General features: G+C 31.0%; 58 protein-coding genes. 46 read left to right on the top strand and 12 right to left on the bottom strand.

From position 1 onward, the window contains the following. Window positions 1–11 precede the first annotated feature (11 nt). The 35 genes from ACODSB_RS04720 (at window position 12) to ACODSB_RS04550 (ending at window position 36,561) form a co-directional block, all read left to right on the top strand. A complete protein-coding gene (locus ACODSB_RS04720; RefSeq protein WP_180860961.1) occupies window positions 12–1,088 on the top strand; it encodes a glycosyltransferase in 1,077 nt (358 codons plus the stop codon). Next, a complete protein-coding gene (locus ACODSB_RS04715) occupies window positions 1,085–2,212 on the top strand; it encodes a right-handed parallel beta-helix repeat-containing protein (RefSeq protein WP_488936196.1) in 1,128 nt (375 codons plus the stop codon). The genes ACODSB_RS04720 and ACODSB_RS04715 overlap by 4 nt, the downstream gene beginning before the upstream one ends. Before the next feature lie 95 nt (window positions 2,213–2,307). After that, entirely contained in the window at window positions 2,308–3,495 is a 1,188-nt protein-coding gene (locus ACODSB_RS04710) for a glycosyltransferase family 4 protein (RefSeq protein ID WP_488936195.1), read from the top strand. Beyond that, complete coding sequence (locus ACODSB_RS04705; RefSeq protein ID WP_488936194.1) at window positions 3,483–4,088, top strand: sugar transferase; 606 nt, start codon at window positions 3,483–3,485, stop codon at window positions 4,086–4,088. The genes ACODSB_RS04710 and ACODSB_RS04705 overlap by 13 nt, the downstream gene beginning before the upstream one ends. Further along, on the top strand, window positions 4,075–4,695 hold the full coding sequence (locus ACODSB_RS04700; RefSeq protein WP_488936193.1) for an acetyltransferase: 621 nt from the start codon (window positions 4,075–4,077) through the stop codon (window positions 4,693–4,695). Before ACODSB_RS04705 ends, ACODSB_RS04700 begins: the two co-directional genes overlap by 14 nt. Further along, a complete protein-coding gene (locus ACODSB_RS04695; protein WP_488936192.1) occupies window positions 4,688–5,836 on the top strand; it encodes a DegT/DnrJ/EryC1/StrS family aminotransferase in 1,149 nt (382 codons plus the stop codon). The genes ACODSB_RS04700 and ACODSB_RS04695 overlap by 8 nt, the downstream gene beginning before the upstream one ends. Window positions 5,837–5,840: 4 nt before the next feature. Next, the gene (gene rfbC, locus ACODSB_RS04690; RefSeq protein WP_488936191.1) at window positions 5,841–6,389 is read left to right on the top strand and encodes a dTDP-4-dehydrorhamnose 3,5-epimerase; all 549 of its coding nucleotides are present in this window, start codon (window positions 5,841–5,843) and stop codon (window positions 6,387–6,389) included. Continuing rightward, window positions 6,389–7,234: a dTDP-4-dehydrorhamnose reductase gene (rfbD, locus tag ACODSB_RS04685; protein WP_180860946.1), complete on the top strand. Its 846-nt coding sequence runs from the start codon at window positions 6,389–6,391 to the stop codon at window positions 7,232–7,234. Before rfbC ends, rfbD begins: the two co-directional genes overlap by 1 nt. Before the next feature lie 66 nt (window positions 7,235–7,300). Next, window positions 7,301–8,185, top strand: a complete 885-nt coding sequence (rfbA, locus tag ACODSB_RS04680) for a glucose-1-phosphate thymidylyltransferase RfbA (protein WP_488936190.1) — start codon at window positions 7,301–7,303, stop codon at window positions 8,183–8,185. Between the two features lie 89 nt (window positions 8,186–8,274). Beyond that, on the top strand, window positions 8,275–10,242 hold the full coding sequence (locus ACODSB_RS04675) for a polysaccharide biosynthesis protein (protein ID WP_180860942.1): 1,968 nt from the start codon (window positions 8,275–8,277) through the stop codon (window positions 10,240–10,242). Between the two features lie 171 nt (window positions 10,243–10,413). Then, window positions 10,414–11,274 (top strand): ABC transporter permease, encoded by an 861-nt coding sequence (locus tag ACODSB_RS04670; RefSeq protein ID WP_488936189.1) that lies wholly within the window; start codon window positions 10,414–10,416, stop codon window positions 11,272–11,274. A 52-nt stretch (window positions 11,275–11,326) separates the two neighbouring features. Continuing rightward, window positions 11,327–12,604 carry an ABC transporter ATP-binding protein gene (locus ACODSB_RS04665; protein ID WP_488936188.1) on the top strand — a complete coding sequence of 426 codons (1,278 nt, stop codon included), beginning with the start codon at window positions 11,327–11,329 and terminating at the stop codon, window positions 12,602–12,604. A gap of 54 nt (window positions 12,605–12,658) precedes the next feature. Next, complete coding sequence (locus tag ACODSB_RS04660; protein WP_488936187.1) at window positions 12,659–13,609, top strand: glycosyltransferase family 2 protein; 951 nt, start codon at window positions 12,659–12,661, stop codon at window positions 13,607–13,609. After that, complete coding sequence (locus tag ACODSB_RS04655; protein ID WP_488936186.1) at window positions 13,610–14,464, top strand: glycosyltransferase; 855 nt, start codon at window positions 13,610–13,612, stop codon at window positions 14,462–14,464. Between the two features lie 3 nt (window positions 14,465–14,467). Then, window positions 14,468–15,409, top strand: a complete 942-nt coding sequence (locus tag ACODSB_RS04650) for a glycosyltransferase family 2 protein (protein WP_488936185.1) — start codon at window positions 14,468–14,470, stop codon at window positions 15,407–15,409. After that, window positions 15,385–16,437, top strand: coding sequence for a hypothetical protein (locus tag ACODSB_RS04645; RefSeq protein WP_488936184.1), 1,053 nt, complete (start codon window positions 15,385–15,387; stop codon window positions 16,435–16,437). Before ACODSB_RS04650 ends, ACODSB_RS04645 begins: the two co-directional genes overlap by 25 nt. Then, window positions 16,438–17,355 carry a glycosyltransferase family 2 protein gene (locus ACODSB_RS04640; RefSeq protein ID WP_488936183.1) on the top strand — a complete coding sequence of 306 codons (918 nt, stop codon included), beginning with the start codon at window positions 16,438–16,440 and terminating at the stop codon, window positions 17,353–17,355. After that, window positions 17,348–18,271, top strand: a complete 924-nt coding sequence (locus tag ACODSB_RS04635; RefSeq protein WP_488936182.1) for a glycosyltransferase family 2 protein — start codon at window positions 17,348–17,350, stop codon at window positions 18,269–18,271. Before ACODSB_RS04640 ends, ACODSB_RS04635 begins: the two co-directional genes overlap by 8 nt. After that, window positions 18,268–19,161: a glycosyltransferase family 2 protein gene (locus ACODSB_RS04630; protein ID WP_488936181.1), complete on the top strand. Its 894-nt coding sequence runs from the start codon at window positions 18,268–18,270 to the stop codon at window positions 19,159–19,161. The genes ACODSB_RS04635 and ACODSB_RS04630 overlap by 4 nt, the downstream gene beginning before the upstream one ends. Before the next feature lies 1 nt (window position 19,162). Beyond that, on the top strand, window positions 19,163–20,197 hold the full coding sequence (locus ACODSB_RS04625) for a glycosyltransferase family A protein (RefSeq protein ID WP_488936180.1): 1,035 nt from the start codon (window positions 19,163–19,165) through the stop codon (window positions 20,195–20,197). Further along, window positions 20,190–21,293 (top strand): glycosyltransferase family 4 protein, encoded by a 1,104-nt coding sequence (locus ACODSB_RS04620; RefSeq protein ID WP_488936179.1) that lies wholly within the window; start codon window positions 20,190–20,192, stop codon window positions 21,291–21,293. The genes ACODSB_RS04625 and ACODSB_RS04620 overlap by 8 nt, the downstream gene beginning before the upstream one ends. Before the next feature lie 12 nt (window positions 21,294–21,305). Further along, on the top strand, window positions 21,306–22,376 hold the full coding sequence (locus tag ACODSB_RS04615; RefSeq protein WP_488936178.1) for an acyltransferase family protein: 1,071 nt from the start codon (window positions 21,306–21,308) through the stop codon (window positions 22,374–22,376). A 13-nt stretch (window positions 22,377–22,389) separates the two neighbouring features. Continuing rightward, on the top strand, window positions 22,390–23,046 hold the full coding sequence (locus ACODSB_RS04610) for an acylneuraminate cytidylyltransferase family protein (protein ID WP_488936177.1): 657 nt from the start codon (window positions 22,390–22,392) through the stop codon (window positions 23,044–23,046). 22 nt (window positions 23,047–23,068) lie between these two features. After that, complete coding sequence (gene neuB / locus ACODSB_RS04605) at window positions 23,069–24,109, top strand: N-acetylneuraminate synthase (RefSeq protein ID WP_488936176.1); 1,041 nt, start codon at window positions 23,069–23,071, stop codon at window positions 24,107–24,109. Beyond that, complete coding sequence (gene neuC, locus ACODSB_RS04600) at window positions 24,102–25,235, top strand: UDP-N-acetylglucosamine 2-epimerase (RefSeq protein WP_488936175.1); 1,134 nt, start codon at window positions 24,102–24,104, stop codon at window positions 25,233–25,235. Before neuB ends, neuC begins: the two co-directional genes overlap by 8 nt. Window positions 25,236–25,266: 31 nt before the next feature. Continuing rightward, the gene (locus ACODSB_RS04595) at window positions 25,267–26,700 is read left to right on the top strand and encodes an MBOAT family O-acyltransferase (RefSeq protein WP_488936174.1); all 1,434 of its coding nucleotides are present in this window, start codon (window positions 25,267–25,269) and stop codon (window positions 26,698–26,700) included. Continuing rightward, the gene (locus ACODSB_RS04590) at window positions 26,700–27,581 is read left to right on the top strand and encodes a hypothetical protein (RefSeq protein WP_488936173.1); all 882 of its coding nucleotides are present in this window, start codon (window positions 26,700–26,702) and stop codon (window positions 27,579–27,581) included. The genes ACODSB_RS04595 and ACODSB_RS04590 overlap by 1 nt, the downstream gene beginning before the upstream one ends. A 1-nt stretch (window position 27,582) precedes the next feature. Beyond that, the gene (locus tag ACODSB_RS04585; RefSeq protein WP_488936172.1) at window positions 27,583–28,959 is read left to right on the top strand and encodes a hypothetical protein; all 1,377 of its coding nucleotides are present in this window, start codon (window positions 27,583–27,585) and stop codon (window positions 28,957–28,959) included. Window positions 28,960–28,965: 6 nt separating this feature from the next. Further along, entirely contained in the window at window positions 28,966–30,120 is a 1,155-nt protein-coding gene (locus ACODSB_RS04580; protein ID WP_488936171.1) for a glycosyltransferase family 4 protein, read from the top strand. Window positions 30,121–30,132: 12 nt separating this feature from the next. Continuing rightward, complete coding sequence (locus ACODSB_RS04575; protein WP_488936170.1) at window positions 30,133–30,687, top strand: serine O-acetyltransferase; 555 nt, start codon at window positions 30,133–30,135, stop codon at window positions 30,685–30,687. After that, window positions 30,687–31,805 (top strand): glycosyltransferase, encoded by a 1,119-nt coding sequence (locus ACODSB_RS04570; RefSeq protein WP_488936169.1) that lies wholly within the window; start codon window positions 30,687–30,689, stop codon window positions 31,803–31,805. The genes ACODSB_RS04575 and ACODSB_RS04570 overlap by 1 nt, the downstream gene beginning before the upstream one ends. After that, entirely contained in the window at window positions 31,802–32,665 is an 864-nt protein-coding gene (locus ACODSB_RS04565) for a hypothetical protein (protein ID WP_488936168.1), read from the top strand. The genes ACODSB_RS04570 and ACODSB_RS04565 overlap by 4 nt, the downstream gene beginning before the upstream one ends. Beyond that, window positions 32,666–33,754: a glycosyltransferase gene (locus ACODSB_RS04560; RefSeq protein ID WP_488936167.1), complete on the top strand. Its 1,089-nt coding sequence runs from the start codon at window positions 32,666–32,668 to the stop codon at window positions 33,752–33,754. It begins immediately after the preceding gene. An 8-nt stretch (window positions 33,755–33,762) separates the two neighbouring features. Continuing rightward, window positions 33,763–35,103, top strand: coding sequence for an O-antigen ligase family protein (locus tag ACODSB_RS04555; protein ID WP_488936166.1), 1,341 nt, complete (start codon window positions 33,763–33,765; stop codon window positions 35,101–35,103). A gap of 63 nt (window positions 35,104–35,166) precedes the next feature. Then, complete coding sequence (locus tag ACODSB_RS04550; RefSeq protein ID WP_488936165.1) at window positions 35,167–36,561, top strand: exopolysaccharide biosynthesis polyprenyl glycosylphosphotransferase; 1,395 nt, start codon at window positions 35,167–35,169, stop codon at window positions 36,559–36,561. 3 nt (window positions 36,562–36,564) lie between these two features. Here the strand turns inward: ACODSB_RS04550 and ACODSB_RS04545 are convergent, their stop codons facing one another. Together ACODSB_RS04545 and ACODSB_RS04540 are read right to left on the bottom strand one after the other, a co-directional pair. Beyond that, the gene (locus ACODSB_RS04545; protein ID WP_488936164.1) at window positions 36,565–37,704 is read right to left on the bottom strand and encodes a lipoprotein N-acyltransferase Lnb domain-containing protein; all 1,140 of its coding nucleotides are present in this window, start codon (window positions 37,702–37,704) and stop codon (window positions 36,565–36,567) included. Window positions 37,705–37,727: 23 nt separating this feature from the next. Beyond that, entirely contained in the window at window positions 37,728–38,795 is a 1,068-nt protein-coding gene (locus tag ACODSB_RS04540) for a putative type IX sorting system protein PorV2 (RefSeq protein WP_488936163.1), read from the bottom strand. A gap of 192 nt (window positions 38,796–38,987) precedes the next feature. Between ACODSB_RS04540 and ACODSB_RS04535 the strand changes: the two genes are divergently transcribed. After that, the gene (locus tag ACODSB_RS04535; RefSeq protein ID WP_053470910.1) at window positions 38,988–39,701 is read left to right on the top strand and encodes a CDP-alcohol phosphatidyltransferase family protein; all 714 of its coding nucleotides are present in this window, start codon (window positions 38,988–38,990) and stop codon (window positions 39,699–39,701) included. Window positions 39,702–39,711: 10 nt separating this feature from the next. Further along, entirely contained in the window at window positions 39,712–40,566 is an 855-nt protein-coding gene (locus tag ACODSB_RS04530) for a glycoside hydrolase family 25 protein (RefSeq protein ID WP_488936162.1), read from the top strand. 67 nt (window positions 40,567–40,633) lie between these two features. Here the strand turns inward: ACODSB_RS04530 and ACODSB_RS04525 are convergent, their stop codons facing one another. From ACODSB_RS04525 to ACODSB_RS04505, 5 genes are all read right to left on the bottom strand, one after another. Continuing rightward, the gene (locus ACODSB_RS04525; RefSeq protein WP_073408992.1) at window positions 40,634–40,858 is read right to left on the bottom strand and encodes a DUF5808 domain-containing protein; all 225 of its coding nucleotides are present in this window, start codon (window positions 40,856–40,858) and stop codon (window positions 40,634–40,636) included. Window positions 40,859–40,948: 90 nt separating this feature from the next. Beyond that, window positions 40,949–41,689, bottom strand: coding sequence for an LPS export ABC transporter ATP-binding protein (gene lptB, locus ACODSB_RS04520; RefSeq protein ID WP_053470913.1), 741 nt, complete (start codon window positions 41,687–41,689; stop codon window positions 40,949–40,951). A 141-nt stretch (window positions 41,690–41,830) separates the two neighbouring features. Further along, window positions 41,831–42,181 carry a carboxymuconolactone decarboxylase family protein gene (locus ACODSB_RS04515; protein ID WP_053470914.1) on the bottom strand — a complete coding sequence of 117 codons (351 nt, stop codon included), beginning with the start codon at window positions 42,179–42,181 and terminating at the stop codon, window positions 41,831–41,833. Then, window positions 42,174–42,989 (bottom strand): twin-arginine translocase subunit TatC, encoded by an 816-nt coding sequence (gene tatC, locus ACODSB_RS04510; protein WP_180860825.1) that lies wholly within the window; start codon window positions 42,987–42,989, stop codon window positions 42,174–42,176. The genes ACODSB_RS04515 and tatC overlap by 8 nt, the downstream gene beginning before the upstream one ends. Next, window positions 42,989–43,954 carry a KpsF/GutQ family sugar-phosphate isomerase gene (locus ACODSB_RS04505; protein WP_309843451.1) on the bottom strand — a complete coding sequence of 322 codons (966 nt, stop codon included), beginning with the start codon at window positions 43,952–43,954 and terminating at the stop codon, window positions 42,989–42,991. The genes tatC and ACODSB_RS04505 overlap by 1 nt, the downstream gene beginning before the upstream one ends. 88 nt (window positions 43,955–44,042) lie before the next feature. Between ACODSB_RS04505 and recQ the strand changes: the two genes are divergently transcribed. Further along, window positions 44,043–46,238, top strand: coding sequence for a DNA helicase RecQ (gene recQ / locus ACODSB_RS04500; protein WP_488936161.1), 2,196 nt, complete (start codon window positions 44,043–44,045; stop codon window positions 46,236–46,238). Between the two features lie 113 nt (window positions 46,239–46,351). On the opposite strand, the gene ACODSB_RS04495 is transcribed toward recQ, so the two are convergent. Continuing rightward, entirely contained in the window at window positions 46,352–46,591 is a 240-nt protein-coding gene (locus tag ACODSB_RS04495) for a hypothetical protein (RefSeq protein WP_488936160.1), read from the bottom strand. A 315-nt stretch (window positions 46,592–46,906) separates the two neighbouring features. Between ACODSB_RS04495 and ACODSB_RS04490 the strand changes: the two genes are divergently transcribed. After that, window positions 46,907–48,466: an NAD(P)/FAD-dependent oxidoreductase gene (locus ACODSB_RS04490; protein ID WP_488936159.1), complete on the top strand. Its 1,560-nt coding sequence runs from the start codon at window positions 46,907–46,909 to the stop codon at window positions 48,464–48,466. Between the two features lie 65 nt (window positions 48,467–48,531). Beyond that, window positions 48,532–49,620: a DUF6630 family protein gene (locus ACODSB_RS04485; RefSeq protein ID WP_488936158.1), complete on the top strand. Its 1,089-nt coding sequence runs from the start codon at window positions 48,532–48,534 to the stop codon at window positions 49,618–49,620. Between the two features lie 353 nt (window positions 49,621–49,973). Here the strand turns inward: ACODSB_RS04485 and ACODSB_RS04480 are convergent, their stop codons facing one another. Together ACODSB_RS04480 and ACODSB_RS04475 are read right to left on the bottom strand one after the other, a co-directional pair. Beyond that, window positions 49,974–50,933, bottom strand: coding sequence for a quinone oxidoreductase family protein (locus ACODSB_RS04480; protein WP_488936157.1), 960 nt, complete (start codon window positions 50,931–50,933; stop codon window positions 49,974–49,976). A 181-nt stretch (window positions 50,934–51,114) separates the two neighbouring features. Further along, the gene (locus tag ACODSB_RS04475) at window positions 51,115–52,518 is read right to left on the bottom strand and encodes an aminopeptidase P N-terminal domain-containing protein (protein WP_488936156.1); all 1,404 of its coding nucleotides are present in this window, start codon (window positions 52,516–52,518) and stop codon (window positions 51,115–51,117) included. Window positions 52,519–52,790: 272 nt separating this feature from the next. On the opposite strand from ACODSB_RS04475, the gene ACODSB_RS04470 reads away from it, so the two are divergent. Further along, window positions 52,791–53,228, top strand: coding sequence for an META domain-containing protein (locus ACODSB_RS04470; protein WP_488936155.1), 438 nt, complete (start codon window positions 52,791–52,793; stop codon window positions 53,226–53,228). Window positions 53,229–53,281: 53 nt separating this feature from the next. On the opposite strand, the gene msrA is transcribed toward ACODSB_RS04470, so the two are convergent. Further along, a complete protein-coding gene (msrA, locus tag ACODSB_RS04465) occupies window positions 53,282–53,899 on the bottom strand; it encodes a peptide-methionine (S)-S-oxide reductase MsrA (protein WP_488936154.1) in 618 nt (205 codons plus the stop codon). A gap of 7 nt (window positions 53,900–53,906) precedes the next feature. Beyond that, window positions 53,907–54,461, bottom strand: coding sequence for a peptide-methionine (R)-S-oxide reductase MsrB (gene msrB / locus ACODSB_RS04460; RefSeq protein WP_180860808.1), 555 nt, complete (start codon window positions 54,459–54,461; stop codon window positions 53,907–53,909). A 295-nt stretch (window positions 54,462–54,756) separates the two neighbouring features. Here msrB and idi point away from each other — a divergent pair, with 295 nt between their 5' ends. From idi to ACODSB_RS04435, 5 genes are all read left to right on the top strand, one after another. Further along, a complete protein-coding gene (gene idi, locus ACODSB_RS04455; RefSeq protein ID WP_488936153.1) occupies window positions 54,757–55,284 on the top strand; it encodes an isopentenyl-diphosphate Delta-isomerase in 528 nt (175 codons plus the stop codon). A gap of 21 nt (window positions 55,285–55,305) precedes the next feature. Beyond that, window positions 55,306–55,716, top strand: coding sequence for a 6-carboxytetrahydropterin synthase (locus tag ACODSB_RS04450; RefSeq protein ID WP_053470926.1), 411 nt, complete (start codon window positions 55,306–55,308; stop codon window positions 55,714–55,716). Between the two features lie 3 nt (window positions 55,717–55,719). Beyond that, window positions 55,720–56,178, top strand: a complete 459-nt coding sequence (locus ACODSB_RS04445; protein WP_488936152.1) for a peroxiredoxin — start codon at window positions 55,720–55,722, stop codon at window positions 56,176–56,178. A gap of 66 nt (window positions 56,179–56,244) precedes the next feature. Further along, window positions 56,245–57,216: a type I phosphomannose isomerase catalytic subunit gene (locus ACODSB_RS04440; RefSeq protein WP_488936151.1), complete on the top strand. Its 972-nt coding sequence runs from the start codon at window positions 56,245–56,247 to the stop codon at window positions 57,214–57,216. Window positions 57,217–57,273: 57 nt separating this feature from the next. After that, window positions 57,274–57,540: a hypothetical protein gene (locus ACODSB_RS04435; protein WP_012022371.1), complete on the top strand. Its 267-nt coding sequence runs from the start codon at window positions 57,274–57,276 to the stop codon at window positions 57,538–57,540. The last annotated feature ends 131 nt before the right edge of the window (window positions 57,541–57,671 follow it).

Here is a 57,671-nt window from a genome sequence, read left to right as displayed (position 1 = left end):
AAATTTACCAGGTGAAAGTATTGCAAATCATTACATCTCTATCTATTGGGGGAGCAGAAAAGTTAATTGTTGATAGTGTCCCTCTTTATCAAGCCAAAGGAATAGAGATGGATGTTCTCTCTATAAACAATAGGAAAACTCCATTTTGGGAAAAGCTAGAGAAGAATAGCAATGGAAAAGTATCAGGACTTACCTCTAAATCTATTTATAACCCTTTTTTAATATTTAAAATTATTCCCTATTTAAAGAAATATGACGTAGTACACTTACACTTATTTCCAACATTATATTGGGTAGTAATTGCAAAATGTATTTCTTTTTCGAAAGTCAAATTAGTCTATACAGAACATAGTACTAACAATAGAAGAAGGGATATGGTGCTATTTAAATTTGTTGACAAGATTATTTATAAGAAACTCCAAAAAATTGTTTGTATAACTCTAGGTGTAAAAAATAACTTGAAGGAACATCTAAAATTTAATAAAAACATGCAGGTTATTAATAATGGTATAGATACCAAAAAATTTAATAATGTGGATAATATTACAGATTTTAAGTTTTTCGAAAAAGAAGATTTTAAGTTAATACAGGTATCTAGTTTTCGTAAACAAAAAGATCAAGCGACTTTAATTCGAAGTTTGAAACTGCTTCCGGAAGTAGTTAAATTGATTTTGGTAGGAGATGGGCCTTTGATTGAGAACAATAAAGTTTTAGCAGAAGAATTAGGGATTAAAGAAAGAGTAGTGTTTTTAGGTAACAGATACGATATTCCAGAATTATTGAAGTATAGCGATGTTGTAATTTTATCTTCAGAATGGGAAGGATTTGGGCTAGCAATTGTAGAGGGAATGGCGTCTGGTAAGCCAGTTATAGCAAGTAATATTGACGGAATCAAAGAAATTGTTAAAGACCATGGTTTGCTATTTGAAAAAGGAAATGAGAAAGAACTCGAAATTTTGGTAAGGAAATTGCTAGAGGACAATGATTTTTATCAAAAAAATGCCAGACAGTGCTTACTAAGATCTAATGATTTTAGTATAAATAAAATGATAGATCAATATATTGAAATATATAAATTAGTACAATGAATAAATTAATATTATTATTAGTTTTATTGTTTTTTGTATCATGCAACTCCCAGCAAAAAAAGGAGTTAGATTTTAAATATAGAAACGTTAAAACAACTCATATTGCTACTATTCCATTAGTTGCAAAAAGCAAAATTAAATATTCAAAGCTAGAGAATTATCTGCCTAAGAATTATGTTCAGGATGGATCTGTAGATTATGGTACTTACTTACAAAAAGGAATTGATGAAAATAGTTTTGTTGAATTTCCTAATTTTCCAATCCTAATAGGAGAAAATGGTTTAACATTAAAAAGCAATTCAATACTACTATTTAAAAGTAAATCAAAATTAATTTTAAAAGCAAATTCACTTTCAAATTATCACATTTTAGATCTTAAAAATATAGAAAACGTTCAGATATATAATCCTAAATTAGTAGGAGAAAGATATGAACATACAGGTGTGAAGGGAGAATGGGGAATGGGTATTAATATACTTTCATCTAAAAATATTTCAATTTATAACCCAGAAATAAAAAATTGTTGGGGGGATGGTATTTATATTAGTAAATTTTCTGCTATAGAGTCAGAAAACATTATTGTTAAAGGAGGAATTATTGATAACAATCGACGCAATGGAATATCGATTATAAGTGGGAAGAAAATAGATATTTCGAATATAGTACTTTCAAATACTAATGGAACTCTTCCGATGGCAGGAATTGATATCGAACCAAATACTAATGATGATGTTTTAGAAGGTATAAATTTAAAAAAAATAAAAACGTTCAATAACGCAGATGCTGGTGTCGCAATTATTTTATTGAATATGATTGGAAAAAATCATAAGAACGTTTCTATTAATATTGATTCTCATATTGATTACTTTTCTAAAACGAGTTTTTTAATGGGAGGTAACAGACTTTCATATCCAGAATCCATTAAAGTGCTTGGCGGGTTTATTAATGTTACAAATTCTAATTGGAATGACAGTCAGAATAAATTATTAATGGCCAGCGATTTTAAATATATACCCAAGTATAAATTTTCTAATTTGAAGATAAGTACCAACGGAAAGTTGGATACTAAAGAAACTGAACTGAGAAAAAAGCAATTGCGTGAAAGAGTAATTTCTGTGAATTAAAACATTTGATCTAAAGAAATTAAAAATATACAAACACAAACACTTTTTAGTGCGATAAATGTTTGATTGTGTTAAAAATATCCCTAAACTTAGAAATGAACCAAATAATTTCAGGTAAAAGTAAACAGAAGTTAATACGTATTACGACTGTCCCATTATCATTAAAAACTTTATTAAAAGGGCAAAGTAGATTTATGTCTTCTTATTATGAAGTAATCGGAATTTCATCTGCTGGAAAAGAACTGTCAGATGTTAATTTAGATGAAGGAATTCGTGTTTTGTCGGTAGAAATGACTAGAAAAATTTCACCTGCAAAAGATTTAAAATCTCTTTATGAATTATATAGGATTTTAAAAAAAGAAAAACCTTTTATAGTCCACTCTCATACACCAAAAGCAGGTATTATTTCAATGCTTGCTGCAAAGTTTGCGGGAGTACCCTTTAGACTACATACTGTTGCAGGTTTACCATTAATGGAAGCCACGGGAAATAAAAGAAAGTTATTAAATCTTGTAGAAAAATTAACTTATCGATTTGCTACAAATGTATATCCAAATTCAAAAGGGTTGTATGATTTTATAGTAGAAAATAAATTTGCAGATAAAGCAAAATTAAAAGTTTTAGGTAATGGAAGTTCAAATGGAATTAACACTAATCATTTTGATGCAAACTTAATTTCATCAGAACAAAAAGCTTTATTAGTAAAACATTTAAATATTATTCCGACAGATTTTGTTTTTATTTTTGTTGGAAGACTTGTTTCTGATAAAGGTATAAATGAACTGGTTAAATCCTTCAATGAACTTAGTAAGGATTATAGTAATGCTAAATTAATTCTGGTTGGTTCTTTTGAAGAAGAATTAGATCCATTGGATTTGAATACTCTTCAGATTATTAACGAAAATTCAAAAATTCTTTCAGTTGGTTTCCAGCAGGATGTTCGTTATTATTTTGCTATTAGCGATTGTTTAGTTTTTCCTAGCTATCGAGAGGGATTTCCAAATGTTGTAATGCAAGCAGGCGCTATGGGGTTGCCATCTATTGTCTCTGATATAAATGGATGTAATGAAATTATTGAAGACGGAATTAATGGAATAATTGTGCCTGTAAAAAATGTCCAATCGATTTATGATAGTATGAAAAGAATGATTAGTGATTCAGAATTGAAAGATTCTTTAAAAGAGAAATCTAGAGAAATGATCGTATCTCGCTATGATCAAAAAGTCATTTGGGATGCTATTTTAGATGAATATAAAAAATTAGAAAATTTATGTACAAAGTAGTTTTTAAACCCGCACTTGATTTTTTAGTTGCATTTATTGGTTTTCTAATTCTGAGTCCAGTTTTTTTTATAGTAACAATAGGCTTATGTTTTGCAAATCAAGGAAAACCATTTTTTTTTCAAAACCGTCCAGGGAAAAGTGGTAAGATTTTTAAAATAATAAAGTTTAGAACCATGAACGAGAAGCAAGATTCTCAAGGAGAATTATTATCAGATGCAGAACGATTAACGAAGATTGGTCAATTTGTTAGAAAAACATCTTTAGACGAGATACCTCAATTGTTAAATGTTCTAAAAGGTGATATGAGTATTATAGGTCCTCGTCCATTACTACCGGAATATTTACCATTGTATAACGAATTTCAAAAAAAACGACATGATGTCAAACCAGGTATTACTGGCTGGGCACAAGTAAATGGAAGAAATGCAATTTCATGGCAGGATAAATTTACATTTGATGTTTGGTATGTTGAAAATGTATCATTTTTGTTAGATTTAAAAATTATTCTGAAAACTTTTAAAAAAGTAATTGTAAGTGAGGGAATTAATGCAGCAAATGTTGCGACTATAGATCGTTTTAATGGAGAGTGTTAAATATTTATATGGAGCAAGTGGTCATTGCAAAGTAATTATTGAGATATTAAAAAGCATAAACAATAAAGTTGGAGCAATTTTGGATGACTATCCAAAAAATAATTTTCTTATGGATATTCCAGTAATTGAATTTTCTAAAACAGAAATTTTACCAGGAGATAATATTATTATTTCTATAGGAAATAATGAGACTAGAAAAAAAATTGCTTCAAACATTAATGCTCACTTTGCTGTTGCATTTCACAATAAAGCAATCATATCTGAAAGTGCAAAAATTGATAAAGGTTCTGTTGTTATGGCAGGAGTCGTTATAAATGCTTCAGTAAATATAGGTAAGCATTGTATCATTAATACGGGTTCAATAATTGACCATGATTGCAACATTGCAGACTATTGCCATATTTCTCCCAATGTTTCTCTAGCAGGAAACGTTACAATAGGAGAAGGAACACACGTTGGTATTGGTACTTGCGTTATACAAGGTGTTAAAATTGGAAAATGGACAACGATAGGAGCTGGATCGGTAATAATCGATGATATTCCGGATTTTGCTGTTGTTGTTGGTAATCCAGGCAAAATAATAAAATATAATCATAAAAATGAATAATTCAAAAATATGGCTGTCATCTCCACATATGGGAGGGACAGAAGAAAAATATGTTCAAGAAGCTTTTGATACAAATTGGATAGCTCCATTAGGGCCAAATGTGAACGGTTTCGAAAAAGATTTAGAAACATATTTGGGATCAAATATTCAAGTAGGCGCACTAAGTTCAGGAACAGCTGCTATTCATTTAGGGCTAATTCTATTAGGCATTAAAGCTGGTGATGAAGTTATTTGCCAAAGTATGACTTTTTCAGCATCTGCAAATCCAATTATGTATTTAGGGGCAACTCCTGTTTTTGTTGATAGCGAAAGTGATACATGGAATTTATGTCCAATCTCATTAGAAAATGCTATTATTGACAGAATCTCGAAAGGAAAAAAACCAAAAGCAATCATTGCAGTTCATCTTTATGGAATGCCTTATAAAGTTGATGATATTAATAATATCGCTGCAAAGTATAATATTCCTGTTCTTGAAGATAGTGCAGAAGCACTAGGAAGTTATTTTAAAAATAAGAAATGTGGAACTTTTGGCGAAATAGGAGTTCTTTCTTTTAATGGAAATAAAATTATTACAACGTCTGGAGGTGGAGCAATTGTAACAAAAAAATCAGAGGTAAAAGAAAAAGCAGTTTTTCTTTCTACTCAGGCTAGAGATAATGCACCTCATTATCAACACAGCGAAATTGGATATAATTACAGAATGAGTAATATCTGCGCAGGGATTGGTCGTGGACAAATGGAAATTTTAGACAATCATATACAACTTCGTAGAAATATGAATAATTTTTATGCTAATTACTTTAACAATATTGAAGGAGTTGAGGTTCTTACAGAACCAAATGATGATTATTTTTCAAATCATTGGTTGTCTGCCATTACGATAGATTCGGCAAAAACTAATGGAAAGACAAGAGAAGATTTAAGAGTTGCATTTGAAGCAGCTAATATTGAAAGCAGGCCTCTTTGGAAGCCAATGCATTTGCAGCCTGTTTTTGAACAGTATCCATATTATGGTAAAAAAGTGTCTGAAAAATTATTTGAAAATGGATTGTGTCTGCCTTCTGGATCAAATTTAAGTGATGAAGATAGAAAAAGAATACAGGCAGTTTTAGACGATTTTTTTAATGTGAAATTCTAATTAAATGAAAATTGAAAAAACATTTATTGAAGGTTTATTTATCGTCGAACCTATTATATTAGGAGATGAAAGAGGTTATTTTTTTGAATCATACAGCAAAACTAAATTTCAAGACTTAGGTGTTGAAATTGATTTCATTCAGGATAATCAATCTTTTTCACGGTATGGAACCTTGAGAGGTTTGCATTATCAAAATCCACCATTTGCTCAAACTAAACTAGTTCGTGTTTTACAAGGCGAAATAGTAGATATTGTAGTTGATTTGAGAAAAGGTTCACTAACTTACGGCAAAACATTCAGTGTTTTATTATCAGCCGAAAATAAAAAGCAACTATTAATACCACAAGGTTTTGCACATGGTTTTTCAGTGATAAGTGAAACCGCTTCTGTAATGTATAAATGTGATCAGATTTACAATAAAGCTTCTGAAGGAGGTATTAAATTTGATGATCCGTCATTAAATATTGACTGGGTGATAGATTTAAATAAAGCCATTATTTCAGAGAAAGATCAAACTCTACCTTTCATTCAGGAATGCAATAGTTTATTTTAATGAAGAAGATACTTGTAACTGGTTCGAATGGTCAATTGGGTTCTGAATTGTATGTTTTGTCGTTACAATATTTACAGTATAATTGGGTTTTTGCAGATCGAAGCAAAGTTACACTTGATGATGTTAACGTGCTGAAAGTGCAACTAAATGAAATTAAACCTGATATTATCCTGAATTGCGCAGCATACACATTAGTAGACAAAGCAGAGACAGAAAAAGAAATAGCTTTTACAATTAATCATTTAGCAGTTGAATCAATCGCTAAATATGCTGAGGGTAATAATGTGAAATTACTACATATTTCGACAGATTATGTGTTTGACGGATCTTCATCAAGTCCTTTAAATGAAGAAGCTGTAACAAATCCTATTAATATCTATGGTGAAAGTAAAAGAGCCGGAGAAGTAGCTTGTCTTAAAGAAAATCCAAACTCAATTGTAATTAGAACTTCTTGGGTTTATAGCAAATTTGGCAATAATTTTGTTAAAACAATGCAGAGATTAATGCAAGAAAAAGATCAAATTAATGTTGTTAATGATCAAGTAGGATCTCCTACTTATGCCGCTGATTTAGCGCAGGTAATTATTGATATTGTTGAATCTGAAAAATGGATACCAGGAATTTACAATTATTCAAATGAAGGTGAAATAACATGGTATGAATTTGCGTTGGCGATAAAAGAGTTTGGAAAGTACAATTGTAAAGTTTATGGAATACCGTCATCATCTTATCCAACTCCTGCAAAACGACCAATATTTTCGTTGTTAAGTAAAATAAAGATAAAAAAAACTTATAACGTTGATATTCCTAATTATAAAGATAGTTTAGAAAAAATGTTCATATAGATTAATTTAAGATTTGTTGTTGCATTTAAGCAATAAATTTTTAAAATCTAAAAACTCAAAGATATTATGAAAGGAATAATTTTAGCTGGAGGTTCCGGGACACGTTTACATCCCTTAACACTCGCAGTCAGTAAGCAAATGATGCCTGTTTATGACAAACCAATGATTTATTACCCATTGTCTACATTGATGATGGTAGGAATTAATGAAATATTAATTATTTCTACACCACATGATCTGCCAAATTTTAAAAAATTATTAGGTGATGGTTCTGCTTTAGGATGTAAATTTAGTTATGCAGAACAAGCAATTCCAAATGGTTTAGCACAAGCCTTTGTTATTGGCGAAGATTTTATTGGGAACGATGATGTTGCATTAATTTTGGGGGATAATATATTCTTTGGAGCTACAATGCAGGAATTATTGAGATCTAACACTAAACCTAATGGGGGAGTTGTTTTTGCATATCATGTTTCAGATCCTGAACGTTATGGTGTTGTTGAATTTGATGGAAATTTAAATGCAATTAGTATTGAAGAAAAGCCAGAAAAGCCAAAATCAAATTTTGCAGTTCCAGGATTGTATTTTTATGATAATTCAGTAGTTGAAATTGCTAAAAATATAAAGCCAAGTGCAAGAGGGGAATATGAAATAACAGATGTTAATAAAATCTATTTAGAAAAAGGAACTTTAAAAGTTGGAGTTTTAGGAAGAGGTACTGCTTGGTTGGATACCGGAACTTTTAACAGTTTGATGCAAGCGGGGCATTTTGTTCAGGTTCTTGAGGAAAGACAAGGTTTAAAAGTTGGATGCATTGAAGAAGTGGCATGGAGACAAGGCTTTATTAATGATGAACAATTGAAGAGTTTAGCTTTGTCATTAGTTAAATCCGGTTATGGAGAATATTTGAATGAACTTTTAAAACAAAAGAAAATTGGGGTTAAAATTTAATTTCAAAAAAATTAATAAATTTATAATCCTTTAATTCGTATTTTTGTAAAACAGACAAAGTCTGTTAAAAAATTTAATTAAATCAAAAATTGGATACAGATAAACCAACTAAAATAGCATCCTTTTTGTACAATTCTTTTTCTCCAAGGAATTTGAGAGCAAACATTAATAATCTTAGTTATTTACCAAGGTGGATTATTGTTGCCATAGATGTAATGGTGCTTATTTTCTCATTTACATTTACCTATATGCTGTTTGAAGGTACAGCCCTAGGATATATTATTATTTCTCATGATTTTTATTTTGTTACAAGTTTAATAATTGTTAATGTTTTCTTCTTTTGGCTTTTTAGGACTTATTCAGGTATTATAAGACATTCATCTTATATTGATGCGATAAAACTTTTGTTTTCTCAAATGTCAGTTTTAGTGTTTTTTTTGTTTGTCAATCTAGTTTATGAACTATATGAGGGTGAAAAAGCATTTTTAAATACGGCATTATTTATAAATTTAGTGTTGTCTTTCTGCGGTTTGTTCTTATATCGTGTAATTGTAAAGCAAACTTTCGAATTATATTTTTCAGAAAAAACAAATTCAAAACTAATAAGAACTGTAATTTATGGAACTGATGCAAACGCCATTTCTGTTGCAAATGCATTAAAGTTTGAAACTCCGTCTCGATTTAAAATTGTTGGTTTTGTAGATAAAAATAATCAAAATGCATCGAAGAGAATGCTGGATTTACCAATTTTGATTTTAAGAAAAAAACTTCCTGCTCTAATGCGTTCTGTTGCTGCAGAAGGAGTAATCATTGCGGATAAAAGCTTATCAAAAGATGAACAATTAATTATAGTTGATCAATGTCTTGAATTTAATTACAGAGTATATACAGTTCCTTTGATTTCAGACTGGGAAAATCAAAAAGAGATTTCTCAAAAAGTAAAAAATATTCAAATTGAAGATTTATTAGAAAGAAAACCGATAGTTTTAGACAGTAAGTCGATTTCTAAACAATTGAAAGATAAAACAATCCTTATTACGGGAGCTGCTGGGTCAATAGGTAGTGAAATAGTAAGACAGGTTCTTGGATTTAATCCAAAAACAGTTATTATTTTAGATCATGCTGAAACTCCATTACATAATTTATGTTTAGAAACATTAAGCATGGATACAACTGCAAAAATTGTGGCAGTTATTACAGATGTAAAAAGTAAAAAAGCATTAGAGAAGGTATTTAAAAATTACAACCCGCATGTTGTTTTTCATGCGGCTGCTTATAAGCATGTTCCTTTAATGGAAGAAAATCCATCGCAAGCTATTTTGACTAATATCAAAGGAACCAAAAATTTAGCAGACTTAGCATGTAAATATCATGTGAAAAAATTCGTAATGGTTTCTACCGACAAAGCTGTGAATCCAAGTAATGTTATGGGAGCCAGTAAACGAATTGCAGAGAAATACGTTCAGTCTTTATATTTGAAAAATCAAAAAGAGAATATACCTGGAGTTACGAAGTTTATTACTACACGTTTTGGTAATGTTTTAGGGTCCAACGGTTCTGTTGTTCCTTTGTTTACTAAACAAATTGCAGAAGGAGGCCCAGTAACAATTACACATCAGGATATTATTCGATATTTTATGACTATTCCAGAAGCTTGTCAGCTAGTTCTAGAGGCAGGAGCAATGGGTAATGGTGGTGAAATCTATATTTTTGATATGGGTAAACCAGTAAGAATTATCGATTTAGCTAAAAAAATGATTAAACTTGCGGGATTTATACCAGACAAGGAAATCAAAATAAAAATAGTTGGATTACGACCTGGTGAGAAATTATATGAAGAATTATTAAATGATACTTCTAAAACGTTACCAACATATCATAATAAAATTATGATCGCTCAAGAAATACAAGATGAATATGAAAACCTGCACACAGATATAGATGAATTAATTGGAATTGCAGATTTTTATGATAATGAAGATATAGTGGCAAAAATGAAGAAAATTGTTCCCGAATTTAAAAGTATGAACTCAGCTTTTGAAGTTCTGGATAAATAATTTTTCTACAATATAAATTTAAATTGTAATCAAAAAGGTGTTTTTTTAAAACGCCTTTTTGCTTTTTAATTAAATAATAAACGACTAAAAATCTTGTTAAATCAAAGTGTTTAGAATTTGAGATATTGTAAAATATTCGAACACAATAAAACAAAAATTATAGAAATATAAATGAATGATAATTCTAATAATTGGCTGTTTGAAATCACGCCAAAAAATAAGTTCTTTTCATTAAATTTTAAAGAAGTATGGCAATACAGAGATCTCTTATTCCTTTTTGTAAAAAGAGATATAATTACTGTATATAAACAAACAGTATTAGGGCCGCTCTGGTATTTAATTCAGCCTTTATTTACTTCAATAACTTTTACTATAATATTTAATAATGTTGCCGGTATCGATACGGGAACGGTTCGTCCATTTTTGTTCAATTTAGCAGGAATTACTGTTTGGAATTATTTCACTGCATGTTTAAATGGGACTTCAGATACATTCAAAACTAATGCCAGTATATTTGGTAAAGTTTATTTTCCGAGAATAATTACACCTCTTTCAGTTGTAATTTCAAATTTGATTAAACTGGGAATTCAACTTGTAATTTTTATTGCATTTTATATTTTCTATTATTTTCAAGGAGATAATTTAACTATTAATGGTTCCTTATTCTTTTTTCCTTTTTTGATCATAATCATGGGGATTCTAGGATTGGGATTGGGAATGTTGATTTCTTCAATGGTTACTAAATATCGAGACTTTAGTTATTTAGTAACCTTTGGAATACAATTGCTAATGTACTTGTCTGCTGTAATGTACCCAATGGAACTTATCAAAGCAAAATTACCGGCTTACGGTTGGATCGTAGAATATAATCCACTTGCCTATATTATTGAATCTGCACGTTATATGCTCCTAAATGTTGGGGAAATTTCGATAATAGGATTAAGTTTTACTGTAGCTATTACTATAATAATATTTTTTCTGGGTCTTTTAATTTTTAACAAGACAGAAAAAAGTTTTATTGATACAGTTTAAAATCAATATTTTTGTAATTCATATTTAGATAAATAACAATTAAGAATTATAATTGGAAAAAGATATTATTTTAAAAACCGAAAGTATCTCTAAACAATATCGCTTAGGAGAAGTAGGTACTGGTACATTAAATCATGATTTGAATAGATGGTGGCATCAAATTCGTGGTAAAGAAGATCCATATTTAAAGATTGGTGATACAAATGATCGTTCTACAAAAGCAACTTCAGAGTATGTTTGGGCTATTCAGGATATTAATTTTGAAGTAGTACGAGGAGAAGTTTTAGGAATCATTGGTAAGAATGGTGCGGGAAAATCAACACTTTTAAAAATACTTTCAAAAGTAACGGCGCCAACAACCGGAATAATAAAATCTCGAGGTAGAATTGCGTCATTATTAGAAGTAGGAACTGGATTTCATGGAGAAATGACAGGTCGCGAAAATATCTTTTTAAATGGTGCTATTCTCGGAATGACCAAAAAAGAAATTTCCTCTAAACTTGATGAGATTATTGAATTTTCAGGTTGTGAACGTTATATAGATACTCCAGTAAAAAGATATAGCAGTGGAATGACCGTTCGTCTTGCATTTGCAGTAGCAGCCTTTTTAGAACCGGAAATTTTGGTTATCGATGAGGTTTTGGCCGTTGGTGATGCCGAGTTTCAAAAGAAGGCAATTGGAAAAATGCAGGATATCTCTAAAGGAGAAGGAAGAACAGTTTTATTTGTGAGTCATAATATGGCCGCAGTAAAAAGTTTATGCAGTAGAGGAATTGTTTTGGAGCATGGACAGGTTAAGTTTGATGGAGACATTGAACATGCCGTAAGCTATTATTTAAGTGGAGATTCTGAGATCGCTAATCAAAAAATATTTGGAAGTGATCATGAAAATTTAGAATTTAAACTGGAGAAAATTTCAATAAATGGCAAAGGAAAAAGTTTTAAAGAACCACTTTCTGAAAGTGACGAAATAGATTTAAATACTTCCATAATTATTAAAAATGAAAATGCTCAAAGTTACCATATAACGTACCATTTATATAATGAAATGGGTGAGGCTCTTTTTTCTTTTACGCATCCTAAACATCAAGTCGCTCTTGAATATGGAACTAACGAATTGACTTGTACATTTCCAGCCTCATTTTTTCAATCTGGACAATATTATTTATCTCTTTTTTTAATAAAAGACGAAAGAGAAGCTGCTTTTATTGAAAAAGATATTCTCTCATTTACTATTGTAGACGGCAGCCGCGAACTGGGAGTTTATATGGGACGCGAGCCTGGTTATATCAAACCAAAGTTTGCTTGGGGAAAAAATATTAATAAATAATAACTTTATTATTAGATATAATCTCAATATCTAAGTGAATTTCAACTATTATAAATGGTAAATGAAGATTTCGTTGTTTCAGTCAACATGATTACTTATAAGCATGAACACTATATAAAACAAGCTATAGAAGGTGTTTTAATGCAGCAAACGAATTTTGATTTCGAGTTAATTATTGCAGATGATTGTTCGCCAGACCCTACACCGGAAATAATTAATGACATAATAAAAAATCATCCTCAAGGCAATAAAATAAAATATTTTAGGCATAAAGAAAATATAGGAATGCAGGAAAATGGCATTTTTGCTTTTAATCAATGTACAGGAAAATATATGGCTCTGTGTGAAGGAGACGATTATTGGATAGATCCATTAAAACTGCAAAAACAAGTTGATTTTTTAGAAGCCAATCCTGATTATGTTTTATGTTTTCATCCCATAAATATTTTAAAAAAAGACGGGGAAATTGTGGATGATTTCATTACAAAAATTCCGGAGAATTATGAGACACTAGAGACTTTAGCAAAACTTGGAAATTATATTCACACGCCTTCTGTAGTTTTTAGAAAAGTTATAACCAGTCTTCCTTTTGAATTTAGACTAACTCCAATAGGAGATTATTTTCTTTATATAATTCTTGCTGAATTTGGAAAAATAAAATATTTAGAAGATAAAATGTCCGTCTACAGATTTGACGTTGGAGTTATTTCTAAAATGTCAAACATAGATATTGCGAATAACAATGTCAAAATGTATTCATGCATGATTGGATATCTTAAGAATGAGAATATTAAGAAAATTATTCTGGATAAGCAGATTAGAGTAGTGACTGAACATTACAAAATGATAGAATCTAATTGTAAAGAAACGTTAGAATCAAATTATAGAGATGCTTTTGTATCACGTCATTTTATTTTTATTAAAATTAAAACGCTTCTTATTTATTATAAAAACCCAAAAATGTTTTTTAATAGAATAAAAAGGAAGTTCTTAAAGATCAAATAAATGCTTTCAATAATTATTTGCTCCAGAACAAAACAAATTTCTGAGGAGTTTCATGAGAATATAAAAAATACAATTGGCAGTGATCATGAAATAATTGCGATAGATAATTCAGAAAATAGATTTTCAATTTTTGAAGCCTACAATCTCGGAATTAAAAAAAGTAACGGAGCTTATTTGTGTTTTATTCATGATGATATAAGATTTCTTACAATAGATTGGGGAAAAGCATTAATATCTATTTTTCAATCTGATTTACAAATTGGACTAATTGGTATCGCCGGAACTAAAGTTAAAGGCAAAATGGTATCTGGATGGTGGGATTGTCCTGAAGAATATAGAGTAATGAATATAATTCAGCATCTTAATTCAGGGGGAAGTGAAAAATGGAATAGGGGCTGGAAAAATAATTCTATCGAAGAAGTTGTAGCTATAGATGGTGTTTTTATGGCAATGCCTAAAAATGAAAAAATATCTTTTTCTGAAAAATTCAGAGGTTTTCATAACTATGATTTAGATATCTCATTTAAGGTTAAAAAGAGTGGTAAAAAAATAGTTGTAACCAATCAAATTCTATTAGAGCATTTTTCTGAAGGACAAGTAGATGGAAACTGGGTCAAATCGACATTGAAAATACATAATCACTATAACAAAATTTTACCGCTTACAGTAGAGAATAATTTAAGTGAAGATGAATTAGAAAGTATCGATTTTGAAAACTTTAAAAAAATGATTTATCTGGCTTTTACATATAAAAGGCCTTATTTAGCATTTCGTATTTGGTTTAAGTTTTTTTTAAAACATCCCAAAAACAAGTTTCATAGATATTTTTTAAGAGAATTTATAAAATTGATTTAAAAAATGCTGGCAATAATAATTCCCTATTTCAAGCTTGAATTTTTTGAAGAAACATTACTGTCGCTTGCCAATCAAACGAATAAACAGTTTAAAGTTTATATTGGTAATGATGCCAGTCCGCAAGATTGTTCAGATTTAATAAAAAAGTACAAACAACAAATAGATTTAGTATACCATAGTTTTGAATCTAATTTAGGAAGTATTTCATTAATTCAGCAATGGGAACGCTGTATAGAACTTTCAAAAAACGAAAAATGGTTAATGCTCTTAGGAGACGATGATATTTTAGGAAATAATGTTGTTGAAGAGTTTTATAATTTTATAGAATCAAATGATAAAGAGATTGATCTAATTAGGTTTAATCTTAACGTTATTGATGAGAATGGAGAATTAAAAAGTGAACCATTTGATCATGAAGTTCATGAAGCATCTGAAAAATTACTAGATCAAATGTTTTCAATGAAAGAAACAATAACCGCGAGTGAATTTATTTTTAGCCGAGACGTTTATGATCAAAATAATGGATTTGTGGAATTTCCGCTTGCATGGTTTTCAGATTACGCTACATGGTTGGTATTTAGTAAAAACACAGGAGTTTTTTATATAAAAAAGGCCATTGTATATTGGAGACTTAGCCAGAGCAACATATCTTCTATTGTATCTACAGAGAAAAATATTCAGTTAAAAATAAGAAGTCTTTTTTTGTTTATGTATTTCGTACAAGTCAATTTTAAGATTGAACGTAAAAGGCTAAAAGATTATACTCATGCGCAATTAATTAATTTTTTTGGTAACATATCAGATTTTATAAAAATTAAAATTTTAAGAAAAGAATTTTTTAAGTTCAAATTTAAATTAGCAGATATAATTATCCTCGAGTTTATTTTTGACCGTATTAAGAGAAAAAAAATAAAAAATTTATGGAAGTATTTGTACCGCACCTAAAGGATAGAAATATTTACTTTGATGAAATTATTTATTTTTCAGATTGTAAATTTATTTTTAGCGATTTTAATAGTTATAAAAACACTTATAAAATTGTAAATATTCATTTTCCAGAAGCTATTTTCGATTGGATTGTTCCAACTGATGAACAGCTAAATGATCTTGAACAAAAAATCTTAGACTGGAAAAGACATTCAAAAATAGTTTACACTCTAAACGATATCAAGTCGCATTATGACGATGAAAATAAATTTGCTGATTTATTTAAATTAATACAAAAACATGCAGATGGAGTAATTCATTTAGGGAATTATTCATTAGAAAAATATAAGCATCTTTTTTCTGTAAATTGCCAGCATACTGTTATTTATCATCCTTTATATGAAAGTTTAATTCAAGATTTTGCAATTGCAGACTTTCAGGAAAAATTTCAATTGGATTTAAAAGATAAATATGTTGTTTCTGTAATTGGAGATATAAGGTCAATGGAAGAAGTAAATCTTATTTTTAAAGTTTTCAATAAAATTCCGCACAAAAATAAGTTTTTGATTGTTCCTAATATGTTTCTATTCATGAAACTGCCAAAATTTTTCCCATACCGATTTAGAAATATATATAGAAGAATTGAAGAGTTTTTGTTTTGTTTTCCACTTCGGAAAGAGCAATATTTTTTTAATTTTAAATTTATAGATTATAACTATATGGTTGATTTAGTTAAGAATTCATCATTAGTTGTTATTCCAAGATTAAAAAATTTAAACTCAGGAAATCTGTATTTGGGGCTAAGTTTTGACAAACCAATGATAATTCCAAAAGTGGGGAATTTGACAGAAACGGCAAATTATTTTAATCTTCCATTACTAGATTTGCAAAAGAAAAATTATAAAGAAGTCATTGATGCTGTAAAAGCTTTAGATCAAAAAGCTTTTTTTAAGACTAAAGATTATTTAGAAAAAAAAGAAAGATTTAAAGCCAGTATTATTGCAGCACAATATGATACTTTTTTTACCAAATTGATAAATAATTAAATGGATCCATTAGTTTCTATAATTGTTCCCTGCTATAATCAGAGTCAGTATTTGACTGAAGCACTCGAGTCAATATATAATCAAACTTTTACGAATTGGGAATGTTTAATTATTGATGACGGAAGCATCGATAACACGGCTGAAATTGCGAAATCCTTTGTTGATAAAGATTCCCGTTTTGTCTATTTCTTTAAAGAGAATGGCGGAGTCAGCAGTACAAGAAATTTGGGATTAGAAAATGCAAATGGACAATATATTCAGTTTTTAGATTGTGATGATGTTTTAGATGTTAAGAAACTAGAATTGTCAACCAAAGAATTGGAGCTAGATAAAAATGCTCAAATTGTCATATCTAATTTTAGAATGTTTACAGACGATGTTAAAGCTTCATCTCCTCCGTTTTGTGTTTTAAATCCTGTATATTTTAATCTTGAAGGATTTTTATATGAATGGAATAAATCATTTTCTATTCAAATGCAATGCGGTTTTTTTGATGCTTTATTGTTCAAAGATATTCGTTTTTCTGAGAGTTTATCAGCACAAGAAGACTGGGTTGTTTGGGTAAGTTTATTTAAGACGGGATGTGAGGCAGTTTTTATTGATAAACCATTAGCATATTATAGAATTAATCCTAACAGCAGGATGTCAACCCTTGGTATTGATGACAATAAAGTAAAAGTTTTAGAAAGTTTTAAATCTATTCTTACTTATGATGAATTCTACAAATTTACTTTTACTTTGATTTCAAGAATTTACCAGTCAAATGAAGAGGTTAAAAAAAGACTGAAAGAAGTTAGAAGCTCAAATGCTTATCAAACAGGCTTAATGATTAAAAAGATTCTAAAAAAAATGGGGCTGTTAAACGTTTCAAGATCTTTTTTTAAAACAATACTTCGATTTAAAAAAAATAATGGCTAAACTTACTATAATTATACCAAGCTATAACCATGGCGAATTTTTAATCGAAAGATTAGAAACTATTTATAATCAAACATACAAAGATTGGGAAGCAATTATTATTGACGATAAATCAACAGATGACAGCGTAGCAATAATTGAAAAATTTCTTAAAAACAATCCTGATTTTAATATCAAGTATTTTATTGTAAATGAGAATAATTCAGGAAGTGGTTACAATTCTTGGAAAAAAGGTATCGAAATGGCCGAAACAAAATATATCTGGATAGCCGAGACAGACGATTATTCTGATGTAACTTTTCTGGAAGAATTAGTCTCTGTTTTAGAATCGAATGAAGAAGTTTCTTTGGCTTTTTCTGCCAGTCATTATGTTGAAAACAATAAAATCACCTACGATTCATCAAACAGAACAAAAGATTTAAACGTTAATAAAAACGAATATAAAGTAATAGATAAAAGTGTTTTCTTTAACAGAATGCCATTTGATACTTATATAACAAATGGAAGTTCAGTTGTATTTAAAAAACCAAACGTAACTATACCCGATACAATATTTACAAACAAACAATGTTCTGATATTTTTTTATGGTCGTATTTATTAGAAAATAATTCGTTTGCATTTTTAAATAAAAACCTAAATTATTTTAGAAGGCATGTTGGGTCAACATCTACATTTTTACAAAAACATAAATTGGAGAGTATTTATCATGAAAATGCTAAATACCTGAATCTTTTTAAGCAAACGCAGAAATACCGCCAGTTTATTAATCATTATATTAAATACTATATCTGGAGTCATAAAAAAGATTTTTTAAACACTTCGAGCGTTCGAAAAATACAAATTGATAAAAACTTAAGGCTGTTATACTTTCTTGAATTAATTCGTTTCACAGTATTTAAACTTTTTAGAAAATGAGTATTTCTCCCTTAGTATCGGTTATTATTACAACTTACAACAGGACTTATTACTTAAAAAAAGCTATAGACTCGGTTTTTAATCAGACTTATAAAAACTTAGATGTTATAGTAGTTGATGATGGAAGTATTGGAGATGAAAATCAGAAATTATGTTCGAAATATGAGTTTATTACCTATCTAAAAATCAAAAATTCCGGTGGTCCTTGTAAACCTAGAAATGTGGGTATAAAGATTTCAAAAGGAGAATATATCATTTTTTTAGACGATGATGATCTTTGGGAACCTAATAAAATAGAAATACTTCTTGATGTATTAATAAAAAATCCATCATTTGGATTAGCACATCATTACTGTAAATTAATCGATGAAAATGATAATGAATTAAATCGATATGTAGGTAAGCCGGGTAAAATTGAAGACAAACATGGTGATATATCAATGAAAATGATTGGAAACTACACAGTTAGTGATTATCCTCTTACTCGGGCAGAAATTATTAGAAAAGTGGGCTTTTTTAATGAAAAAATGATTGCAGCTGGTGAAGATGTTGAATATTGGAACAGAGCCTCATTTTTCACGAAATTTTATTACGTTGATTTGCCACTCACAAAATATCGTATACATTCTTCAAACAATTCAAAGATTAACGAAAAAGAATATTTAAAATTAAACCTCTTCAATAAAGAGTTTATAACTGAATATAAAAACAAAGGAATTATTCCAAAAAAAGACTATCCCAAATATATCCAGAAGCTGGTACACAATCAAATAAAGATGTTTAAATTAAACTATTTTAAAAGTTTAGGCATCTTAAATAAATTAGATTCTTTTTGGTTTCTCAACTGGAAAAATTTAAAATTATTTATTTTTATTTTAATAAAAAGATAAATTGAGAATAGGCTACAACCCAAATAAAGATAAAAAACAAGAACCTAATGATTTTTTTCATCAGGTTGTTATTCCTGTTTATATACCAAACAATGAAGGTTATTTTAAAGACAGTCTAAAAATTTTAGAATATTGCCTTACATCTTTATTTAAAACAATTCACCCAAAAACATACATTACAATTGTTAATAACGGAAGTTGTATTGAACTTGAAGATTATTTAACTGAACTTCAAAGAACAGGAAAAATACATGAGATCATTAACACGACAAATATTGGGAAATTAAATGCCATCATAAAAGGTATTTCGGGGCATAATTTTACTTTTATTACCATTAGTGACGCCGATGTGCTTTTTTTAGAAAACTGGCAGAGAGAAACTTATAATGTTTTTGAGAAATTTCCAAAAACAGGGGCAGTTTGTCCAACACCATCTTCAAAATCTTTAAAAAATTATACGTTTAACATTTGGTTCGATTTATTATTTTCAAAATCACTTCAATTTACAAAAGTTAAAAATCCAGCTGCCTTACAAGCATTCGCAGAAAGTGTCCAAAATCCAAATATGTATCAGGATATTCACCTCGAAAAATACCTGACAGTTTCAAAAGATAATTTCAGAGCGGTTGTTGGTGCAGGGCATTTTATTACCACTTATAGAAAAGAAGTTTTTGAAAATAACAGAATTAAGTATTCGAATTTTATGCTTGGTGGAGATAGTGAAGCAAAATTACTAGATTTTCCGGTTGTAGAAAAGGGAATGTGGCGGCTTTCAACAGAAGAAAATTTTGCATTACATTTAGGTAATATTGAAGAAAAATGGATGGAAGAAACTTTAGAAAAAATAAAACCAAATAATTTTTTTCCAGACAGCCCAATTACTTTGCAAAAAATTAAATTTTCAAGAATAGGATTTATAGTTAAGCACAAGTTATTTTCAAAAATTCTTACCAGACAAATAATATGGTATTATTGCCTTAAAATAAAAGGACTTTCTAAAAGTGAGGCATTAAAATATATCCAAAAAAATGAGTAAGTCTTCTAAAGTAATACTGCTTTCTCAAGTGCCGCTGCCCTTTTCAAAAATAGGAAGCTGGACAACACTCTATAATAATTATTTAGAGGAAGATCATAAAATAGATTACATCGTTTGTCCAAAGTCAGATAAAAAATATGACACCGTAAAATACAGTTACATCAACTTTACGTTTTGGCATAAAATTCAGCGAAAATTTTTAAAGAAAAAAAATCTTGAATATTTTCAGGCTCTGGATAAAATTATAAATCCTGATGAAAAATATATAATCCAGATCGTTGATAACTATGGAATGGTAAAACCGCTCAAAAATTATCTTGTATCAAAAGGAATTGATAAGCAATGTTACATTCAATTCTTTTATCATGGTTATCCGCCACATGATTATGGAGATTCAGCACAAAATTTCTATGAGATTATAGATGAAATTATTTTGCTTACAAATGATAGTTATATTGAGCACAAAAAAAAGATTAATGTACTGCCCAATTATATTTCCATTTTGCCAAATGGAATTAACATTAAAAAATTCAGTAAAATTTCTAGTTCAGAAAAAGCTAAGTTAAAAGATGAATTAGGCTTTAAAGATAAAAAAGTCTTCGTTTGGTGCTCGCAGGATAGACCCAAAAAAGGATTGCATATAATTTTGGAAGTTTGGAGAAGAATATATGCTTCGCAAAAAAATATAGTATTATTAGTGATAGGCTGTAATCCAAGAGAAGCAATGCATGGCGTTATGTTTTTGGGTAAAATACCAAATAACGATTTACCAAAATATTATCAAATTTCAGATTGCTATCTGTTTCCAACATTATGTCAAGAAGGATTTGGACTCAGTCTTATCGAGGCTTTACATTGTGGAAGTTATTGCATTGCGTCAGCATTGGGAGGTGTTCCAGAAGTATTACAATACGGGAAATACGGGAAATTAATCGAAAATCCACATTTTATTTCAGAATGGGAACAAGCTGTAAATGATTTTTTAGAAGGGAAATTCGAAATTCCAGATGTACCAAACGATTTGTATTCTTCAGAAAAATGGAACATCGGTATGAATAAAATTATAGAACAAGTAAAATTAAGATTTGCAAAATAACTAAGTTAAATTATGAAGATAAACCAGTTAACATTTACCAGATTTTTAGCAGCAATTTCAATTGTGGTTTTCCACTATGGTAAAAAAAGTTTCATTTTTAATAATAACATTGTCAATTTTATATTTTTTAATGCAAACGTTTGTGTGAGTTACTTTTTTATTCTGTCTGGTTTTGTAATGATGATTGCGTACGGAAACAAGACAGATTTTTCGACAAAAGACTATTTTAAAAATAGATTTGCGAGAATTTATCCACTCTATTTTTTTGCTATACTTATGGTTCTGTTTTTACAGATAAGAACACAAAAAATAGACTTATTAGGTTTGTTTTTAAACATTTTTATGATTCAAAGCTGGATTCCCGGCCAGGCATTAACTTTTAATCCTCCAGGTTGGTCACTATCAGTTGAGTTTTTATTTTATGCAGTTTTTCCTCTTATTTTTAATATGTTCCTGAAGAGTGATAATCTTAAAAAAATCGGAGCAGCTATCATCATATTTTGGATTGTAAGCCAGGTTTTATTTCAAACACTTTTTTCATTATATGCAGGAAATGAATTAAGCAGCATGAAAGATATATTGATGTATAATCCTTTAATGCATTTAAATGCATTTTTAATAGGAAGCTTAGCCGGTTACATGTTCATCAAAAAATGGCAAAATAAAAAAGGAAACTATGATTTTTTAATTCTAGTAGTTATTGGTATAATACTTTTAGCTTTAAAATTTCCATTAAACTTAAATTTTCATAATGGTATGCTTGCTGTATTTTTTATTCCATTAATAGTTTTGATTTCTTTAAATAATGGATTCTTAACAACATTATTTCAGAAAAAGCCATTCGTTTTTTTAGGGGAAATCAGTTTTGGAATTTATATTTTACAATTCCCTGTTTATTCCTTAGTAAGTGCTTATAGCGTTAATAAACATTTGCATCTAAGCGATCCCACGATTGTTTTTTTTCTGAGGCTTGTTATTCTAATAATTCTTTCTTCATTAACTTATGTATATATTGAAAAACCACTTCAGGATAAAATAAGAGCAAAAAAGAAAATGACTGCTATGATTGAAAAACCAGCTTAATAAAATAAAAGAAATGAAAACCATTGCTATAATCCCTGCCCGTGGAGGTTCCAAACGTATACCTGAAAAAAATATTCAGTTTTTAGGAGAATTACCTCTGCTTGCTCATTCCATATTATATGCACAGGAAAATAGTGATATAATAGAGGATATTTACGTTTCAACTAATGATGCTGAAATAAAAAAAATAGCAGTGCAATTTGGAGCAAAAGTTATTGATCGTCCCGTTTCTCTTTCAGGAGATTTAGAGCCAACAGTTTCGGCATTAAAACACGTTTTAGAATCCATTAATTCAAATGTTGAAAATGTTGTTTTATTACAGGTTACAAATCCTTTGCGTCCTCAAAATTTATTAAAAGAAGTTTTTGAAAAATATCAAGAAGATAATTTAGACAGCATATTTACAGTTTCAAGAAATCATCAAAAATTTGGAAAAATTGTAAATAATAAATTCCAGCCTTTTAATTACACTATCGGGCAGAGAAGTCAGGATTTAGAACCGCTTTTTTTTGAAAATGGCCTGCTTTATATCACAAAAGCTTCCTTAATTCTGAATGATATTATTATTTCAGAAAATGCTTTTCCATTCGAAGTAAATCATATTTTTGCACAAGTTGATATCGATACTCCGGATGATTTAGATTATGCGAGATACCTTTATCAAAAATAATAAAACCCCAAATTTTAAACAAATGAATCCATACATAGAAATTGCAGGTCGTAAAATTGGACCAGATTTTCCGCCATTAGTTATTGCCGAAATCGGAATCAATCACGAAGGCTCTTTGAAAGTAGCAAAAGAAATGGTTGATGCTGCACATCGTGCCGGAGTTGAGGTAGTAAAACATCAGACTCATATTGTAGAAGATGAAATGTCTGGCGCAGCAAAAAAAGTGATTCCGGGAAATGCAGATGTTTCTATTTATGAAATTATGGAAAGATGCTCACTAAACGAAGCTGACGAATTAGAACTAAAAAACTATGTCGAAAGCAAAGGCATGATTTTTATTTCGACACCTTTTTCAAGAGCAGCTGCCGAAAGATTAAAGAAATTTGATATTCCAGCTTATAAAATTGGTTCGGGAGAATGTAATAATTATCCTTTGCTAGAGCATATTGCTTCATTTGGAAAACCTGTAATTTTAAGCACAGGAATGAATACAATAGAAAGTATTCAAAAGGCGGTTGCAATTTTCGATAAACATAACATTCCGGTTGCTTTGTTACATACAACAAATTTATATCCAACACCAATTCATTTAGTTCGTTTTGGAGCGATGCTAGAACTTCACGAAGCTTTTCCGGATAAAGTATTTGGATTAAGTGATCACACTCTAAATAATAATGCTTGTTTAGGAGCTGTAGCGCTTGGAGCAAGTATTTTAGAAAGACATTTTACAGATCATATGCAGCGTACAGGTCCGGATATTGTTTGCAGTATGGATGAAAAAGCATGCGCAGAATTAATAGTTTCAAGTGCAGAAATTGCCTTAATGCGAGGTGGAACTAAAAAACCAGCTCTAGAAGAACAAGTTACAATTGATTTTGCTTTTGCTACTGTTTGCGCTATTAAATCAATTAAAAAAGGAGAGATTTTATCTAAAGAAAATATTTGGGTTAAACGTCCTGGAACTGGTAAAATTTTAGCAGAGCACTTTAATGATTTAATTGGTAAAACTGCTGTGAGAGATATTGAAAATGACGAACAATTAGATTTTACTGATTTTGAGTAATTCTCCAAAAAAAATATTATTTCTTACCGGAACTCGTGCTGATTTTGGGAAAATAAAATCCCTTATTCAAACCCTCGAAGAACAGCAGGATTTTGAAGCTTTTGTTTTTGTTACGGGAATGCATCTGCAGGAACTTTATGGATATACACTTCTCGAGATAGAACGCTGTAAATTTAAAAATGTTTTTACATTCGAAAATCATACGCACGAAACCACGATGGATTTGACATTGGCAAAAACCATTGAAGGTTTGTCGAATTACTGTAAAACCATAAATCCGGATATGATTGTAGTTCACGGCGATAGAGTGGAAACACTTGCCGGTGCTATTGTAGGCTCTTTAAACAACATATTAGTTGCTCATATTGAAGGCGGAGAAATTTCAGGAACAGTTGATGAGCTGATTCGTCATAGCGTTAGTAAACTAAGTCATATACATTTTGTATCGAATAAAGAAGCGGCAAAGAGACTGATTCAAATGGGAGAAATAAAAGAATCGATTTTTACAATTGGCTCTCCTGACATTGATATTATGTTTTCTAATAGTTTGCCATCTCTTGAAACTGCTAAGAAATATTATGAGATTCTGTTTGATCATTATGCTATTGTCATGTTTCATCCCGTTACTACAGAATTTAAATCAATGAAAGAGTATGCAATTACTTTTGTTGACTGCTTATTGCAGGATAATCGTAACTATATTGTTATTTTTCCAAACAATGACTTAGGAAGTCAATTTATAATAGAAGAATTTGAAAGATTAGATGCTAATGAAAGATTCCGCATTTGCCCATCTCTTAGATTTGAGTATTTTCTAACATTATTAAAAAACAGCCAATTTATAATTGGTAACAGCAGTGCCGGAATTCGTGAAGCTCCTTATTATGGGATTCCAATAATTAATATAGGAACACGCCAGCAAAATAGGGCAATTAATGCAGATATAATCAATGTTGATTATTCAGGTAAAAACATAAAAGAAGCACTTTCTAAAATAGGTTCACATAAAGTTCAGATTTCAGATAATGACTTTGGAGAAGGAAATAGTAACGAATTGTTTTTACAATCATTAAAGAAAAACGATATTTGGCAGCTGAATCACCAAAAACAATTTAGAGATATATAATATCCCTTTGATAATACCATTGTAAATACTTATGTTTTTTAACTCCATAGCATTTGCTATCTTTTTGCCAATCGTTTTTTTTCTGTATTGGTTTGTTTTTAATAAAAACAAAAGCACCCAAAATGCTTTATTAATCATTGCCAGTTATTATTTTTATTCTTGTTGGGATTGGAGATTTCTATTTTTATTAGTTTTCTCCACTTTTCTGGATTATTACACAGGAATTCAAATTGAAAAAGGAAAGTCAGAGAAAAGCCGAAAATTTTGGTTTTGGTTAAGTATTTTGGTCAATCTGGGATTTTTAGGTGTTTTCAAATATTATAATTTCTTTGCTTCTTCTTTTTCAGAATTATTAAATTCAGCTGGAATAAAAGCAAGTCCATTTTTACTGAATGTTATTTTGCCTGTCGGAATTTCATTTTATACTTTCCACGGACTTTCTTATGTCATTGATATTTATTTTAAAAGAATAAAAGCCGAATATAATTTTGTAGATTATTCCTTATTTGTGAGTTATTTTCCGCTGCTGGTTGCCGGCCCCATAGAAAGAGCAACGCATTTATTACCAGAGATAAAAGTTAAGCGAGAGTTTGACTTAGAAAATGCAAAACAAGGGATTTATCAAATTATTTGGGGTTTAGTAAAAAAGGTAATTATTGCGGATACTTGTGCACCTTATGCCAATGCTGTTTTTGATAATTATACTTCAATGAATTCCTTCTCGCTTATTTTAGGAGCTATATATTTTGCTTTTCAAATTTATGGAGATTTTTCAGGATATTCAGATATTGCACTTGGAGTATCCAAATTGTTTGGTTTAGATTTATTACGAAACTTCAATTATCCTTATTTCTCAAGAGATATAGCAGAGTTTTGGCGTCGCTGGCATATTTCACTTTCTTCCTGGTTTAGAGATTATTTATATATCCCATTAGGAGGAAGTAAAGGCGGACTTTGGATGAAAATCAGAAACACATTCATCATTTTTGTTGTGAGTGGTTTTTGGCACGGTGCAAATTGGACATACTTAGCTTGGGGCTTCATAAATGCAGTTTATTTCCTGCCATTGCTTCTTTCAAATAGTAATCGAAATAACATGGACACAATTCAGCTCAAATTTAATTTTGATTCTGTAAAAGTGTTTTTAAGCATACTTTACACCTTTGCATTAACTTGTATTGCGTGGGTATTTTTTAGAGCTAAAACAATTACAGATGCGGTTTTATATTTAAAGCGAATTATTACCAGTAAAGATTTTAGTTTTCAGTATCTAGACAACGAACGCTACAGTTATGAACTGCTGCTTATGATTGGAATATTTGTTTTAATCGAATGGAATAATCGCAGCAAAGTAGAACCACTTTCTGGAAAATGGAGCACCTTAAAAGTAGCTTTGGCAATCTTAGCTATTATGGCTTTTGGAACTTTTTCAGATTATAAAGAATTTATATATTTTCAGTTTTAATGAAAAAGTTTTTAATTTATATAGCTAAAATTAGTGTAGTAACTGTTTTAATAGCATTTCTATTAGATGGCTTGTATACCTATATTTTTATGCATTCTAATAACAGAGGAAAAATTGAGAAGGTTTTTAATTCAAAAGCCCAGGAATACGATGTTGTTTTTTTAGGATCTTCAAGAGCGAATAATCATTTTGTGGCACAAATGTTTGAAGACAAAGGACTAAAAGCATTCAATTACGGAATGAGCGGCGGGCATTTATTTGAAGCTTCTTTGATGTTAAAATTGATGATTGAAAGAAAATACGAAATCAAAAATGTCATTCTCGAAGCCGATTTGAATCTTTCAAATGAACATCAGGCTGAAGGGATTTCTGCAAGATTCCTGCCTTATATTCATAATTCAGAAGTGATAAAAGATCATTTCTCAAATGAAGCAGATTTTAATGAACTCTATTATATTCCTTTTTATAGATATATTAAATATGATGGCAAAATAGGATTTAGAGAAACTTTTTTTATTTCAATTGATAAAAAAACAAATGCTTTAGATAATTTGGGTTACTATCCTTTGGTAAAGCATAAAAATGGCAATATGAAAAATAATATTGTCAATTTAAACCCATTAAAACACAATAAATATTACGAAGAAATTAAAAACCTTTGTAAAGCACATAATATTAATTTCATTCCGGTTATGACCCCAATGTGTGAAAATACTACTGGAATGAATTATTTTGAAAAAGTCAAAAAGGTTTATCCGGAAATTCATAATTATGAAAATATAGTAATAGAAGATAAATACTTTTCTTCTTGTGGGCACATGAATGATGCTGGCGCAAAAATATTTACGGCAAGAATTTTAAAAGATTTTTTCAACAAATAAAATGACAAAAAATAAGATTTTATTATTGTTCCCGGATGGTGTTGGAATTAGAAATTATCTCTTTTCTAATACATTCAATAATTATAGATCAGAAGATTTAATCCTGTTTCATAGTTTTGATCCCCAAACCATAACTTCAATTAAGGAAGATTCTTCGATTGTTGATGATATTGTAATTCCAATTTATAAAGAATCTGCAAAAGAAAAATTTTTAAGAGAGTTAATTTGTCTTTCAAGATTACATTATAATAATTCTAAAGTTAACAATCTAACTTTGCTAACCAATTGGAATTGGAAACAAAAAGGACTGTCAAAAAAGATATTCTACAAAGTAATAGAACTTTCATCTATCTTTTTTAAAGCTTATTCAAGTATCTTAAAACTTGAAAAAATGTATCAGAAAGCTATTCGTCAAAATCCTTTTTACTATCAAGTAAAAAATATTTTGAGCGACACAAAAGTAAGTCATTTATTCTGTTCACATCAAAGAGCACTAAATGCTGCAACGATTTTTGCCGCAGCGACTGATTTGGGAATTAAAACCAGTACCGTAATTTATTCATGGGATAATTTGCCAAAAGCTCGTTTAGCTTTGCGAGCAGATAATTACTTAGTTTGGTCTGATTATATGAAAAATGAATTAAAAGAATTCTATTCTGAAATTCCAGCAGAAAATATTCATATAACAGGAACTCCACAGTTTGAGTTTTATGATGAACCAAAAAATATAATTGATAAAGAAATTTTCTATGAGAAATATAATTTAGATTTAAACAAAAGAATTATTTGCTTTTCTGGAGATGACACTAAAACTTCACCAGACGATCCAAGTTATTTGAAAGATATAGCCGAGGAAATTATCAAGGCAAATTTGCAGAATGAATATCAAATTTTATTAAGAAGATGCCCGGTTGATTTCTCAGGAAGATTTGATAAGATCGTAGACCAATATAAAGATTTAATTAAAGAAGCACCGCCCTTATGGTATTTCAGTAAATCAAAAGAATGGAATACAGTTTATCCAACTTTTGAAGATGTAAAGTTATTAGTAAGTACGGCATTTTATTCTGACATTGTTGTGAATGTTGGATCTACAATGGCTTTTGATTTTGCAATGTTTAATAAACCCTGCATATTTATTAATTATGATCAGCCAAATAAAAATGTAAAAGATTGGTCTGTAAAAACAATTTATCAATTTCAACATTTTAGAAGTATGCCAAATAAAAAATCAATTATTTGGTTAAATAGTAAAGATGAAATTGCTCAAAAAGTTGTCATGCAGACGAATAATAATCTTGATATGGTTAATTGGAAAGAAATAATACTTGGAGATTATAAAAATGCATCTAATAATATTCGGAAAATAATAGATTAGGTAAATATGCACATCTGTTTTATAACTAACGAATTTCCAAAAGAAGGTTTTCCACATGGAGGAATTGGCAGCTTTGTTAAAACGCTGGCAATTTCGTTGGTTAAAAAAGGTTTTCAAATATCAGTTATCGGAATTAACTATACTCCAAATAATGAATCTGAAATTGTAGAAGGAATAAATATTTATAGATTAAAAAAAAGCACCATAAAAGGATTTTCCTGGTATTTTAATTCGAAGGTAGTTAATGAAAAAATAAAGCAGCTTCATAAAGAAAACCCGATACATATCATTGAATCTGCAGAACTTGGACTTGCTTTCCTCTCTAAAATAAAAGATATAAAACATATCATTCGTTTGCATGGAGGCCATCATTTTTTTGCTGAAAGTGAAAACAGGAAAATCAATAAATGGAAAGGATTTCAGGAAAAAAGATCTTTTAGTAAAGCAGATGCTTTTATTGCCGTTTCTCAATTTGTAAAAAAACATACCGAACAATATTTAAGTTACAATAACAAACCAATAGCCTATATAAGTAATCCTATTAATACAGATTTTTTTACGCCAATAGGCAAAAATCAATCTGATAACAAGATTGTTTTTGCAGGAACAGTTTGTGAAAAAAAAGGAATTAGACAATTGATCCAAGCCTTCCCATTTGTAAAAAAAGAAATTCCTGATGCTGTATTAGAAATTTATGGTCGTGACTGGTTTTTTCCAGATGGAACATCATATATTAAGATGTTGAAAGAAAAAGAATTGCCAAAAATAGAAAAAGCAGCAGCAGATGTTTATTTTAAAGGCGCAATTTCATTTAATGATATTCCCAATGCATATTCGCAAGCTGCAGTATGTGTATTTCCATCACATATGGAAACACAAGGTTTAGTTGCACCAGAAGCAATGTCTATGGAAAAAGCCGTTGTTTTTACAAAACTAGGGCCAGGACCCGAAGCTGTGGAAGATTATAAAACCGGATTATTATGTGATCCTTATAATCCAAAAGATATAGCTGAAAAAATTATTTGGTTTCTTTCAAACAAAGAAGAAAAAGAAATAATAGAAAAATCAGCAAGAAAATTTGTGGTTCAAAAATATGGACTGAATACTATTATTGATCAAAATATTGTTTTTTATACATCACTAATTAAATCTGAAGACTAAAAAAATCAAAAGATGAATTTATTTCAACTCATAAAATCAGATTACAGGAAATATAAAAAATATGGAGGCAGTTTCTTTGGGATTATATTTTTAACTCAGGGATTTTGGGCTATTTTTCAATATAGAATTGCTCATTTTATTTATTCAAAAATAAAGTGGCAACCATTTCGATTTTTAGGGTTGTTCATGATGCTTATCAATCAAAAATTTATTGAAATTGTAACGGGGATATCAATTTCGGCATCTTCAAAAATTGGACATTCATTTTATATTGGACATTTTGGAGGCATTATTATTAATGCAAATGCGATTATAGGTAATAATTGTAATATTTCTCAGGGAGTAACAATTGGTGTGTCTGGGCGCGGTGAAAAAAGAGGAGTTCCTGTGATTGGTGATGAAGTGTATATTGGAGCAAATGCAGTTGTAACTGGAAATATTAATATCGGAAACGGAGTTTTAATTGGAGCTTGTTCTATGGTAAATACTTCTGTTGAAGATAATTCGGTAGTTTTGGGAGTTCCTGCAGTTATAATATCTCAAAACGGATCTAAAGGTTACATTTAATGAAGTTACTAATTCTTTCCTCGGCTCCATTTATATTTAAAGATGGAAAATGCTATGCTTACAGTCCTTATGTAAAAGAATTAGTAATTTGGGAAAAATATGCAGATGAAATTGCTTTTTGCTGTCCGGTATGGAAAAATGAGAATGGATTATTGATTGATGAAATTCCCTTCAAATTCAGTAAACACTATAAATTAATTGACTTTAATTTAAATAGTTTCAGTAATATCATAAGAAGCTTTTTTTGCTCTATCCTAAATACGCTGATTATCTTTAAAGCGATGTATAATGCAGATCACATTCATTTGCGATGTCCGGGAAATATTGGTTTGCTGGGAAGTTTTGTTCAGATCTTTTTTCCAAGCAAAATAAAATCTGCAAAATATGCGGGAAATTGGGATCCAAAAAGTAAACAACCCTGGACATATAAACTGCAAAAGAAAATCTTAAGCAATACATTCTTTACCAAAAATATTCAAATTCTGGTTTACGGAGATTGGGAGAATCAGTCTAAAAATGTAAAACCTTTTTTTACGGCTACTTATTCAGAATCTGAAAAAGAAACAGTTGAAAAAAGGACTATTGATTCAGGGATAGAATTTATTTTTGTTGGAAGTTTAGTTGAAGGTAAAAATCCAGTTTATGCCATAAAACTAGTTCAAAAATTAGCCGAAAGCGGAAAAAACGTAGCTTTGAATTTGTACGGAAATGGTAATGAAAAGGCTTCTTTAGAAAAGTATATCAAAGAAAATAAACTTGGAAATTTTGTTTTCCTGCATGGAAATCAAAATGGTGAAACATTGAAAAACGCTTACAAAAAAAGTCATTTCGTTATCTTGCCATCAAAAAGCGAAGGATGGCCAAAAGCAATTGCAGAAGGAATGTTTTGGGGATGTGTTCCTATTGCCACAAAAGTTTCATGCATTCCTTTTATGTTAGATTTTGGTATTCGCGGCATTTTATTAGAAATGAATATAGAAAAAGATATTTCCCGAATACTAGATATTTTAGAACAGCAAAATGTCTTTGACATTAAAAGCAAGTTATCGACACATTGGTCACAAAAATATACAACTGATCTATTTGAATCAGAAATAGAAAAAATACTAAAACCTTGAAACATACAGTAAAAACCAAAATATTTAAAACAATTTCTTTATTGCCAGATCGCTTAGGATATTTTTTATATCACTTTTTGCAGAACATTGGAAGTAAAATAACCCTTGAAAATAAAATTCAGTCTACAAACAATACTTTTGAAACTGTAAAAAGAATTTTGTTAAAAAATGATATTACGCTTCAGAATTCGAAAATTACAGAATTAGGATCGGGATGGGTTCCTGTTTTTCCGTATCAATTAATTTTTGAAGGAAATGCAAAATGTGTTGATACATATGATATAAATGAACATTACAATGAAAAAGAAATTTTAAAGCTCAATGAATATTTTAGTAAACAATACGATTTTAAAACAAATGAAAAAAAGAAATATTCTTTAGCAAAAGGAGTTAACTATTTTCCTAAAACAGATATTTGTGATGGAAATTTAAAAGGCATAAATTTAGTATTATCCAGATTTGTTCTGGAACATGTTCCTCCAAATGAAATTATTAAAATTCATGATTTTCTTTATTCCAATTTAGAATCCGGAAGTCATATTTTGCATTTAATTTCTCCAAGCGACCACCGTGCATATAGTGATTCATCACTTTCATTACAAGATTTTTTAAAGTACAGCGAAGAAGAGTGGAACAATATTCAAACTAAATTTGATTATCACAATAGATTGAGACTTCCTCAATATTTAGAGATTTTTAAAGATAAATTTGAAATACTTTTTTTTGAGCATGATAAAATAAATGTGGAATCGAAGAGCTTTAAAAAATTTAAAGAATTAAAGATTCATAAGGATTTTCAAAAATATAGTGATCAGGAATTAATGGCTGGAAGTATCAATATTTTGCTGAAGAAAAAGTAAATGAGAATCATTCAAATTATAGATTCACTTGAAGCGGGCGGTGCAGAAAAAATGGCCGTTAATTATGCGAATGCTTTATCTAAAAAAATAGAGTTTTCAGGATTAATTGCAACTCGAAAACAAGGATTGCTTTTAGAACAAATTAATAGTAATGTCGATTATTTATTTTTAGATAAAAAAAAGCGAATTGATTTTAAGTCTATATTTCAGCTGAGAAATTATGTAAAAAAGAATAAAGTAGATTTTATTCACGCTCACAGTTCTTCTTTTTTTATTGCTGTTTTAGTGAAATTGATTTTTTTTAAAGTTAAAATAATATGGCATGATCATTATGGGATTTCGCAAGATTTAAAATCAAGAAAAAATTTAAGTTTAAAATTTGGATCCCTTTTTTTTACTGGAATTATCTCAGTTAATTCAGCACTAAAAGAATGGGCTCAGGATTATTTGTGGTGTAAAAAGGTTATTTATTTGCCAAATTTTATTGAAGATGATGTTAATTTAAATGCTGAGGCTTCTTTAAAAGGATTAGACGGAAAACGAATTGTCTGCGTAGCAAATCTTCGGCCTCAAAAAAATCACGAACTTTTGATTAACGCGGCAAATATAATTCGAAATAAATTTCCTGACTGGACTTTTCATTTAATCGGAAAAAATTTTGAAGACACACATTCTCAAGGCTTGAAGAATAAAGTCAAAGATTTAAAACTTACAGAGAATGTCTTTTTTTATGGAACAACTAATAATGTTGCTTCAGTTTTAAAACAATGTGAGATTGCAGTACTTTCATCACTTTCAGAAGGGCTTCCATTGGCCTTATTAGAGTATGGGTTATATAAAATGCCCGTTGTAGCAACAAACGTTGGCGAAATATCAAAAATAATTACTTCGGAAGATATAGGATTAATTGTCCCGTCAAATGATTTGCAACAATTTACAAATGCAATCCAAAAATTAATTGAAGATGATATTTATAGAAAAGCAATAGGTTTAGAACTAAATAAAGTAATAAAACTAAATTACAGCGAAGAATCAGTTATTGAAAAGTATATTTCATGGTTGAATTCTTTAATTAACTTTGTCGTCTAAAGTTTATAATGAAAAACAATAAAATTCCATATATCTCTCTGCTTATATTACATGCAATAATTGCAATAGTAGTTTTTGTGATACCTTTTTTGTCAAAAATCTATGCATTATTAATTCCAGTAATTGGTTTTTTTATAGTGTATCGAAGCAAAAATAAAAATAATGAGGCACTTTTAGTTGCAGCTTATTTAGTTGGAGTAGAAGTTTTTTTACGAATGACAGGAGGTAATTTTAATAATGAATATGTAAAAGTAGCTGTTATTTTTTTCATGTTAGTAGGAATGATATATAGCAATTTTTCATCAAATGCATTTATTTATACATTCTTTTTGCTTTTATTGATTCCTGGAATTCTTGTAACAATGGATGTGGCAGATTTTGATATGGATATAAAAAAAGCGCTGGTTTTTAATTTATCAGGACCATTATGTTTATGCATATGTGCAATATATATGTTTAATAGGAGAATTGTTTTTTCTGATCTGCAAAATATTGTATTAGCGATGGGAATTCCCATTATAACAACCACCGTTTATTTGTTTTTATATAATCCAAGTGTAAAAGATGTCGTTACCGGTACTCAATCCAATTTTGAAACTTCAGGAGGATTTGGCCCGAATCAGGTTTCTACAATCTTAGGCTTAGGGATGTTTGTTTTCTTTTCGCAATTGGTTTTGTTTTCAAAATCAAAAAAAGAAATGATTATAAATGGGGTTTTGCTAATTTGTATTAGTTATAGGGCGATAGTCACTTTTTCCAGAGGAGGTGTTATTGCAGGAATAATAATGATCATTTGCTTATTAATTCTGCTCTACTATTTTTCTAATTCAATGGGTAAAAATAAAATAGGTCTGATTTTTATTTTGATGGGTTTCCTTGCATTGGGAATTTGGAGCTATACCTCACTTCAGACGAGAGGAATGATAGAGAAAAGATACGCTAATAAGGATGCCAAAGGGAGGGAGAAAAAAGACCGATTAGGAGGTAGAGAAGCTATCATAGATGCAGATCTTAAATTATTTCTTGATAATCCAATTTTAGGTGTTGGAGCAGGAATGGGAAAAGAATTAAGAAAAGATTCATTAGGAGAAGAAGTAGCCGCTCATAATGAAATTTCCCGTATGTTAAGTGAACATGGTTTATTTGGCATAATTGGTTTATTAATGCTTTTAATAGTACCTTTTGTATTGTATATAAATAATCGACAGCATCTCTATTTTTTATCCTTTTATCTTTTTTGGCTGTTAACAATAAATCATGCAGCTATGAGAACTGCGGCACCTGCATTTGTTTATGCGCTTACACTTCTTTCGGTTCAAATTAAATTACCAACAAAAACACAAAGTTAAGAGTGTAGTTTGGTTTTTTATAATACATTTGCCCTAAGTTTAAGCCCCTAAACCTACCATAATATGCGTTCAACTAATAAAATGCATTTTGAAATTTCAGAACGAAAAGTTTTGCTTTTTGCTTTTGATGCAGTTTTTGTTTTGTCTGCATTATATTTCTTAAATGTTTTTTTTAATTATCACTATTTTGCTTTCGAAATTCAGACTGTTTATCGACCTATAATCCTTGTTGGGTATTTATATATTTTTGGAACAATTTTCGAAATGTATAATCTGCAGGTTGCAAGTAACCAGTTTCAAATACTTAAAAGTGTTGTTCTTTCAGTATCTTCAACAGTCTTAGTATATCTTCTTACACCGGTTTTGTCACCAGGATTGCCAAAGCAGAGGCTGGTAATATTAATCTTTTATCTCACATTAGTTTTTACAGTTCTATTATGGCGTTCCTTTTATGCATTATTTCTGGCATCACATCGTTTCTCTCAAAATGTGGTTTTGATATGTGATCAGGATCAGGTCGAAGAATTGGTTTTGGGATTAGAAAACGTTGATCCGCATTATAAAATTATCGGATTTGTCAATTCTGATTCTCTTTCTACAACAAATTCTGATTTTCATTATGTAAAAGAAATTGATAAAAGTGAATTAGAAGATTTTGTAATCAAAAACAGTGTTTCTGAAATTGTAATTGCCTCTCAAAAAACTGATGGAATCACTGCCGATTTATACCAGCAATTACTTCATTTACTAGAATCCGGAAATGTTATTAGAGAATATACGCAGGTTTATGAAAGTAAAACACAGCGTATTCCTGTACATTATATAGCTCGCGATTTTTATCGTTTCTTTCCTTTTAGCCGTAGTAATAACAATAAATTGTATTTGTTTTTAATACGTTTCATAGAACTCTTGTTTTCTATTACAGGTTTAATAATCTGTATGGTTTTTATTCCCTTTATTTTTATCGCCAATCTTATCGGAAACAAAGGCCGTCTTTTTTATACGCAAGATCGTGTTGGAAAAAATGGCAATGTTTTTAAGATTTATAAATTCAGAACCATGATTGAAGCTTCTGAAACAAACGGTGCCGTTTTTGCCGTTTTTAATGATAAAAGAATCACACCCTTTGGCAAATTCATGCGTAAATCCAGAATAGACGAATTACCGCAATTTTATAATGTTTTAAAAGGCGATATGGCTGTAATAGGCCCAAGACCCGAAAGACCATTTTTTGTGGAGGAAATAGCCAGAGTAATGCCTTTTTACGAAACTCGACATGTAATAAAACCCGGACTTACCGGCTGGGCACAGGTAAATTATTCATACGGAGAATCGATTGATGAAAGTTTGATAAAACTACAATACGATTTATACTACATCAAACATAGAAGTGTTTTCCTTGATTTAAGTATTACTTTTAAAACAATTACGACGGTTTTATTTTACAGAGGCCAATAAATATTAGATTATTATTGGTATACGTTTTACGTTTCGTATCACAACCCTTACCAAGACAAAACCACTTGTAATTATCATTGGCAGTACAATTAAAAAATGCGCCTTATTGATCATAAATAAGCTGTAAACAACTAGAAAGATTAAATGTAAAACAGCAAACCTATAAGTCCATCTTTTGTTTTTTGCAATCGAAAAGAAAATCAAAAGCAGCAAAAGCGGACTAAACAATAACACATTATAATTCATCGCCAGTTCTTGGTGAAAAGAATAAAATCCAACCGAAACAAAAAAGATTCCCATTAAAGAGAAAATCAAAAGATAGATTTTGTCTACAACTTTATTGTGTACAACAACCACAAACCCTAAAATAAACAAATAAGTATAAATGTTATTCCACCAAGAAGTTGGAGTTTCTTTTTCAAAGCTTAAAAGTGTTTTACTTTTTCCTGCTAAAAGATGACCTTGAAAAGTCGTTTCGTCTAAACTATTTTTTAAGTCGAAAGGAAGAAAAATTCTGGTAGCCAATTGGTCAACTTTAGTTCCAAAAATAATACTCGTCCCTAATTGATCATAAAAATGTCCTTTAAAATAAGGAAACAAAACAGAGCGATAAGTTTTATCAGTATCATTCTTTTTTACAATTACATTTCCGCCTAAAGTTGAATTGATAATATCAACAACCATCGATGTACAATTTTTATCAATAAACTTATAAGTGTAGTAACGTTCTTCAGATAATAAAACAGTATTTAATTTATCAAAAAGCTTTTGTTTTAATTCAGGAGAAAGAAGCAATTCCTGCTCAAAAACACTTCTTTTTTCATAAGTGTAATCATTTATAAAATCTGCAAACGAATGAGCAACTACAAAATACTGCAAGTCACCTTTTGTAAATTTAGCAACAAAATTTGGCGTTCTAAAATCAAAAGCACCGTAATTGTAAACTACGTCAAGATTGTTTATTGGGTCTGCAACACGAATCGCAGTATGTCCAAAATAAGAATACGTTTCATTTCCTAATCCGCAGGTAATGACACTTATTTTGGCATATTTTGATAATGGGATATTTTGAGCAAAGCCAATGGTAAAACTTAGTAATAATAGTAAACTAAAAAGTGTTTTTTGTAAAAGGACTTTTTTCATAATTTAAAATTTTAAGAAGTTTATTATCTAAAAATACCAAGATCAACTTTTATAGAAAAAATATTCGAATACAAAGCAGCACTTTGATTTCCTAAATCAGTCAAAGCATAATCAATTTGAATGCCTTTGTATTTAAAACCAAGACCAATATTAGGCTGAAAACTTAATTTTTCAGTATTATCCAACTGCATCACATTTTGAAAATTTCCAGCTCCGGCTCTTAAAAAAACAATATCTGTATAGCCAAATTCAAAACCAAGTGCAGGATCAACACTCACAACTTTAGACGAAATAATATCGTTTGTCTGCTCAAAACGCATGTTTAAATTTCCTGCTGCCAAAAGACTGTAATCATCATGAAATTCGAATTTTTTAGAAACTCCTAATTGTGCCTTTGGCAAAGTGATTTCAGTACTTTCTGGTAATTCATTGTTTTCTCCCGGAATCGCATTGGCGATTTTGGCATATTCTTCCTCATCAATATTCCAAACATTATAAGTTGTTGTAATATCGCGAAGCATTAATCCGAATTTCCAGTCATTATGTTCAAACTGAAGTCCGACATCAAAACCAAAACCCCATGAATTGGCAAATTTTCCAATCACTCTTCGAATGATTTTGGCATTTACACCATATTGAAATCCTTCAACAGGAAGTTTTCTTGCGTATGAAAAAGTAAAACCATAATCGGCAGTAGAAAATAGACGAATTCTGTTATAATCAATATTTCCCTGACTGTCGATTAATTGCGTCGTATCCATAATGTCATCGACACCAAAACGAATCATCGAAATTCCCCAGGCACTTCGATCATCAATAGGACTTGCGTACCCAATAAAGTCGTATTGCGCAATATTAGCAAAATAACTGGCGTGCATTAACGAAACTTGATGATCTTCCAGATGCGTTAAACCAGCCGGATTCCAGTAAACAGCATTCACATCATTTGTAGAAGCCGTCACAGCACTAGACATTCCTAACGCTGCCGCATCGACACCAATATTCATAAACTCATTCGAATATTTTCGAACGGTTTGTGCATATTGCGAAGTAAAACTCCAAAATAATAAAAACGCAGAAAGTTTTTTCAAAAGCTGTTTTTTTGCAGACTAATGCCTGTTTTTAATTTTCATCAAAAATATAATATTTTACCCATCTAATTTCTTCCTTTTTAGAAATATTGCGAAAGTTAAAATTTCAAATAAAAAACAATTGCGAAAACACGTTTTTCATGTGCATATTATGCTAAATTTGTTCTCCAAGATTATCAAAATTTATAAAACATGAATATCAAAAAACACATTCCGAATTTAATTACATTAATTAATCTTTTTTGTGGCTGCATTGCAATAGTTTTTATTTCTGAAGCCAACTACGAAATGGCTTTTTACATGGTTTGTTTAGGAATCTTTTTTGATTTTTTTGATGGTTTTTTCGCCAGATTATTCAAAGTTTCAAGCCCGCTTGGATTGCAGTTAGATTCTTTGGCAGATATGGTAACTAGCGGAGTTGCTCCAGGTTATGTTATGTACAGTTTGTTTACAAACAGCGCACACGAATTAGGAACAAATGCTTTTATTCCGTTTTTAGGATTTATCGTGACTTTAGGTTCTTGTTATCGTTTAGCTAATTTTAATATTGATACACGTCAGACAGATTCATTTATAGGATTGCCAACTCCGGCAAATTCACTTTTTATTTTAAGCCTTCCGTTGGTTTTAAAGTTTTCAGATTCTTTATTATTACTTGAAATCCTGACAAACCAATACGTTTTATTAGCAATCACTTTATGCAGTGCCTATATTTTGAATGCCGAAATCCCGTTGTTTTCTTTAAAAGTTAAGAAGTTTAATTTAAAAGATAATGCTTTACAGATCGTATTTCTTTTGATTTCTTTTGTTTTACTTTTATTATTCCATTTCGGAGCCGTTCCGTTAATCATCATTTTTTACGTTTTACTATCGATCGTAAATAATTTGTTTTTGAAAAAAAAGTAGTTTTATTCGAATGGCAAGAAAAACGACTTATCGTAAAACATATTCCAGAAAACCCGCAGGAAGATCATTGCTAAGTAGGCTTTTTCGATCTCTTTTATTAATTTTCTTTGCGCTTCTTTTCATTGGAATTGTTTATCATTATCGAAAAGGACTAGCTTATTATTTAGGATTTAGATCAGAAAAAGTTTTAGATGAAGATGAGGTAGACAAACATCTTTCTGATGTGAGAAATATTCGTGTTCTCGAAAATCACAAAGGAAAAGTGGTTGGAATTGATGTGTCTGAATTTCAAGGAAAAGTCGATTGGGATGAAGTTGAAATTCTGGACGAAAAATATCCTGTACAATTTGTATTCATTCGTGCAACTGCCGGAAACGATCGTGTTGATGGTCAGTTTAAACGTAATTGGGAAGGTGCTAAAGAAAATAAAATCATGCGCGGTGCATATCATTATTATCGTCCAAATGAAAACTCAATAGAACAGGCCAATCTTTTTATTAAAACCGTAAAGTTGCAAAAGGGAGATTTACCTCCGGTTTTAGATATAGAGAAATTACCAAAAAATCAGCCTTTGGACAGTTTAAAAAAAGGCTTAAAGCGTTGGTTAACTAAAGTAGAAAAACATTATCAGGTACGCCCGATAATTTATTCAGGAGAAAGATATTATTCTGATTTCTTAAAAGAAGAATTTGGAGAATATTTGTTTTGGATTGCCAATTACAATTTCTACAGAGAAAAAATCGAAGATGACTGGCTCTTTTGGCAGTTTACAGAAAAAGCTTCTCTGCCCGGAATTAAACATCGAGTTGATGTTAATATTTACAATGGCGATTTAGAACAATTGCAGTTTATTACTGTGGAGTAGTTTTCAGTCACAGTCGCAGTTTTCAGTTTGCCGAGAATGAAAATTGAGATTGAATACTTTTTAATGCTTATTTTGAAAATAAAAGCGCTAGTGGAATTAAGGCAATAAAAGCTAGAAAAATTAAAACTGAATAAGGATTCGCAAAATTTACCGTATATCCCATCCATTGAATTCTTTTTGGCGGAAGCAATCGTTTGTCTTTCGGATTATAATAAAAACATCCCAAATACCAATTGTTTGGATCTTTGTGCCAATTGTCGTAATCTTCCTGAGTTGGTTTTTCTGAATTCATCGTATTTTAGATTAGTGATCAGTGTTCAGTTTTTTAGTGTTCAGTCAAAAAACTGATTACTTAAAAAAAACTGAACACTGACCACTTTTTTTAAAACTCCAATTTCTTCTTACGAAGTTCGAAGTTTTGTCCAAGATAAACACGGCGAACCATTTCATCTTCAACCAATTCTTCAGGAACTCCTGCTTTCAGGATTCCTCCCTCAAACATTAAGTATGTTTTATCTGTAATTGCTAAAGTTTCCTGAACGTTGTGATCTGTAATCAGGATTCCGATATTTTTGTTTTTTAACTGCGCTACAATTCTCTGAATATCTTCAACTGCAACTGGGTCAACTCCGGCGAAAGGCTCATCCAATAAAATAAATTTTGGATCTGTTGCTAAGGCACGGGCAATTTCCGTACGACGACGTTCTCCTCCAGAAAGTAAATCTCCGCGGTTAGTGCGAATATGTTCTAAACTGAATTCTTCAATCAAACTTTCCATTTTAGCAATCTGCTCTTCTTTAGAAAGTTTAGTTAATTGTAAAACACTTAAAATATTATCTTCAATACTTAATTTTCTAAAAACAGAAGCTTCCTGTGCCAAATAACCAATTCCTTGCTGTGCACGTTTGTACATAGGATAATCGGTAATATTTAAATCGTCAAGATAAATGTTTCCTGAATTTGGTTTTACCAATCCTACGATCATATAAAAAGATGTTGTTTTTCCGGCACCATTCGGTCCCAAAAGTCCAACGATTTCTCCCTGATTTACTTCAACAGAAATTCCTTTTACAACACTTCGGCCTTTGTAAGTTTTTATTAAATTATCGGCTCTTAGCTTCATTTGGTTTAATTAGATAATGTGTCAATTTGATAATGAGATAATTGTATCTCCAATGGGCAAAATAAAGGAAAATAAATCAATAGAATAAATGAATTAACATATTGTCAAGAAATTATCTAATTGAATAATTATCAAATTATCTTATTTGCCTTGTTCTTCTAAAGCTTCCCAGAATTCGTAAGCTCTTCTTAAATGTGGAATTACGATTGTTCCTCCAACAAGAGTTGCGATTCCCATTGCTTCCATCATTTCTTCTTTAGAAACACCTTCTTTATAACTCGTTTCTAAATGGTATTTTACACAGTCGTCACAACGCAAAACTGTCGATGCAACTAAACCTAAAAGTTCTTTTGTTTTTACATCAAGAGCTCCTTCTGCATAAGCATTAGTGTCAAGGTTAAAAATTCGCTTTACAATTTTGTTATTGTCAGCTAATAGTTTTTCGTTCATTTTAGAACGATAGTCGTTAAATTCTTGAATTAATTCAGACATTTTCTTTTAATTTATTTCTATAAACAATCCTTGAAATCAGGATACTTACTTCGTAGATAAGTAACATTGGTATTGCAACAATAGTCTGGCTCACCACATCTGGCGGAGTCACAATTGCAGCAATAATTAAGATAATTACAACAGCATATTTCCAATATTTTCTTAAAAAATCAGGAGTTACTAATCCTAATTTAGTTAAGAAATAAATGATAATTGGCAGTTCAAAAAACAATCCGCTGGCCAGGATACTCGTTTTTACCATTCCCATGTAAGAGTCTAAAGTAAATTGGTTGATTACCATTTCACTGATAGAAAAAGTAGCAACGAAATTCACAGACATTGGTATTACCACATAATAACCAAATATTACTCCTAAAAAGAAAAGAAGTGAAGAAGTGAATATAAACACTTTAGCATTTTTTCTTTCTTTCTCATAAAGTGCAGGGCTGATAAATTTCCAAAGTTCCCATAAAATGTAAGGGAAACTTAAAATAAATCCAGCCAAAAGACACATCCAGACAAATATATTTACCTGCCCTTCCATTTCAGTATTTTGAATGATAAAGTTTAGTTTGGTAATGCAAATACTATCTGCAAAGCCTAATTGATGTGATAAATCACAAAACCAGACATAAGTAAAAAAACTAGGTCTTGTAGGTCCTAAAATAATTTGATCAAATAAATAATCACTGATAAAATAAGTAACAAATGCCATAATGCATATTGCAATTGTACTTCTAACTAATAACCATCTTAGTTCTTCAAGATGGTCTAAAAATGACATCTCGCCAAGGTTTTTCTTTGCCATTATACGATTCCTTCTTTTAAAATGTCATGTAAATGTAATACTCCTTTGTACTCGCCGTTGTCAGCCACGATAAGCTGTGTAATAGAAAAATCTTCTAAAATATTTAAAGCATCAACCGCCATAGTTTCTGAAGACACTAATTTAGGATTTTTAGACATAATATCTCTTGCAGTTAAATCCGCAATAGTATCTACGTCATTTAGCATTCTTCGGATGTCTCCATCTGTAATAATTCCGATAATTTTATTGTCTTCAATTACCGCAGTTACACCTAATCTTTTTTCAGAAATTTCGAAAATTGCTTTTTTGATTGAAGTATCTGGAGAAACAGCTGGTTTTAACGAATGCTCGATCATATCTTTTACACGAAGCAAAAGTTTTTTTCCTAAAGCACCTCCCGGATGATAAACCGCAAAATCCTCTGGTTTAAAATCGCGCATTTCCATTAAACAAACTGCAAGGGCGTCGCCCATTACAAGTTGTGCTGTTGTACTGTTTGTTGGTGCTAAATTTATAGGACAGGCTTCTGTGTCAACTGTTGTGTTTAAAACATAATCAGAACCTTTAGCTAAAAATGAAGTTACATTTCCGGTAATAGCAATTAAGGTATTCCCAAAACGTTTTAATAACGGAACCAAAACTTTGATCTCCGGACTGTTACCGCTTTTTGAAATACAGATAATGATATCGTCATTTTGTATCATTCCTAAATCACCGTGAATTGCTTCTGCAGCATGCAAAAACATTGAAGGTGTTCCTGTAGAGTTAAAAGTAGCCACCATTTTTTGAGCAATTATGGCGCTTTTTCCTATACCGGTAACGATCAATCGGCCTTTAGTTTCGTAAATACGTTGTGTTGCTTCGAAGAAATTTTCGTCCAGAAAATCAATTAACTTTATAATTGCTTCACTTTCAGAGAGTATGGTTTTTTTGGCGATTGCCAGTATATTTTCTTTTGAGATCAAAACAGAATATTTAAAATTTGTATGTATAAAAGAAAGTTGTATCTTTATGTGTTGCAAATTTATACAAAAATATCCATTTAAATAAAGAATGAATTCAAACGAAATTGAAATACACAAGGAATTAAAGAAGTATTTCGGCTTTAGCCAATTTAAAGGCTTGCAGGAGCAAGTCATTACGAGTATTTTAGGTAAAACGAATACTTTCGTAATTATGCCTACGGGCGGCGGTAAGTCTCTTTGTTATCAATTACCCGCTTTAATTCAGGACGGAACAGCTATTGTTGTTTCTCCTTTAATTGCTTTGATGAAAAATCAGGTAGATGCGATTCGAAGCCTTTCTTCAGAAACCGGAATTGCGCATGTGCTGAATTCCTCTCTTACCAAAACAGAAATTGCACAAGTAAAAAAAGACATTAGTTCTGGTTTAACCAAACTTTTATATGTTGCTCCCGAATCTTTAACGAAAGAAGAATATGTAGCCTTTTTACAAAGTGTACCTATTTCTTTTGTTGCGATTGACGAAGCACACTGTATTTCAGAATGGGGACATGATTTTAGGCCGGAATACAGAAACCTGAGAAGTATTATTAAACAATTAGGTAAAGTGCCAATTATTGGTCTTACCGCTACTGCAACCCCAAAAGTTCAGGAAGATATTCTTAAAAATCTGGACATGTCTGATGCAAATACTTTTAAAGCATCATTTAACAGACCAAATTTATATTACGAAGTACGTACGAAAACCAAAAATATCGAATCAGATATTATTCGGTTTATCAAACAACATAAAGGCAAATCTGGAATTATTTATTGCTTAAGCCGTAAAAAAGTAGAATCGATTGCCGAAGTTTTACAAGTAAACGGAATCAGCGCGGTTCCTTACCACGCAGGTTTAGATGCAAAAACGAGAGCAAAACATCAGGATATGTTCCTTATGGAAGATGTTGATGTCGTTGTAGCAACAATCGCTTTCGGAATGGGAATCGATAAACCAGACGTTCGTTTTGTAATTCACCACGATATTCCAAAATCATTAGAAAGTTACTATCAGGAAACGGGTCGTGCCGGTCGTGATGGAGGAGAAGGACATTGTTTGGCTTATTACTCTTATAAAGATGTAGAAAAGTTAGAGAAATTCATGTCTGGAAAACCAGTTGCAGAACAGGAAATTGGTTTTGCCCTTTTACAGGAAGTTGTGGCTTACGCCGAAACCTCAATGTCGCGTAGAAAATTTCTTCTGCATTATTTCGGAGAAGAATTCGACAGCGAAACCGGAGAAGGTGCAGATATGGACGATAACGTTCGTAACCCAAAAAATAAAATTGAAGCTAAAGAGCAAGTGGTCAAATTACTTGAAATTGTTCGCGACACCAAACATATTTATAAATCAAAAGAAATCGTGTTCACTTTAATTGGCCGAATCAATGCGGTAATTAAAGCACACAAAACAGATATACAGCCTTATTTTGGTTCAGGTTCAGACCATGACGAAAAATACTGGATGGCTTTATTGAGACAAGTTCTCGTAACCGGATATTTATCAAAAGATATCGAAACATACGGTGTGATCAAAATTACACAAGAAGGTTTAGATTTTATCAAAAAACCGGTTTCATTTATGATGTCTGAAGATCATGAATACAGCGAAGCCGATGACGAAGCAATAGTAGCGTCAGCAAAATCAACTGGAACTGCCGATGAACTTTTAATGGGAATGCTGCGCGAACTTCGTAAAAAAGTAGCCAAAAAATTAGGCGTTCCTCCATTTGTTGTTTTTCAGGATCCTTCTCTTGAAGACATGGCTTTAAAATATCCTATAACATTACAAGAATTATATAATATTCATGGTGTTGGTGAAGGAAAAGCTAAAAAATATGGCGGTGAATTCGTCACGCTTATCAGCAGATATGTTGAAGACAACGACATTATTCGTCCAGACGATTTAGTTGTAAAATCTACCGGAGTAAACTCTGCGAATAAATTATACATCATTCAAAATATCGATAGAAAATTGCCATTGAGTGATATCGCTTCCGCAAAAGGATTAACGATGGATGCTTTAATCAAAGAAATGGAGCAAATCGTATATGCTGGAACAAAATTAAACATCAAATACTGGATTGACGATATGCTAGACGATGATCAGCAGGAAGAAATTCACGATTATTTCATGGAATCAGAATCAGATAAAATCGAAGATGCTTTAAAAGAATTCGACGGCGATTATGATATTGACGAATTACGATTAATGCGTATTAAATTTATTAGTGAGGTCGCTAATTAAATTCCAAATTCCAAAAATAATAGAATATTAAAAAATATAAATTCCAAATTCCAAGCAATCTAAAGCATTGGAATTTGGAATTTTTTTATTGGAATTTCTTCAAGTTTGGAATTTTACTCAGTATAAACTTCCCCGCGATGCGGTTTCAAAGCATCTCTTACCTGAATCATATTTTCATCAGTTACAACCACAAAAGCGATTGCCTGCATTTCATTTATGATTGTAAAACCCGTAATATTTAAAGGTAATTTTTCAATTGCGATATATTCTTTTAGGTGAATTTCGTGATGTTCTGCAGTTTTTGCAGCAACCGGACCACGGAAATCCCAAATCAGTTTTATTTTTCTAGACATTTTTTTATAGGTGCAAAGGTTCAAAGGAGCAAAGGTACAAAGGTTAGTTTTAAAAAAAGGTTCGATACTAAGGTTCTGAGTTTTTTTTCTGTAGAGACGCATTGCAGTGCGTCTAACTCTTAAAAGAAATCTTTTCTAATCCAAATAATCTGTGGCAAAAAAAGAACAAAGATCAGAAAGATGTTAAGTATAATCTGTTTAGATCTGTGTAAATCTGTGGCCAAATTTTGCACTAAACATAAAATCTCATTTCAAAATAGTACTTTTGCATCTTCTTTTCATAGAAAGAAAAGCTAATAGAATAAAAAAGATACAATGCCAAGAGAACTTTTACTTCAGGTAACGCCGGAAATTGCAGCAAACGAATCGCTGCTTAAAGATTATTTGTCTAAACAAATAAAAGTTTCTCCGCAGGAAATTCAGCATATTACCATTTTAAAACGTTCGATTGATGCGCGTCAAAAAGCGATTAAAATCAATTTGAAAGTTATTATATATTTAAAAGGAGAACCTTTTCAGGAAACTAAAATAGAACTTCCTGTTTATAAAGATGTTTCTTCTGCGCAGGAAGTCATTGTTGTTGGCGCAGGTCCGGCCGGACTTTTTGCTGCTTTGCAATTAATTGAATTAGGCTTAAAGCCCATTGTAATCGAACGCGGAAAAGATGTTCGCGGACGCCGACGTGATTTAAAAGCAATAAATCGTGAACATATCGTAAACGAAGATTCTAATTATTGTTTTGGAGAAGGCGGAGCCGGAACGTATTCTGATGGGAAATTATATACGCGTTCTAAAAAACGCGGCGATGTAACTAGAATTTTAGAACTTTTAGTAGCTTTTGGCGCTTCCGAAGATATTTTGGTTGAAGCGCATCCACATATCGGAACTAATAAACTTCCGAAAATTATTGAAGATATTCGAAATAAAATCATTGAGTTTGGTGGTCAGGTTTTGTTTGATACCAGAGTTACTGATATTTTGGTGAAGAATAATGAAGTTGAAGGAATCGTAACTCAAAACGGAGATAAGATCCTGGCTAATAAATTGATTTTAGCTACTGGACATTCGGCTCGTGATATTTTTGAATTATTGGATAAAAAGAAAATTTTAATCGAAGCCAAACCTTTTGCATTGGGAGTTCGTGCAGAACATTCGCAGGAATTAATTGATAGTATTCAATACAGTTGTGATTATCGTGGCGAACATTTGCCGCCAGCGCCATATTCAATTGTAAAACAAGTAAATGGACGCGGAATGTATTCATTCTGTATGTGTCCGGGGGGTGTAATTGCGCCTTGCGCGACAAGTCCGGGCGAAGTGGTTACAAACGGCTGGTCGCCATCTAAAAGAGATCAGGCAACGGCAAATTCCGGAATTGTGATTGAGTTGAAATTAGAAGATTTTAAACCTTTTGCAAAATTTGGTGCTTTGGCCGGAGTTGAATTCCAAAAAAGTATCGAACAAAAAGCGTGGCATTTGGCTGGAAGAACCCAAAAAGTTCCGGCTCAAAGAATGATCGATTTTACCCAAAATAAAGTTTCGGCTGATATTCCAAAAACATCTTATGTTCCGGGAACAACTTCGGTTGAAATGGGACAGGTTTTTCCGGGATTTTTATCACAGATTTTACGTGAAGGTTTCAAGGAATTTGGTAAATCAATGCGCGGTTATTTAACTAATGAAGCCATTTTACATGCCCCGGAAAGCAGAACTTCGTCGCCAGTTAGAATTCCGAGAGATGCTTATACTTTAGAGCATTTGCAGATAAAAGGTTTATATCCGTGTGGAGAAGGAGCGGGTTATGCGGGAGGAATTATTTCTGCAGCAATTGATGGTGAAAAATGTGCTTTAATGATTGCTGAATCTTTGAAGTAACTTGTCATTTGGCTTTCTAATTATTAAAATTTGTAATATATTTAGTTTTAATAATTATATGCCCAATGAAAAACTTTTTCTCCAATCTATTTAATAGAAATAACGATCCAAAATCGATTATTTCTTTTGATGTTATAGATCCAATTTATTCTTATTTATATAATGAAAAATCCAATCTTGAATTTAAAGTAAAAGGAATTCAGGATAATGTCTCTGTTAATTTATTTTATTTTCCCGGTTCATTAGATCATGAAGAGGTCCAATTGGAAATTAAAAAAGCAGGTTTCAATAATTCTTATGAAGTTTTAAATGAACTTTATAAAAAAATGAATATTGGTATTCTTTCTGATGAAATGATTCAGGAAGGATTAGAGTATGATTTTATACACATTCAGTTTTATTCTGAGCCTACTTCTGATGAAAAAAAGTTCTTTAAACGTTCCATAAAAAATTTCATTATCTTTTTTTGCGGTACGAATAGTTTAGAAATCAATGATTTTAAAATTCTGTATTCAGGAACACATTTCTTCGATTATACAAAAGGTTTGCTCGAAAGTGAGCTTTTAGATTTTAATAATCCAAAGAATGAAAGTCAGCAAATTGCAGTTAAAGATTTGAAAATAGTATTGCAGGGAATCTGCCAGTATTTAAATATTGAAATTCCGCAAAGTGTTGAACTTCCTTCATCAGAAAATTTAATAGAGAATGAAGAAGTTACAATAAAAACGTTTGAAGAGTTTGTCAAATTAGTTTCAAGAGAAAATATCGAAGATAAAGAACTTAAAAAGCTATCAAAAAAACTTTTCAAAAATTACCAAAAAGATTCTAGTGAATATCACACCATTGTTGAAGGACATTTTGATTTCTTCGAAAACATAAATGCTTGGAACAGCGACTGGAAATTTGATCCCGAAGATGCTGAGTATTTTATTTCTGAAATGATTGCTGAAGATTTGAATTTTGAATATCCAGAAGAGACTTATAGCCACGATTTGTTTCCATACATTCAATCGGCATTAGAAAAGCGTGGTTTTGAATTGATGAGTTATAATACAAATGGTGATAATTATTTGTTTTTTGTTGCTAATAAAGAAGATGTTGGCAGGATTTTAGAATTATCAGAATTGACTAAAATTGAGATTGATAAGTTGTAGAATTTGATAAATAATTCGGTGATGTGACATGTGTAGTCCCTACGGGACAAATGTGCAGTGTGTTTTCTTTTTTGTTACCGATATGAAATCTCTACGAGATATTATCCTGATAATTTATTCTTTTAATCAAAACTCCGTTAGGAGTTAAATATCGGTAGAAAAAGATATTTCAAAGGATTTCAAATGTCCCATAGGGACTATACATTTTTTACACACAAAATTAGGTTTTGCGTGAGGGATAGGAGCAAGCTACCGAAGTAGCGCGGATAGCCCGACAGCAATATAAAAAGGGGCGACTAAGCGTATTGCATAGTCAGCCCCTTTTTATATTGGTGGCACGCCCAGATTATTATTTACGGAATCAAAATAATTTTCCCGGTACTTTTTCTGCTTTCCAGAAAATCATGTGCCAGTTTTCCTTCTGATAATTTAAATGATGTTGGTTCAGAAAGTTTAATTTTTCCTTCAATAATCCAATTGAATAATTGTGTGGCACGTTTGATTCTTTCTTCTTTAGAATTTAAATAACTCCATAAATCGCCTCCGGTTAAAGTTTTCGAACCGTCCATTAACATTCTTGGGTCTACAGGTTCAGGATCGCCGCCCGCCATTCCGAAGAAAACAACTTGCCCGCATTCTTTTGTGACTTCGAAGCTTTCCTTTAAAGTACTTCCGATACTATCATAAACAGCATCAACACCATTTGAAACAACTTTAAAAACCTGTGATTTCCAATCGTCATTATAAAGAAAAACATGGTCTGCGCCTTGATCAAAACCAACTTTTGCTTTTTCAGCAGATGAGGTTAAGCCAATTACAGTTGCACCCAGAAGTTTGCTGATTTGTGTTAGAATCTGTCCAACACCGCCAGCAACTGCGTGAATTAAAACCGTTTCGCCTTTTGTAGTTTTATGACTGTCTGTTGCTAAATAATGTGCTGTTAAACCCTGTAATAAAACAGAAGCTGCAGTTTCAAACGAAATATTTTCGGGTAAGGGAAGAACGTGATTTATATTTACGGCAACCAATTCTGCATTGGCAAAAGGGGCATCGGCAAAAGCCACACGATCACCCACTTTATATTCAGGATGATTATTAGCATCTACAACAATTCCTGCGCCTTCGTAACCGGCGATAAAAGGCGGATTTCCTTTTAAATGATAATTTCCTTTTCGTCTGTAAACGTCAGCAAAATTTAATCCGATGGCTTTCATCTCGACTAAAATTTCATCGTTTTTTAATTGCGGATTTGGGATTTCGATATATTCTAAAACATTTGAATCTCCAAAAGTGGAGAAGGTAAGTGCTTTCATTTTTAATTAATTTAGAATACAAAGTACGGTAAAAATCAAAAAATAAGCCTCACTTAAAAAGTTAAATGAGGCTTATCGATTTCTTTTTTTTGCCACAGATTAAAAGGATTATTAAGATTTTTTAAGTTCGAAACTAAAATATAATCTGTGAAAATCCTTTTAATCTGTGGCAAAAAATAAATTATATCTTAGGAAATTTCATATCATTAAAAGTGCTTTTTTGTTTTGCCAAAGCTTCAACATCCTGCCATTTTCTTGGAGATTCTGCAGAAAGGTTTTCGTAGGAATCTTTTTTGATTAAAATGTCATCTTCGATGCGAACACCAATATTCCACCATTTTTTATCACACTTGCTGTTTGCCGGAATATAAATTCCAGGTTCAACTGTCAGAATCATGTTTTCTTTCAGCGTTCCCATATAATTTCCTTTGTCATGAACATCTAAACCAAGAAAGTGAGAACAACCGTGCGGGTAATAAATTCTGGCATCTTTAGGATCTGTAATAATGCCTAACTTAATTAATCCTGCGGCTACGACTTCTCTCGATCTTTTAGTTAAATCCTGAATTGGAGTTCCTTCTTTACAAAGTTTAAAAACTTCTTCCTGAGCATCATAAACGATTTGATAAATTGCTTTTTGCTCTTCGGTAAATTTTCCGTTTGCCGGAACTGTTCTTGTAACATCGGCAGAATAACCGTGGTATTCAGAGCCAACATCCATTAACAATAATTGATTGTCGATTTTTACGGCGTTGTTTTCTCCATAATGTAAAATACATCCGTTTGCTCCGGCACCAACAATTGGCGGATAACCTTCACCTTCGGCACCATATTTTCTGTGAATATAAGCGTGAATTCCATCGGCTTCGTTTTCACTCATATCCGGCCCAACTGCTTTCATCACTTCGTTATGTGCAACACATGAAAGCTTTACTGTTTTGCGCATTAATACCATTTCTTCGGGAGTTTTTATTTCGCGAAGTGAATTGGTGATATTAGTAAACAATGATACAGAAGCTTCATTTTCTTTTTCAATTCCAGCTTTAGTTTTGAAAGATTGTAATAAGGAATATAAGTTGTCGATATTTTTACTGCTTTCAACATCTGTTGGGATGTTGTCGTAAATGATTTTGTCGAATTTTTTAAAATCAATAGCAAAATCGTTGAAATCTTTTCCGTTGTAAACTGTTGTAAAGCCTAATTTAGATTTTGCGCCTTCAACTCCTAAACGTCTTCCTGTCCACATTTCTCTGTTGGCATTTCGTTCTCTCACAAACAGCACTTCATTGTATTTTTCGGTTCCCTGTTCTTCTTTAAAAATCAATAAAACGGCATCTGGTTCTTTATAGCCGGCCAAATAATACATATCTGGATTTGCGTGGTAATTGTAATTAACGTCTTTTGAAAAAACTCTTTCCGGATAAGAAAAAACTATAGCTACTGAATTAGCCGGCATTAGGTTTCTAAAAGCTTCGCGGCGGCCTTTGTGAAATTCTTTCGAAAGATAATCTGTTGGAAGGTTTTCTTGTGCCTGAATTTGGAATGCACTAATTAAGAAGGTAAAGAGTAAAAGAAATCGCTTCATTTTTTTGATTTTTTATTGATGATTTTTGGTTTTTTGAATGATGCAAATTACGAAAAAAATAGAATCACCTATTATAATTTAAGAGTTTGGTTGATAATGGTTTAAATAAAATGGCGTAAATTAGAGATCAGAATATTACAATTTGGCTGAAAGTGAAATAAACTTTTTTCGGCTAAAGTTTCTAAGAAGGCATGAATATTGAGAAAGAGATATTGCAGGATAATTTTAATCTTCAAAAAACAAAATATATTAATTTTTTAAAAGTAAATTTTATGAAAAAGTATACTATTGCAATCGTATCGGTTTTAACCTTATTAATAACTTCGTGTATGGCGTCAAAAGATACAAAAGGCACAGCTAATATTTATGATACAACTTGGGAATTAGAATATATTTCGGGGCCAAGAATTGCTTTTGAGGGATTGTATCCAAATAAAAAACCGCAGCTTACTTTTGATGAAAAAGAAAAAAGGGTTTATGGAAATAACGGATGTAACGGTTACAGTGCACCTTATACTTTAAATGGAAAATCTTTAAGCTTTGGAGAAGCAGGGCCAACTACAATGATGTTTTGTGAAGGCGGCGGAGAACAGCAATTTTTAAAGCAAATTAAAAATGTTACAAGCTATTCTATTGATAAAGATGGAAAACTAAATTTAATTCAGGACAAAATTCCGGTAATGCGATTTAAAAAAGTGGCTAAACAATAGTTTTAAAATCTATAATATAAGAAAAGGGGAAATGATTCATTTCCCCTTTTTTATTAACTGTTGTTTTGTTTCTTTTTCAGTTTGTCTTTAAAAACCTTTTCAAATTTTTCTATTTTAGGCTGAATCACCATTCTGCAATACGGCTGATTTTTATTGTTTGCATAATAATTTTGATGATAATCTTCGGCTTTATAAAAAGCTTTAAAAGGTTCGATTTTTGTCACAACCGGATTACTGTACACTTTTGCTTTGTTTAATTCGGCAATAATGCTTTCGGCAGCTTTTTTCTGTTCGGCATTTTTGTAGAAAATTACAGAACGGTACTGCGTTCCAACATCAGCGCCCTGACGGTTTAATGTTGTTGGGTCGTGAACAGTAAAAAAGACTTTAAAGATTTCATTAAGATCTGTTACGTTTTTGTCATACGTAATTTGTACAACTTCGGCGTGACCGGTTTCTCCCGTACAGACTTCCTCGTAAGATGGATTTACAGTTTTTCCTCCAGAAAATCCCGAAACAACAGATTTTACTCCGTCCAGATTTTCGTAAACAGCTTCAACGCACCAATAGCATCCTCCGCCAAGTGTAATAGTTTCGTAATCTGGTTTTCTATTTTGCGAAAAACCGCTTATTGATAAAGCAAAAAGGCAGATTAAAAGTATATTTTTCATTTGTATATTATTTATTATCAGGAATAAAATCAAGAGCAATCGAATTCATGCAGTAACGTTTTCCGGTTGGTTCTGGTCCGTCATCAAACAAGTGGCCTAAATGTCCGCCGCAGCGTCCGCAAAGCGCTTCGATTCTTTCCATTCCAAGTGAATTATCATTTTTATAAACCACACTTTTTTTGTTGTCTTGTTCAAAAAAACTAGGCCATCCGCAGCTGCTCGAAAATTTAGCGGTCGATCTAAAAAGTAAGTTTCCGCAAGAAGCGCAGTAGTAAGTTCCTTTTTCATCCGTGTTCCAGTATTTTCCGGTAAAAGGCCTTTCGGTATCTGCCTCACGCATTACGGCATACACATCTTCGGGCAAAACCTTTTTCCATTCGGCGTTGCTTACATTTAGTTTTGTCGTATCAGTGTTTGAATAATAAGGATTTCCGGGTTTACTTATTTTGTTTTCCATAGTAACCGTTTTTGCAGGTTCTTTTTTTGTGTTTTGTCCGCATGCCTGTAAAATAAAGAGCGGAATTAAAAAGCAAAGGCTAAAAATTAAGTTTTTCGATTTCATAAATTTTTGGATCATTTATCTGAATTTCAAAGATACGATGAGATTTTGCTTAGAAATGTCGCCTAAATTACAATTCAGATATATTTAAGTATGTTTTAACTTTTTATTATTTACGTAAAACCAACAGCTGTAGTTTTTATATCTTATTTTTAGTGGATTTTTGTTCTGAAATAAAACATAGATTGTTGTAAATCAAAATATTATAAAAAGTAATCAGTAGTTAAACTTTTCACAATGTTTTCTAGGATTTTATAGCCATTTCTTTTTTCGTATTTTTGTTTTATCAATACGCCTTATGACAGAAGAAAACGTAATATTAGTTAATCAAAACGATGAACAAATTGGCTTAATGCCAAAATTAGAAGCACACGAAAAAGCAGTTTTGCACCGTGCCTTTTCGGTTTTTATTTTAAACAACAAAAATGAAATTATGCTGCAGCAGCGTGCTCATCATAAATACCATTCTCCTTTACTGTGGACAAATACTTGCTGCAGTCATCAACGCGAAGGTGAAACGAACATTGAGGCAGGAAGCCGAAGATTATTTGAAGAAATGGGTTTTAAAGCAGAGTTAAAAGAGCTGTTTCATTTTATTTATAAAGCTCCTTTTGACAATGGTTTAACAGAGCATGAATTAGATCACGTTATGATTGGCTATTATAATGAAGAACCCAATATAAATCTGGATGAAGTAGAAGACTGGAAATGGATGAGTATTGAAGATGTTAAAGCAGATATTGAAAAACAGCCCGAAATTTATACCGTATGGTTTAAGATAATTTTTGATGAATTTGATCATTATCTCGAAGACCATAAATTATAACCAAACCAACCAAAGACCTAAATGAGAGTAACCATATCAAGAAAAGCGCATTTTAATGCTGCACATCGATTGCATAGGAAAGATTGGTCATTAGAAAAAAACAATGCCGTTTTTGGAAAATGCAATAATCCCAATTTTCATGGTCATAATTATGGTTTAACAGTAAGTGTTACAGGAAAAATTGACCCGGAAACTGGTTTTGTTTTAGATGTGAAAGTATTAGCGGATATTATACTGGAAGAAGTAGAAATTCCGTTTGATCACAAAAACCTGAATCTGGACGTTCCGGAATTTCAGGATTTGAATCCAACTGCAGAAAATATTGCGGTTGTGATATGGAATAAAATTAGAAAAAGAATTCAGCCCGATTTTGATTTAGAAATCGTGCTTTATGAAACAGACCGCAATTTTGTAACTTATAAAGGAGAATAATAAATGTCATTAAAAATAGGAGATATAGTTCCGAATTTTACTGCAAAAGATAGTCACGGAGAAGTTTTTGAAAGCAAAAGTGTTTTAGGACGAAAACCTTTAGTGATTTATTTTTACCCAAAAGATAATACACCAGGCTGTACAACAGAAGCTTGCAGCTTTAGAGATCAATACGAAGATTTTTCAGCATTAGGTGCAGAAGTAATTGGTATAAGTGCCGATAGTGTAAAATCGCATCATAAATTTGCTAATAAACATAATCTGCCATTCATTTTGCTTTCTGATCAGGATAAAAGATTGAGACAGCTTTTTGGTGTGAAAAATAATCTATTCGGACTTTTTCCGGGAAGAGTAACTTTTATTATTGACAGAAATGGAGTGGTTATTTATATTTTTGACAGTATGAATGCCGCAAAACATATTCCGAAAGCGCTGGAAATAATAAAAGAATTAGTATTGTAGATTTAGAAAATAGTATTACATCATTGTTTAATTAATAATAATATTAGCCGAAAAACTTAAAAAATTATGAAACCAGAAAAATTATATCCGCTTCAATTTGAACCAATCCTTAAAGAAAGAATATGGGGTGGAGAGAAATTAAAAACATTATTAAACAAACCAATCACTTCTAAAATTACTGGTGAAAGCTGGGAATTGTCTACAGTAGAAGACGATGTAAGTACTGTTGCTAACGGAGACTTAAAAGGAAAATCGTTAATGGAGCTTATTGATGAAACTCCAAATGAAATTTTAGGAACAAGAGTTTACGAGCGTTTCGGAAAACAATTTCCATTACTTTTTAAATATTTAGATGCACGCGAAGACCTTTCAATTCAGGTTCATCCTAACGATAAATTAGCAAAAGAACGTCATAATTCATTTGGTAAAACCGAAATGTGGTACGTAATGCAGGCTGATACTGATTCCAGAATTATTGTAGGTTTTAAAGAAAACTCCAGTAAAGAGGAATATTTAAAACATTTACATGATAATACATTAGTTTCTATTTTAGATGGTGTAAAGGCAAAAGCCGGAGACGTTTTCTTTTTAGAAACAGGAACGGTCCACGCAATTGGTGCCGGTTTAGTGGTTGCCGAAATTCAGCAGACATCTGATATTACGTATCGTTTATATGATTTTGATCGTGTAGATGCTCAGGGAAATAAAAGAGAACTTCATGTAGATTTAGCACTTGATGCAATTAACTACAATAAAGTCGATACACAAAAGAAATATGATACAAAAGCAAACACATCAAACGTAGTTGTTGATTGTCCTTATTTCACGACAAACCTTATTCCGTTAGAAGATAAAGTAGAAGTTTCTAAATCTGGAGAAACATTTACGGTTTATATGTGTATTGAGGGAAGTTTTGAAATAGAATACGACGGATTCAAACATACTTATATAAAAGGAGATACTGTTTTAGTTCCAGCTGCGATAAATGCATTTAATTTAAACGGAAAAGCTTCAATTTTAGAAATTTACATTTCATAGCACTTAATCTAAAGATTATGTGTATTTTTGCAGACGCAAATTAAAATTATAATAAAAATGGCAAACGTTAAGAATTTAAAGAAAGACATCAATTTTGTATTAGGAGATATTATTGAGGCAGTTTATTTGTTTGAGATGTCTACAACAGGAAATCCTACTCCGGAAACGAATGCTTTAATCGATGAAGCTATCGCTGCATTTGATACTTTGATTACAAAAGTTAACGCTAAAAACGTTGAAAATAAAAAAGCACACTTCAAACAAATCAATGTTGAATTAGAACAAACTGCTAATCAATTGATTGAAAAAATCAACGCATTGTAAGCAAAAAAAAGTGTAAAAAAGTGCAAATTTATTTTGGGAAAACGAAAAACCGCTTTATATTTGCACCCGTAATGAGGCCGATGTAGCTCAGCTGGCTAGAGCAGCTGATTTGTAATCAGCAGGTCGTGGGT

It is taken from the genome of Flavobacterium sp. FG68, assembly GCF_057808895.1.
Note: the sequence above shows the minus strand (reverse complement) of the source record. Positions and strands in the feature narration are given on the sequence as shown.

What these genes read in the sequence shown, in the direction of transcription:
- ACODSB_RS04715 (WP_488936196.1), top strand. Translation starts at nt 1,085, where the DNA reads ATGAATAAATTAATATTATTATTAGTTTTATTGTTTTTTGTATCATGC.
- ACODSB_RS04710 (WP_488936195.1), top strand. Translation starts at nt 2,308, where the DNA reads ATGAACCAAATAATTTCAGGTAAAAGTAAACAGAAGTTAATACGTATT.
- ACODSB_RS04705 (WP_488936194.1), top strand. Translation starts at nt 3,483, where the DNA reads ATGTACAAAGTAGTTTTTAAACCCGCACTTGATTTTTTAGTTGCATTT.
- ACODSB_RS04700 (WP_488936193.1), top strand. Translation starts at nt 4,075, where the DNA reads ATGGAGAGTGTTAAATATTTATATGGAGCAAGTGGTCATTGCAAAGTA.
- ACODSB_RS04695 (WP_488936192.1), top strand. Translation starts at nt 4,688, where the DNA reads ATGAATAATTCAAAAATATGGCTGTCATCTCCACATATGGGAGGGACA.
- rfbC (WP_488936191.1), top strand. Translation starts at nt 5,841, where the DNA reads ATGAAAATTGAAAAAACATTTATTGAAGGTTTATTTATCGTCGAACCT.
- rfbD (WP_180860946.1), top strand. Translation starts at nt 6,389, where the DNA reads ATGAAGAAGATACTTGTAACTGGTTCGAATGGTCAATTGGGTTCTGAA.
- rfbA (WP_488936190.1), top strand. Translation starts at nt 7,301, where the DNA reads ATGAAAGGAATAATTTTAGCTGGAGGTTCCGGGACACGTTTACATCCC.
- ACODSB_RS04670 (WP_488936189.1), top strand. Translation starts at nt 10,414, where the DNA reads ATGAATGATAATTCTAATAATTGGCTGTTTGAAATCACGCCAAAAAAT.
- ACODSB_RS04660 (WP_488936187.1), top strand. Translation starts at nt 12,659, where the DNA reads ATGGTAAATGAAGATTTCGTTGTTTCAGTCAACATGATTACTTATAAG.
- ACODSB_RS04655 (WP_488936186.1), top strand. Translation starts at nt 13,610, where the DNA reads ATGCTTTCAATAATTATTTGCTCCAGAACAAAACAAATTTCTGAGGAG.
- ACODSB_RS04650 (WP_488936185.1), top strand. Translation starts at nt 14,468, where the DNA reads ATGCTGGCAATAATAATTCCCTATTTCAAGCTTGAATTTTTTGAAGAA.
- ACODSB_RS04645 (WP_488936184.1), top strand. Translation starts at nt 15,385, where the DNA reads ATGGAAGTATTTGTACCGCACCTAAAGGATAGAAATATTTACTTTGAT.
- ACODSB_RS04640 (WP_488936183.1), top strand. Translation starts at nt 16,438, where the DNA reads ATGGATCCATTAGTTTCTATAATTGTTCCCTGCTATAATCAGAGTCAG.
- ACODSB_RS04635 (WP_488936182.1), top strand. Translation starts at nt 17,348, where the DNA reads ATGGCTAAACTTACTATAATTATACCAAGCTATAACCATGGCGAATTT.
- ACODSB_RS04630 (WP_488936181.1), top strand. Translation starts at nt 18,268, where the DNA reads ATGAGTATTTCTCCCTTAGTATCGGTTATTATTACAACTTACAACAGG.
- ACODSB_RS04620 (WP_488936179.1), top strand. Translation starts at nt 20,190, where the DNA reads ATGAGTAAGTCTTCTAAAGTAATACTGCTTTCTCAAGTGCCGCTGCCC.
- ACODSB_RS04615 (WP_488936178.1), top strand. Translation starts at nt 21,306, where the DNA reads ATGAAGATAAACCAGTTAACATTTACCAGATTTTTAGCAGCAATTTCA.
- ACODSB_RS04610 (WP_488936177.1), top strand. Translation starts at nt 22,390, where the DNA reads ATGAAAACCATTGCTATAATCCCTGCCCGTGGAGGTTCCAAACGTATA.
- neuB (WP_488936176.1), top strand. Translation starts at nt 23,069, where the DNA reads ATGAATCCATACATAGAAATTGCAGGTCGTAAAATTGGACCAGATTTT.
- ACODSB_RS04595 (WP_488936174.1), top strand. Translation starts at nt 25,267, where the DNA reads ATGTTTTTTAACTCCATAGCATTTGCTATCTTTTTGCCAATCGTTTTT.
- ACODSB_RS04590 (WP_488936173.1), top strand. Translation starts at nt 26,700, where the DNA reads ATGAAAAAGTTTTTAATTTATATAGCTAAAATTAGTGTAGTAACTGTT.
- ACODSB_RS04585 (WP_488936172.1), top strand. Translation starts at nt 27,583, where the DNA reads ATGACAAAAAATAAGATTTTATTATTGTTCCCGGATGGTGTTGGAATT.
- ACODSB_RS04580 (WP_488936171.1), top strand. Translation starts at nt 28,966, where the DNA reads ATGCACATCTGTTTTATAACTAACGAATTTCCAAAAGAAGGTTTTCCA.
- ACODSB_RS04575 (WP_488936170.1), top strand. Translation starts at nt 30,133, where the DNA reads ATGAATTTATTTCAACTCATAAAATCAGATTACAGGAAATATAAAAAA.
- ACODSB_RS04570 (WP_488936169.1), top strand. Translation starts at nt 30,687, where the DNA reads ATGAAGTTACTAATTCTTTCCTCGGCTCCATTTATATTTAAAGATGGA.
- ACODSB_RS04560 (WP_488936167.1), top strand. Translation starts at nt 32,666, where the DNA reads ATGAGAATCATTCAAATTATAGATTCACTTGAAGCGGGCGGTGCAGAA.
- ACODSB_RS04555 (WP_488936166.1), top strand. Translation starts at nt 33,763, where the DNA reads ATGAAAAACAATAAAATTCCATATATCTCTCTGCTTATATTACATGCA.
- ACODSB_RS04550 (WP_488936165.1), top strand. Translation starts at nt 35,167, where the DNA reads ATGCGTTCAACTAATAAAATGCATTTTGAAATTTCAGAACGAAAAGTT.
- ACODSB_RS04545 (WP_488936164.1), bottom strand. Translation starts at nt 37,704, where the DNA reads ATGAAAAAAGTCCTTTTACAAAAAACACTTTTTAGTTTACTATTATTA.
- ACODSB_RS04535 (WP_053470910.1), top strand. Translation starts at nt 38,988, where the DNA reads ATGAATATCAAAAAACACATTCCGAATTTAATTACATTAATTAATCTT.
- ACODSB_RS04530 (WP_488936162.1), top strand. Translation starts at nt 39,712, where the DNA reads ATGGCAAGAAAAACGACTTATCGTAAAACATATTCCAGAAAACCCGCA.
- ACODSB_RS04525 (WP_073408992.1), bottom strand. Translation starts at nt 40,858, where the DNA reads ATGAATTCAGAAAAACCAACTCAGGAAGATTACGACAATTGGCACAAA.
- lptB (WP_053470913.1), bottom strand. Translation starts at nt 41,689, where the DNA reads ATGAAGCTAAGAGCCGATAATTTAATAAAAACTTACAAAGGCCGAAGT.
- ACODSB_RS04515 (WP_053470914.1), bottom strand. Translation starts at nt 42,181, where the DNA reads ATGTCTGAATTAATTCAAGAATTTAACGACTATCGTTCTAAAATGAAC.
- tatC (WP_180860825.1), bottom strand. Translation starts at nt 42,989, where the DNA reads ATGGCAAAGAAAAACCTTGGCGAGATGTCATTTTTAGACCATCTTGAA.
- recQ (WP_488936161.1), top strand. Translation starts at nt 44,043, where the DNA reads ATGAATTCAAACGAAATTGAAATACACAAGGAATTAAAGAAGTATTTC.
- ACODSB_RS04495 (WP_488936160.1), bottom strand. Translation starts at nt 46,591, where the DNA reads ATGTCTAGAAAAATAAAACTGATTTGGGATTTCCGTGGTCCGGTTGCT.
- ACODSB_RS04490 (WP_488936159.1), top strand. Translation starts at nt 46,907, where the DNA reads ATGCCAAGAGAACTTTTACTTCAGGTAACGCCGGAAATTGCAGCAAAC.
- ACODSB_RS04485 (WP_488936158.1), top strand. Translation starts at nt 48,532, where the DNA reads ATGAAAAACTTTTTCTCCAATCTATTTAATAGAAATAACGATCCAAAA.
- ACODSB_RS04480 (WP_488936157.1), bottom strand. Translation starts at nt 50,933, where the DNA reads ATGAAAGCACTTACCTTCTCCACTTTTGGAGATTCAAATGTTTTAGAA.
- ACODSB_RS04475 (WP_488936156.1), bottom strand. Translation starts at nt 52,518, where the DNA reads ATGAAGCGATTTCTTTTACTCTTTACCTTCTTAATTAGTGCATTCCAA.
- ACODSB_RS04470 (WP_488936155.1), top strand. Translation starts at nt 52,791, where the DNA reads ATGAAAAAGTATACTATTGCAATCGTATCGGTTTTAACCTTATTAATA.
- msrA (WP_488936154.1), bottom strand. Translation starts at nt 53,899, where the DNA reads ATGAAAAATATACTTTTAATCTGCCTTTTTGCTTTATCAATAAGCGGT.
- msrB (WP_180860808.1), bottom strand. Translation starts at nt 54,461, where the DNA reads ATGAAATCGAAAAACTTAATTTTTAGCCTTTGCTTTTTAATTCCGCTC.
- idi (WP_488936153.1), top strand. Translation starts at nt 54,757, where the DNA reads ATGACAGAAGAAAACGTAATATTAGTTAATCAAAACGATGAACAAATT.
- ACODSB_RS04450 (WP_053470926.1), top strand. Translation starts at nt 55,306, where the DNA reads ATGAGAGTAACCATATCAAGAAAAGCGCATTTTAATGCTGCACATCGA.
- ACODSB_RS04445 (WP_488936152.1), top strand. Translation starts at nt 55,720, where the DNA reads ATGTCATTAAAAATAGGAGATATAGTTCCGAATTTTACTGCAAAAGAT.
- ACODSB_RS04440 (WP_488936151.1), top strand. Translation starts at nt 56,245, where the DNA reads ATGAAACCAGAAAAATTATATCCGCTTCAATTTGAACCAATCCTTAAA.
- ACODSB_RS04435 (WP_012022371.1), top strand. Translation starts at nt 57,274, where the DNA reads ATGGCAAACGTTAAGAATTTAAAGAAAGACATCAATTTTGTATTAGGA.